This window comes from Leptospiraceae bacterium, assembly GCA_016708435.1.
GTDB lineage: Bacteria > Spirochaetota > Leptospiria > Leptospirales > Leptospiraceae > UBA2033.
Map to the genome: position 1 here is coordinate 403,701 of JADJFV010000034.1, position 57,671 is coordinate 461,371.

Annotated in this window: 45 protein-coding genes, 4 tRNA genes and 3 pseudogenes (2 of these 52 cut by a window edge); 22 read left to right on the forward strand and 30 right to left on the reverse strand. The window is 36.1% G+C overall.

Features of this window, described 5'->3' with window-relative positions; all coding sequences use genetic code 11:
* From IPH52_24635 to IPH52_24655, 5 genes are all read left to right on the forward strand, one after another.
* Positions 1-98: the 3' end of an N-acetyl-gamma-glutamyl-phosphate reductase gene (locus IPH52_24635; GenBank protein ID MBK7058180.1), read on the forward strand. 922 nt of this gene lie to the left of the window's left edge; 98 of the gene's 1,020 nt are visible here — the last part of the coding sequence; its start codon lies beyond the left edge, outside the window; it ends in the stop codon at positions 96-98.
* A gap of 83 nt (positions 99-181) precedes the next feature.
* Positions 182-254: transfer RNA gene (locus IPH52_24640), tRNA-Lys, on the forward strand.
* A gap of 15 nt (positions 255-269) precedes the next feature.
* Positions 270-341 (forward strand) — tRNA-Glu (locus IPH52_24645).
* A gap of 296 nt (positions 342-637) precedes the next feature.
* The gene (locus IPH52_24650) at positions 638-1,504 is read left to right on the forward strand and encodes an ankyrin repeat domain-containing protein (GenBank protein ID MBK7058181.1); all 867 of its coding nucleotides are present in this window, start codon (positions 638-640) and stop codon (positions 1,502-1,504) included.
* Between the two features lie 216 nt (positions 1,505-1,720).
* Entirely contained in the window at positions 1,721-2,422 is a 702-nt protein-coding gene (locus tag IPH52_24655) for a TetR family transcriptional regulator (GenBank protein ID MBK7058182.1), read from the forward strand.
* Here the strand turns inward: IPH52_24655 and IPH52_24660 are convergent.
* Complete coding sequence (locus tag IPH52_24660; protein ID MBK7058183.1) at positions 2,415-3,980, reverse strand: hypothetical protein; 1,566 nt, start codon at positions 3,978-3,980, stop codon at positions 2,415-2,417. The genes IPH52_24655 and IPH52_24660 overlap by 8 nt on opposite strands.
* A gap of 114 nt (positions 3,981-4,094) precedes the next feature.
* Between IPH52_24660 and hslV the strand changes: the two genes are divergently transcribed.
* From hslV to proB, 5 genes are read left to right on the forward strand one after another with little or no spacing between them, the layout of a single operon-like run.
* Positions 4,095-4,646 carry an ATP-dependent protease subunit HslV gene (gene hslV, locus IPH52_24665; GenBank protein ID MBK7058184.1) on the forward strand — a complete coding sequence of 184 codons (552 nt, stop codon included), beginning with the start codon at positions 4,095-4,097 and terminating at the stop codon, positions 4,644-4,646.
* Between the two features lie 5 nt (positions 4,647-4,651).
* Positions 4,652-6,070 carry an ATP-dependent protease ATPase subunit HslU gene (gene hslU / locus IPH52_24670; protein MBK7058185.1) on the forward strand — a complete coding sequence of 473 codons (1,419 nt, stop codon included), beginning with the start codon at positions 4,652-4,654 and terminating at the stop codon, positions 6,068-6,070.
* 1 nt (position 6,071) lies between these two features.
* Entirely contained in the window at positions 6,072-6,704 is a 633-nt protein-coding gene (locus tag IPH52_24675) for a hypothetical protein (protein ID MBK7058186.1), read from the forward strand.
* Between the two features lie 28 nt (positions 6,705-6,732).
* The gene (gene obgE / locus IPH52_24680; GenBank protein ID MBK7058187.1) at positions 6,733-7,764 is read left to right on the forward strand and encodes a GTPase ObgE; all 1,032 of its coding nucleotides are present in this window, start codon (positions 6,733-6,735) and stop codon (positions 7,762-7,764) included.
* Positions 7,765-7,770: 6 nt separating this feature from the next.
* Positions 7,771-8,604, forward strand: coding sequence for a glutamate 5-kinase (proB, locus tag IPH52_24685; GenBank protein MBK7058188.1), 834 nt, complete (start codon positions 7,771-7,773; stop codon positions 8,602-8,604).
* An 83-nt stretch (positions 8,605-8,687) separates the two neighbouring features.
* Here proB and IPH52_24690 read toward each other — a convergent pair whose 3' ends face one another.
* From IPH52_24690 to IPH52_24760, 15 genes and pseudogenes are all read right to left on the reverse strand, one after another.
* On the reverse strand, positions 8,688-9,551 hold the full coding sequence (locus IPH52_24690) for a PrsW family intramembrane metalloprotease (GenBank protein ID MBK7058189.1): 864 nt from the start codon (positions 9,549-9,551) through the stop codon (positions 8,688-8,690).
* 63 nt (positions 9,552-9,614) lie between these two features.
* Complete coding sequence (locus IPH52_24695) at positions 9,615-10,013, reverse strand: response regulator (protein MBK7058190.1); 399 nt, start codon at positions 10,011-10,013, stop codon at positions 9,615-9,617.
* Complete coding sequence (locus IPH52_24700) at positions 10,010-14,740, reverse strand: PAS domain S-box protein (protein ID MBK7058191.1); 4,731 nt, start codon at positions 14,738-14,740, stop codon at positions 10,010-10,012. Before IPH52_24700 ends, IPH52_24695 begins: the two co-directional genes overlap by 4 nt.
* 203 nt (positions 14,741-14,943) lie before the next feature.
* Positions 14,944-16,053, reverse strand: coding sequence for a D-alanine--D-alanine ligase (locus IPH52_24705; protein MBK7058192.1), 1,110 nt, complete (start codon positions 16,051-16,053; stop codon positions 14,944-14,946).
* On the reverse strand, positions 16,050-16,937 hold the full coding sequence (locus IPH52_24710; GenBank protein MBK7058193.1) for a protein-glutamate O-methyltransferase CheR: 888 nt from the start codon (positions 16,935-16,937) through the stop codon (positions 16,050-16,052). The genes IPH52_24705 and IPH52_24710 overlap by 4 nt, the downstream gene beginning before the upstream one ends.
* A 1-nt stretch (position 16,938) precedes the next feature.
* Positions 16,939-17,010, reverse strand: a tRNA-Arg gene (locus tag IPH52_24715).
* 58 nt (positions 17,011-17,068) lie between these two features.
* Entirely contained in the window at positions 17,069-18,460 is a 1,392-nt protein-coding gene (locus tag IPH52_24720; protein ID MBK7058194.1) for an MATE family efflux transporter, read from the reverse strand.
* A 25-nt stretch (positions 18,461-18,485) separates the two neighbouring features.
* The gene (metW, locus tag IPH52_24725; protein ID MBK7058195.1) at positions 18,486-19,091 is read right to left on the reverse strand and encodes a methionine biosynthesis protein MetW; all 606 of its coding nucleotides are present in this window, start codon (positions 19,089-19,091) and stop codon (positions 18,486-18,488) included.
* The gene (locus tag IPH52_24730; protein MBK7058196.1) at positions 19,081-20,202 is read right to left on the reverse strand and encodes a homoserine O-acetyltransferase; all 1,122 of its coding nucleotides are present in this window, start codon (positions 20,200-20,202) and stop codon (positions 19,081-19,083) included. Before IPH52_24730 ends, metW begins: the two co-directional genes overlap by 11 nt.
* A 3-nt stretch (positions 20,203-20,205) precedes the next feature.
* Positions 20,206-21,512 (reverse strand): annotated as a pseudogene (locus IPH52_24735) (O-acetylhomoserine aminocarboxypropyltransferase/cysteine synthase).
* Positions 21,513-22,031: 519 nt separating this feature from the next.
* Positions 22,032-23,147 carry a YeeE/YedE family protein gene (locus IPH52_24740; GenBank protein MBK7058197.1) on the reverse strand — a complete coding sequence of 372 codons (1,116 nt, stop codon included), beginning with the start codon at positions 23,145-23,147 and terminating at the stop codon, positions 22,032-22,034.
* A 9-nt stretch (positions 23,148-23,156) separates the two neighbouring features.
* A complete protein-coding gene (locus IPH52_24745; GenBank protein ID MBK7058198.1) occupies positions 23,157-23,675 on the reverse strand; it encodes a YeeE/YedE family protein in 519 nt (172 codons plus the stop codon).
* A 24-nt stretch (positions 23,676-23,699) separates the two neighbouring features.
* Positions 23,700-23,963 (reverse strand): cytochrome b/b6 domain-containing protein, encoded by a 264-nt coding sequence (locus tag IPH52_24750; protein MBK7058199.1) that lies wholly within the window; start codon positions 23,961-23,963, stop codon positions 23,700-23,702.
* Entirely contained in the window at positions 23,942-25,909 is a 1,968-nt protein-coding gene (locus IPH52_24755) for a cytochrome b/b6 domain-containing protein (protein ID MBK7058200.1), read from the reverse strand. The genes IPH52_24750 and IPH52_24755 overlap by 22 nt, the downstream gene beginning before the upstream one ends.
* Before the next feature lie 8 nt (positions 25,910-25,917).
* Complete coding sequence (locus tag IPH52_24760; protein ID MBK7058201.1) at positions 25,918-27,222, reverse strand: tetrathionate reductase family octaheme c-type cytochrome; 1,305 nt, start codon at positions 27,220-27,222, stop codon at positions 25,918-25,920.
* A gap of 438 nt (positions 27,223-27,660) precedes the next feature.
* Between IPH52_24760 and IPH52_24765 the strand changes: the two are divergent.
* The 3 genes and pseudogenes from IPH52_24765 (at position 27,661) to IPH52_24775 (ending at position 31,554) form a co-directional block, all read left to right on the forward strand.
* Positions 27,661-29,284, forward strand: a pseudogene (locus tag IPH52_24765) (FAD-binding oxidoreductase).
* Positions 29,271-29,930: a TetR/AcrR family transcriptional regulator gene (locus IPH52_24770; protein ID MBK7058202.1), complete on the forward strand. Its 660-nt coding sequence runs from the start codon at positions 29,271-29,273 to the stop codon at positions 29,928-29,930. The pseudogene IPH52_24765 and the gene IPH52_24770 overlap by 14 nt, the downstream one beginning before the upstream one ends.
* A pseudogene (locus IPH52_24775) lies at positions 29,927-31,554 on the forward strand (glycerol-3-phosphate dehydrogenase/oxidase). Before IPH52_24770 ends, IPH52_24775 begins: the two are co-directional and overlap by 4 nt.
* 58 nt (positions 31,555-31,612) lie before the next feature.
* Here IPH52_24775 and IPH52_24780 read toward each other — a convergent pair.
* Positions 31,613-32,737, reverse strand: a complete 1,125-nt coding sequence (locus tag IPH52_24780) for a cytochrome c554 and C-prime (protein ID MBK7058203.1) — start codon at positions 32,735-32,737, stop codon at positions 31,613-31,615.
* Between the two features lie 310 nt (positions 32,738-33,047).
* Here IPH52_24780 and IPH52_24785 point away from each other — a divergent pair, with 310 nt between their 5' ends.
* On the forward strand, positions 33,048-35,915 hold the full coding sequence (locus IPH52_24785) for a SpoIIE family protein phosphatase (protein MBK7058204.1): 2,868 nt from the start codon (positions 33,048-33,050) through the stop codon (positions 35,913-35,915).
* Positions 35,916-35,953: 38 nt separating this feature from the next.
* Positions 35,954-36,175 (forward strand): hypothetical protein, encoded by a 222-nt coding sequence (locus IPH52_24790; GenBank protein MBK7058205.1) that lies wholly within the window; start codon positions 35,954-35,956, stop codon positions 36,173-36,175.
* A 40-nt stretch (positions 36,176-36,215) separates the two neighbouring features.
* Here IPH52_24790 and IPH52_24795 read toward each other — a convergent pair whose 3' ends face one another.
* Positions 36,216-36,794 (reverse strand): hypothetical protein, encoded by a 579-nt coding sequence (locus IPH52_24795; protein ID MBK7058206.1) that lies wholly within the window; start codon positions 36,792-36,794, stop codon positions 36,216-36,218.
* 288 nt (positions 36,795-37,082) lie between these two features.
* Between IPH52_24795 and IPH52_24800 the strand changes: the two genes are divergently transcribed.
* A complete protein-coding gene (locus IPH52_24800; protein MBK7058207.1) occupies positions 37,083-38,207 on the forward strand; it encodes a hypothetical protein in 1,125 nt (374 codons plus the stop codon).
* An 89-nt stretch (positions 38,208-38,296) separates the two neighbouring features.
* Here the strand turns inward: IPH52_24800 and IPH52_24805 are convergent, their stop codons facing one another.
* On the reverse strand, positions 38,297-38,596 hold the full coding sequence (locus tag IPH52_24805) for a hypothetical protein (protein ID MBK7058208.1): 300 nt from the start codon (positions 38,594-38,596) through the stop codon (positions 38,297-38,299).
* A 42-nt stretch (positions 38,597-38,638) separates the two neighbouring features.
* On the opposite strand from IPH52_24805, the gene recN reads away from it, so the two are divergent.
* On the forward strand, positions 38,639-40,342 hold the full coding sequence (gene recN / locus IPH52_24810; GenBank protein ID MBK7058209.1) for a DNA repair protein RecN: 1,704 nt from the start codon (positions 38,639-38,641) through the stop codon (positions 40,340-40,342).
* On the opposite strand, the gene IPH52_24815 is transcribed toward recN, so the two are convergent.
* Complete coding sequence (locus tag IPH52_24815; GenBank protein MBK7058210.1) at positions 40,339-41,604, reverse strand: diaminopimelate decarboxylase; 1,266 nt, start codon at positions 41,602-41,604, stop codon at positions 40,339-40,341. The genes recN and IPH52_24815 overlap by 4 nt on opposite strands.
* 18 nt (positions 41,605-41,622) lie before the next feature.
* Positions 41,623-43,095, reverse strand: a complete 1,473-nt coding sequence (locus IPH52_24820; GenBank protein ID MBK7058211.1) for an aldehyde dehydrogenase family protein — start codon at positions 43,093-43,095, stop codon at positions 41,623-41,625.
* A 136-nt stretch (positions 43,096-43,231) separates the two neighbouring features.
* Between IPH52_24820 and IPH52_24825 the strand changes: the two genes are divergently transcribed.
* Together IPH52_24825 and IPH52_24830 are read left to right on the forward strand one after the other, a co-directional pair.
* A complete protein-coding gene (locus IPH52_24825; GenBank protein ID MBK7058212.1) occupies positions 43,232-43,831 on the forward strand; it encodes an LON peptidase substrate-binding domain-containing protein in 600 nt (199 codons plus the stop codon).
* Between the two features lie 392 nt (positions 43,832-44,223).
* Positions 44,224-44,442, forward strand: a complete 219-nt coding sequence (locus IPH52_24830) for a helix-turn-helix transcriptional regulator (GenBank protein MBK7058213.1) — start codon at positions 44,224-44,226, stop codon at positions 44,440-44,442.
* Between the two features lie 82 nt (positions 44,443-44,524).
* On the opposite strand, the gene IPH52_24835 is transcribed toward IPH52_24830, so the two are convergent.
* Positions 44,525-46,840 (reverse strand): PAS domain S-box protein, encoded by a 2,316-nt coding sequence (locus tag IPH52_24835; protein ID MBK7058214.1) that lies wholly within the window; start codon positions 46,838-46,840, stop codon positions 44,525-44,527.
* A 242-nt stretch (positions 46,841-47,082) separates the two neighbouring features.
* Between IPH52_24835 and IPH52_24840 the strand changes: the two genes are divergently transcribed.
* Positions 47,083-47,409, forward strand: a complete 327-nt coding sequence (locus IPH52_24840) for an STAS domain-containing protein (GenBank protein MBK7058215.1) — start codon at positions 47,083-47,085, stop codon at positions 47,407-47,409.
* A 51-nt stretch (positions 47,410-47,460) separates the two neighbouring features.
* On the opposite strand, the gene IPH52_24845 is transcribed toward IPH52_24840, so the two are convergent.
* Positions 47,461-47,542, reverse strand: a tRNA-Leu gene (locus IPH52_24845).
* 57 nt (positions 47,543-47,599) lie between these two features.
* Between IPH52_24845 and IPH52_24850 the strand changes: the two genes are divergently transcribed.
* A complete protein-coding gene (locus IPH52_24850; GenBank protein MBK7058216.1) occupies positions 47,600-49,690 on the forward strand; it encodes a response regulator in 2,091 nt (696 codons plus the stop codon).
* Here IPH52_24850 and IPH52_24855 read toward each other — a convergent pair.
* From IPH52_24855 to IPH52_24880, 6 genes are all read right to left on the reverse strand, one after another.
* The gene (locus IPH52_24855) at positions 49,658-50,035 is read right to left on the reverse strand and encodes a hypothetical protein (protein MBK7058217.1); all 378 of its coding nucleotides are present in this window, start codon (positions 50,033-50,035) and stop codon (positions 49,658-49,660) included. The two genes, IPH52_24850 and IPH52_24855, sit on opposite strands and share 33 nt — an antisense overlap.
* A gap of 4 nt (positions 50,036-50,039) precedes the next feature.
* Positions 50,040-50,717, reverse strand: a complete 678-nt coding sequence (locus IPH52_24860) for a hypothetical protein (protein ID MBK7058218.1) — start codon at positions 50,715-50,717, stop codon at positions 50,040-50,042.
* Complete coding sequence (locus IPH52_24865; GenBank protein ID MBK7058219.1) at positions 50,717-51,724, reverse strand: metallophosphoesterase; 1,008 nt, start codon at positions 51,722-51,724, stop codon at positions 50,717-50,719. Before IPH52_24865 ends, IPH52_24860 begins: the two co-directional genes overlap by 1 nt.
* Positions 51,725-52,498 (reverse strand): hypothetical protein, encoded by a 774-nt coding sequence (locus IPH52_24870; protein ID MBK7058220.1) that lies wholly within the window; start codon positions 52,496-52,498, stop codon positions 51,725-51,727.
* A 125-nt stretch (positions 52,499-52,623) separates the two neighbouring features.
* Positions 52,624-53,370, reverse strand: coding sequence for a hypothetical protein (locus tag IPH52_24875; GenBank protein ID MBK7058221.1), 747 nt, complete (start codon positions 53,368-53,370; stop codon positions 52,624-52,626).
* A gap of 141 nt (positions 53,371-53,511) precedes the next feature.
* The gene (locus IPH52_24880; GenBank protein MBK7058222.1) at positions 53,512-54,027 is read right to left on the reverse strand and encodes a TIGR02206 family membrane protein; all 516 of its coding nucleotides are present in this window, start codon (positions 54,025-54,027) and stop codon (positions 53,512-53,514) included.
* Positions 54,028-54,294: 267 nt separating this feature from the next.
* Between IPH52_24880 and IPH52_24885 the strand changes: the two genes are divergently transcribed.
* Positions 54,295-56,040, forward strand: coding sequence for an LptF/LptG family permease (locus tag IPH52_24885; GenBank protein MBK7058223.1), 1,746 nt, complete (start codon positions 54,295-54,297; stop codon positions 56,038-56,040).
* Positions 56,041-56,048: 8 nt separating this feature from the next.
* Here IPH52_24885 and IPH52_24890 read toward each other — a convergent pair whose 3' ends face one another.
* Positions 56,049-57,671: the final stretch of an AAA family ATPase gene (locus tag IPH52_24890; GenBank protein MBK7058224.1), read on the reverse strand. 1,707 nt of this gene lie beyond the right edge of the window; 1,623 of the gene's 3,330 nt are visible here — the last part of the coding sequence; its start codon lies off the right edge, out of view — the gene reads right to left on this strand; the stop codon is at positions 56,049-56,051.

Genomic DNA, 57,671 nt, shown 5'->3' on the forward strand with positions numbered 1-57,671 from the left:
TTGATAACTTAGTGAAAGGTGCTGCAGGGCAGGCTCTTCAAAACATGAACTTAATGTTAGGTCTAGATGAGCGTAAAGGTCTTTTGGCAAATGAATAAAAAAGTTATAAAAATTTGCTTTTTTTCTTTGAATTGTCTTTGACTTTTCTCTGCTATTGAAAAAACTGACATAAGCAACGGACGAGTCGTTAGCTCAGTCGGTAGAGCATTTCACTTTTAATGAAGGGGTCTCGGGTTCGAATCCCGAACGACTCAATTCGTTGCATTCTCGGTGCCATCGTCTAGTGGTTAGGACACCAGGTTTTCATCCTGGTAACCGGGGTTCAATTCCCCGTGGCACTAAAATTCCTACCTCCTTAACAAACTAGCATTATTGCTAATTTGCTAAAACAATCTCTCAGAAGTTCTGCCTTTAATATCCCGCAAAGCAAATAGTTTTGAGTCAAGGCTATCATAAAAGAATAAACCACAAAGACTATAAAGAAAGATCATTCACTTTGTGTGCTTTGCGAAAACCATTGTGTCCTTTGTGTTTTAAAAAATTACTCCTTTGATTATTTGAACGTGTTCAAATATTATGCTTGACTTTTATTTGCGTCTTATTTAATATGAACATGTTCAAATTAAAGGAGAACGCCATGAAAACAATTCAAGTATCCATTCTTTTAATGTTAATATCTTCCGGTTTGCTTTTTTCGCAAGAGATAGAAAACGCAGACTGTGAAATTCAAAATTTAAAATGCATCCAAACCAAAATTCAAAAAGGGGAATATCGTTACGAGGATTACAGTCGTAAGAGTTCCACTGGTAGGACAACTCTACATTATGCGGTAGAAGCCAAAAATTTCGACGTAGTCAAAATGATTGTGGCGAATAACGCAAGTTTAGTAGGGATAGCAGATGAATATGGAAACACAGCACTCCATCGCGCAGTAGCTCTTAACCAGAGACAAATGGTTGAATACTTACTCCAATCCAATTCTGATTTAGAAATAAATAAGGCTGATAGAAATGGAGAAACCATTTTAGATATTGCCAATGCAAGCGGATACACCGAATTAGCCGAATATCTTGTAGGCAAAGGTGCTCATATAGGTAATAGCAATAAATCTGCAAATGCAACACTATGGGTATATTCTGTGTATGTGCTAATCAGCATACTTGTAACAGTCTGGGTCGCGAGGACTCTTTCTAAAAACGGACGAATATTTTTAATCGATGCATTTCACTCAGATGAACTCGCAGACTCAGTGAATCACTTGCTTGTAGTTGGCTTCTATTTAATCAATCTAGGCTATATTACAATCGCTCTTAAGATTGGACTTAAACCTACAAATGCAGTGGAAGCATTGGAAATTCTAAGTTTCAAAATCGGGTTAGTAATATTACTTTTAGGTTTTATGCATTTCTTTAATTTGTATCTTTTTGGAAGACTCAGAAAGAGAACTCTACTTAAAAAAGAATTGGGTATCGATCAAAATGTAGCTGTAGTAAGACCAGTGTAGAAAAAAATGGGAATTATCGGTTTACCCCTGTCACCTCGAACAGCGTCCACCCGCGCTTGGTCGCGCTCAACGCCTTCGCACGTGAGAGGTCTATTTAGCATAATATGATTGTTATATTGCCCTATAGATTTCTCACTATTCATTCGCTAACGCTAGTTCCGTTAAGCGATGTTCGAAAAGACTGTTCAAACCTTTACCTTAATGACCGAGTTACTCATGATAAAGAAAAATAAATCTTCGATAGCAAACAGAAAAGAAACCGAAAAATCAAAGCGGACAAAAGAGCTTATTTACTCAACTGCCATTTCTTTATTTCAAAAAGAAAGCTATGAGAAAGCAACTATGCGACTCATAGCAAGTAAAGCTGGGGTTGCGCTTGGAGCTACTTATTATCATTTTAAAACCAAAGAAGACATTGTTATGTATTTCTATACAATCTCTCAAGACGATGCCAAAATTCAAAGTCTAGAGTTTTGTAGAACCACAGAAGATTTTAAATTGCGGTTAAAAAACATTATCTCCTATAAGCTTGATTATTTCTCAGAATATTATAATTTCATTTCTGTCCTAGCCAAACATGCGGCAGATCCAAATCATCCGCTTTCTCCTTTTAGCAAAGAAACAACGGAAGTAAGAGAAGAGGCAATTCAAATTATCCGCGATGCCCTGGAAACTTCCAATTTGAATTTAAAAAACGAAGTAGCACTGCATCTGCCTGAACTTTTGTGGCTATACCAACTAGGTATTATTTATTACTGGATATCAGACACTTCTAAGTCGCATAATAATACAGAAACTTTAATCAATGAAAGCCTAGATTTAGTTTTTAAACTTGTTAAAATGTCTAAGCTTCCTTTTTTTAAAACGATCTTAGGCTCAATATTTAAAATCATAAGATTGGTTAAAGCTCCTAATTAACAGTCAGCTTGTTAATCAAATCTTCCGTTTTACCTAAGAAGTCTACTAATTCATTAAGTTCATCTATTGACTCAGCCTGGGTATTAGCCTGCTCAGAAATTTTCATAATTGCACTTGTTGTTTCGTTCACTGCCATTTCTTGTTCGTTTGTCGCATTATGAATATTAGCCGCATTTCTATTTAATTCAGTTAGGGATTGAATCATACCTAGTTTGTTTCTTTCAAAATTTTTCATTGCTTCATTGCAAATCAAAACAAATTTTTCAATTTCGGAATAACTATTGAAGATTAAGTCAAATGCTTTCACTACATCTTCCACCGATTTACTACCAACCGTAACATCTTCTAATGATTTTTGCACATTTTCTGTAATTTCTTTCGTATGTAGCGTAGATTTCTGAGCGAGCTTTCCGACTTCTTCAGCCACTACAGAGAAGCCCTTTCCTGTTTCTCCAGCTCTTGCTGCTTCGATTGCTGCATTGAGTGCGAGTAGGTTTGTTTGATAGGCTATCTCACGCATAACGTTTACAACTTTTGAAATTCCAACTGAAGACTCGCGCATATTATTCATGGATAATCCTGTTTTACCGATGACAGTGCGTCCGTTTTTGATAATTGAATTTAATTTTTCATTTAGAGATCGCAATGATTGCAGTGCGCTCTTTAATTGTCCAAAGTATGTTTCGTTTTCATCGACTAGCTTGATTGTATTTTTGGATAGGCTATTTTGATCTTCTGTTGCCGCGCTAATATTTCTAGAAGCAGCCGAGATTTGTTCCATCGAAGAAGAAGTTTCTTCAGAGCTGGAAGCTTGCGTCATAATGGAAGTTTGAACATCGCCTATCGTATTTTTAACTTTCTCTTTCAATGCCCCTAGTTTGATCACGGAAGTTTTTAAATTTTCTACTATCTTGCTGTTTTTATCAAGAGACAACCTTAAAATTCCTTCCTTCTCATGCGCATTTAAAATTGCAGTCTTGCTCAAATCAGTTAATAAGTAACTTATGAAAATGGAAACCATTAGAAATAAATCAATATTAAAAGGATCGGGTAATGGATAATGGTTTAAATTAAAGCCACCTTCACGGGCTATAAATTGAACTCCTAAGTTTGCGGCGAGAATTTGTATAAAAACTTCCTGTAAAAAAACTAGACTTCCTGTGAATAAAGCAAATTTGCCGTTATAGCGCAGTGGTATCATTGCCACATAAAGATAACAGGCTGAAAAAAGGACTTTTTCCTTTAGAACATAGTCGCCACCATTTTCTAGAATTAAAGCTTGCATTGCTCGAATAGAAAAAATAATGAACACATCTAGGAATGAATTTATGTAGATGATCCGAATATCAAACTCATTCTTACTTATCTTGCTTCTAGAATAAAGTGTATATAACAGTATACTGATTGTTCCCAAGGTGTATGCTAGGGTTAATGTCGAGTTTGCTACACTAAGAGATGTGACAGTAGCTATTGCGTATAAAACAACAAGTCCTAATCGAATTCGATTCACGATAATTTCACCACGCACTATGGGTAAATCTGTAGACACTGAGTTCATAAAAACCTTCTTTATTCCTCTATCGGATAATTCCCAATAATTTTGAACTTAAACAGTTCTCTCTTATATTTGTAGATAAAAAAAGCCCTTTTGAAAACGTATCCTTAGAAAACTATGAAAAATTCCTTTTACCCTGAATTTCATTCTACAACGATTCTATGTGTTCGACGAGATGGCAAAGTTGCACTGGCTGGTGACGGACAGGTTTCAATGGGTCAAACCATTATGAAGCACACTGCAAAGAAAGTTCGGCGCATGTTCCATGACAGAATCATCACTGGATTTGCTGGCTCAGCGGCTGATGCTTTTACTCTATTCGAGTTATTTGAAAAAAAAGTAGTCGCTTACAATGGAAGTCTTTCTCGCAGCGTAGTGGAATTAGCCCGTGAATGGAGAACAGACCGAATGCTTCGAAAGCTAGAGGCACTTCTGATTGTTGCAGATAAAGACGAATCTTATTTAGTCTCAGGAACAGGAGATGTAATTTCGCCTGACGAAGACATACTTGCTATCGGCTCTGGCGGAAACTATGCATTTGCCGCAGCGACTGCGCTATATAAAAATACTACGATGAGTGCCAAAGACATTGTCCTTGAGTCTATGAAAATTACCGCAGGCATTTGCATTTATACAAATAATAATATTACTTTAGAAGAAATCATATGAGTGAAATGACAAAACCAGTTATAACTTATGAAGGCGAGACATTCGAAATGTCTCCCAGAGAAATTGTGCAAAGTTTAGATGAGCATATCATCGGACAAAAGAATGCAAAGAAAGCCGTTGCTATCGCGCTTCGTAATCGTATGAGAAGACGAAAGCTTGATACTTCGATGAGAGAAGAAATCTATCCCAAAAATATTATCATGATCGGACCTACTGGTGTGGGGAAAACAGAGATTGCCCGCAGACTTTCAAAGCTCTATGGCGCTCCTTTCATTAAAGTAGAAGCAACAAAATACACTGAGATTGGATACGTTGGGCGCGATGTGGAATCAATGGTTCGGGACCTTGCCAATATTTCACTTAACATGGTAAAGACTGAACTCAGAGGAAAGCTTGTAGATCATGCAAGAATGAATGCAGAAGAAGTCATACTCGATATATTGATTCCGGATAATGCCAAACAATCTTCTATGGGTTATATGTCAGAGGTTAATCCCGATGATCCGGGAGAGCAAGAAAGAAGAGAAAGGTATCTCGAAACAAGAGAGATGATGCGCAAAAAACTAAAGGCAGGCAAGTTAAACGAGCAAGAAATTGAACTCGACATTTCACAGAATCCTGCCGGTGGAATGCCTATGATGCAAGTTTTTGGAGCGGCTAATTTGGAAGAAATGGATAACCAGATCCAAAATCTGCTTGGAGATTTGGTTTCCAAAAAAAATAAAAAACGTAAAGTTCCCATTAAAGAAGCGATTGAAATTTTAGCAGACATTGAAGCAGATAAACTTTTAGACCAAGAGAAACTACAAAAAGAAGCTGCAAGACGAGTGGAGGAAATGGGCATTATCTTTATTGATGAGATCGATAAAATTGCAGGTAAGGAAAGTAGGGGCGGTGGAGCTGATGTTTCGCGCGAGGGTGTGCAAAGAGATTTACTTCCGATCGTTGAAGGGGCTACAGTCAACACTAAGATTGGACCGATCAAAACAGATCATATTCTATTTATCGCAGCAGGTGCTTTTCATATGTCAAAGCCCTCTGATTTAATTCCTGAATTGCAAGGAAGGTTTCCAATTCGAGTCGAATTAGATAAATTGTCTATGGATGATTTTGTAAAAATTTTAACTGCTCCGAAGTCTTCTCTTACTAAACAATACCAAGCGCTACTTTCTACGGAAGGAATTTCTCTTGAATTCAAAGAAGATGCAATCAAAGAGATTGCGCTTATTGCATTTGAAGTGAATGAAAAAAATGAAAACATCGGGGCTCGTAGACTCAATACAATTTTAGAGCGTCTCTTAGAAGATATTAGTTTTGAAGGTCCTGAACTTGTTGAAAAGAATCAAGTTATAGATGCCAATTTTGTTCGAAACAAATTAAACGAGATTGTGGAAAATCGAGATTTGTCGAAGTATATACTTTAATATGGCAAAAGGAATTTTTACTGATTTAACAGAGGACGAAGTCGCTTACCTTTATACACTTCTCAAGGAAGAAGTAACTAACTATGATTGTGGGTCTTTGTGTAAAGATGATAATGGTGGTGTTCCATTTTGTTGCGTGACTGAAAATGCAGTTCCGCTTCTTTATAAAAAAGAATTTGAACTTCTCAAGTCAAGATCCGATCTATGGAAAGTCTGGAATCCAACTGATCCGAAAGAAAGAAAACTTCTAGAAGAGCATGACGATGAAAACACAGTCTTTTGTAAATGCAAAGGTGTTCAGTTTTGTGAGCGGGAAAATCGTTCTGTAAGTTGTCGAACATTTCCATTAGAGCCTTACATCGACAAACGCGGAGTATTCGTAGGACTTGTCTTTATGAAAGAATTTTCGAATGGTTGTCCTTTGACAAAGCGAAGCAAAGACATTCGACAAGAATTTGTAGACAATCATTTTATATTTTGGGAGAAGCTAATGCTGCGTAGACCCATAGAATTTGAAACCTACACAAAATCTTCTCGGTCTTATAGAAACTCTCGAGCTAAAACAAAAAAAGACTTTCCAATTTTATTTCCGTCTCACTTAAAAGGAAAAGACTATCTTAAACAATATTTATAAGGCTAATCGATATTATTCGAAGTAAAATATGGCAAAATTCATAGACGAAGTAATCATACAATTAAAAGCAGGTGATGGTGGACCGGGTGCTATTTCTTTTCGGCACGAAAAATTTGCCGAATTTGGTGGACCTGATGGGGGTGATGGAGGAAAGGGTGGGGACTTATATCTAATATCTGACCTCGCTGTTCAAACATTAGACAAATACATTCCACTCAAAGTTTATAAATCAAATTCAGGTGTGCATGGAGGAGCTAGAAATTCTTCTGGAGCAAATGGAGAAGATATCTATCTAAAAGTTCCGGTCGGCACACAGGTGATTGATGAGGCTACTGATGAAGTCTTGCATGACTTCACGAAAGAAAATGTTTCCTACTGTGTTGTAAAAGGCGGACGAGGCGGGAAAGGAAATGCATTCTTTAAATCATCCACTCATCAAACGCCTAGGTTTGCTCAGCCCGGGGAAGAAGGGGAAATACGCAAAATCCGTCTTAGCCTCAAGCTTCTCGCAGATATAGGTATTGTTGGCTTGCCGAATGCTGGAAAATCAACCTTACTCAGCAAGATCACTCATGCTCATCCAAAAATTGCAGGCTATGCTTTTACTACTTTGATCCCTAACCTGGGAGTAGTGACTAGAGAAGACGAAAGACGTTATACCATAGCGGATATTCCTGGAATCATTGAAGGTGCAAGTAAAGGTCATGGACTAGGACTATCATTTTTAAAACACATTGAGCGGGTAAAGGGAATTATCTACATGTTCGATGGAGCGAGTGTAGACATTGAGGCAGAATATAAAATGCTCCAGAACGAACTTAAGAGCTATAATAAAGCTCTTATAAAAAAACCTTGCATCATTGTATTAAACAAGATTGATGTTTGGAGTGATGAAAAGTTTACAAAGGAATTAGTAAAACGCTATTCTAAATTAGGAGAAGTCATTCCTATTTCCGCACAGGAGGAAATAAATCTAGATAAATTATTAGATGTAATCGATAATTCTTTGATAAACAGATTAAATACAAAACCGAAAAAACCGAGGGTAAAAAAGAAATAAGCACCTATGAAGAGAAGTTTTCTTAATTCCTATATAAAAAATGCTAAGCGGATTGTGGTTAAAGTTGGATCGGCTCGTGTGTCTGGAGAAGAGAGAGCAATGAATGACTTTCTTTTTAGCCTTGCAGGAGATATTCGGCAATTGTTCGATGAAAAAAAAGAAGTCATCCTTGTTTCGAGTGGGGCAGTTGCGCAGGGTAAGAAGATAATGACAGACTATTCAGGGAGAACCTTTGATAAAAAGACTATCATAGAAAGACAGGCTCTTGCAGCAATTGGGCAAAGTCACCTTATGAGTCTATATGAAAGTTTTTTTTCAAGAGTCAATGTTCCGATTTCGCAAATTCTTTTTGGGATGCTTGATGTAAAAGAAAAAGTGGGAGCGGATAATTTGCGTAATACCTTTAATAAACTTTTAAGCTGGAAAATATTACCAATTGTAAACGAAAACGATTCGATTGCAACAGAAGAATTAAAATTAGGGGATAATGATATTTTGTCTGCTCTCGTAACACTTCTCATAGAAGCTGATTTACTGATTATTTTAACAGGGGTAAATGGATTTAATCGAGGAGGAAAAGATGTTTCCTTTTTGTCTGATGTAACTGAAAAAGACTTGTCTTTTGCTAAAGGTCCTGACGGTCCCGGAACCGGAGGAATGAACACTAAATTAAAAGCCGGTAAACTCTTATTAAGCGCTAATATTCCAACTGTAATTATAAATGGTCGAGAGAAACACTGCATTCTAGACTTGATTGAAAATAATAAATCAGGAACACTAATTGCTAATGAAAAAAAACCAACAAGGCTGAAGATTGAGGAAATACAGAAATTGTTCTAGCATTTATATCGTCATTCCCGAATTCTTTTGTCGAGAATCTCAAGTTTTACAGATCCCCGACTGAAAATTTCGGGGATGACAGATTAACTCATATCTGCATTACATTCAGGACATTTTTTTTCAGTAACGGGAACTTTTGCCAGGCAATCTTTGCAGATTTTATAAAATTCCTGCGTTAAATTCATTCCGCAGGCTTTGCATTTTTTTGAATCAATTGGGTTGATTGTTCCGCAATGGGAACAAGTTCCTGCCTTCAGAAACGGACTTTGTGTTGCTAAATAATCTAATTTTTTTTTGATAATTCCAACCATGAAATAGGAAAACGTAACACTGATTGCGAGTGGTAGAATACTATTAGAAATGTAAAATTGAAAAAAGTCGTATAACGCGTGTAAACCGGCAGCAAGTAAAACGGCGGGTCGCATCGCATCAATATAATTTCTTCCGTTTAAAAATTTTACTTCAGCAATTTTGTATCCCCAGATTGCAGCTAATCCTATATGAAGCGGCATCGCGGTAACAGAGCGTAGCAATAGATTTAAAAGTCCATTTTCTTGCGTGTATTGCAAATTTTCAAAAACAGAAAATCCAAGTCCAACAGCGGTTGCATAGATCACTGCGTCAATTGGCTCATCCAAATCTTTTAAATTTCGAATGAGTAAGACTGTTACAATGGCTTTCACAATTTCTTCATTGAAGCCAACGAAAGTTGAAATGATAAAACTATTTGCAAAACTCAATGCATCAGAACCAATTGGAATTCCAGAAATAGAGGAAAACGCACTGTTAATCGCACCGGCAACAAATGTGCTAATGAGTCCTCCAAAGAAAATCACTTTTAATACAACAAAAATTGGCTCCGGTTCAACTCTATCGTATTGGTATAAAAAGCGAAGCCAGATACCACCACTGACAAGAACCGAAAGAACTATAATAAGATAATCCATTTTGATTCACATTGAGTTATTTTTCAAAAATGTCAAGCTGCAAAATAATTAGAGTTATGATTCTTAAGAGAAATTTACTAATAATTCTTTGATAACTTTTCCAGATAAAGGCTTTGACACAAAGGCTTTTACAAGGGGACTATCAATCGATTTATTTTTATCAGTCAAGTCAATCGATGAGGAAATCATGTAGATAGTCATAAATTTAATTAGAATTTCATTGTGATCTTTTAATTCATCGAGAACATCCCATCCACTCATTTCTGGCATGTTGATATCTAAAAAGACTAGAGCAGGCATAGGGTCTGGAATAAAATATTTTCTTATGAAATCTATAGCAATATATGGGTCAGAGAAAGACTTCACTAGCGAATCTTTTGTATTGGCTCGGAAAATAGACTCATTGATAAAGTTATTAATTTCATCATCGTCTATTTGAATAATAATAGCTGGCTCAGTCATTTCCATTCTACGGGCAAATCGATAGTAAACGTTGTTCCACGCTGTAATTCACTTTCTACTTTTATTGTTCCACCTAAAAGTTCCACTTGCGTTTTGGTCATATAGAGTCCAACTCCCTTCCCTTCAATATCAAGATGGAATCTCTTATACAATCCAAAAATCTTATCCGCATATTTTTTTAAATCAATACCTCTTCCATTGTCTTTAAAAATTAATTGAAATCGATTCTCTAATTTCTTTGATGTAATAGATATAATAGGTGGGATGCCTGACCTTGCATACTGAATGCTATTTGTGATCATATTGACAAATATGCTATACATGTAACCTTTTAGCGTTAACACTTCATCAAGTTCAGAAAAATCTATTTCGATATTTGCTTTCGAATCTTGAATTAAATTTTCAATACTAGTAATTACTGAATCAACGAGGGAAGAGAATCTTACCATTTGCTTTTCTTCTCTAATCTGTTTTCTGATTTGAAGAATATCACTTAAATCAGTAATCACTGTATCTAAGTTTTGTGATGCTTTGTATAGATTGTTTACAATTAGTTTTGTCGTTTCATTTTCAATTTGTGTATCTTTAAGCAAATTGGAAAGACCGAGTATGTTTGCTAGAGGCGCTCTCAAATTATGCGATACGATGTAAGAAAATTGTTCAAGGTCTTTATTTCTCTGAGCAAGACTAGATAATAGCCGTTCCCGTTCGATTTCTCTTTGCTTTCTTTCTGTAATCTCGGAGCATACAGCCATAAACCCTTGGTCATTTCCAGAAGGGTCTTTGAGCGGAAAAATGGAAGTATCCAACCAAAATAATCTTCCTGATTTGGATTGATTTAAAATCTCGCCTCTCCAGATGTTTCCCTTCTTAACGCCAGCCCAGAGTGTTTCCAACAAATCTACTGAATTATAGTTAGGGTTGAGTAGATTATAATGATTATCCGCTATTTCTTCTTTAGAATATTCACTCATCTTAGTGAAATTATCATTGGCTTCGATTATAATTCCTTTCTGGTTAGTTAAAATGACAATATTACTAAAATATAGAGCGTTCTTTAATCTCTCTTGAATATTTATCATTTGGCTGCGCTCGGATAAATCTCTTACGATTGTGCAAATTCTATCTTGGCCATTTGCAAGTTTAAAAGTGCTTGAATAGATTTCCGTCGGAAAAATTTCACCATTTTTTCGAATAGATTTGAATTGTCCCTGAAAGCTTCCTTTCTTGCTTATAATATCTAGGCTTACATCCATTTCTTCTTCATCGTCTAATGCAAATAAGCCTCTCAATGAAATGCTTTGTAATTCAGTTTCTGTGTATCCGAAGATATCTGTTGCAGCAAAATTAGTTTTTAATATCTCGCCACTTGGGTAAGTTATAATAATTGCATCTTTAATATTCTCGTATACTGATCTAAATAAGTCTTCGCTTTCTTTTAATTTAAGTCCTGATTCTTTTATGGAAGTTATATTTTGAAAAGTTCCAAATAGTTTTATTACTTTATCGTATACAGAAATAGGCTTACACGTTGCGCGAATCCAAAGAGACTTATCAGTATTTACCTTCGATAATAATTCTAAATCAAATGCTTCTCCCATATTGAGTGTCTTTGCCATAGAATTTTGAAATATAACCTTTGCTTCATCCGCAAAAAGTTTACTCATACTTTCTAAAGAAAGGCGAAAGGTGTTGTCTAATCCAAAGACTTTAAAAGTTTCCTCAGTCCAAGAAAGCTCTTTTGTAATGGCATCAAATTGCCATCCACCAACACTAGCTGATTCCTGCGTTTCCTCTAAAAGATTTTTGTATTTTTTATTCTCAGTAATATCTCTAACAGATGTGATTTTATAGCGTGTTCCATCTGTTTGGATTAATAAAGATGCTGACGCAAAAATATCAATAAGTGAGCCATCTTTTCTTTGCACCGTCCATTCAGTGGCTAACTCTTCGTTACCCTCAATAAATCTATCATGATGCTCTTTAAGTTCTTGTTTATAGTCAGCCGGAACGACTTTTGTGAAATGAAATCCAATCAATTCGTCCCTGGTATATCCATATAAGTCGCAATAGCCTTGATTTACATTTACGAAATGACCATCCTTATCCGTTATAGAAATTCCAATCGAATTTGTTTCGAACACTGAGGCTAACAGGCGCTCTGATGTATTTAATTCGCTTTGTAAATTTCTAAGGTTTGTAATATCCAAGAAGGAAACAGAAACATTCTCAATAGAATTTCCCTCTATAATTGCTGGTGTCAGGTTATAAATATAGCTAGAGACTGATTGATTAGCCATAAGAATTTTTTGTTCACCAGTTCTAGGATTTCCACGCAAAGCCTCTGAAAAGCTTTCTCTAAAACTTTCCAAGTTCTCGGTTGAAATATAATCTAATATTGAATCTCCAGAGCGCAAAGATTTTCCGAAAAGCTGCTTAGAAGTTTCGTTTGCTTTTTCATTATAAGTGATCACTCGATAAGTTTTATCAACTAGGAAAAAAGATTGTAATGTGTTATCAAGAAGAGCCTTTTCATTTGCCTTTGCATTGATTAAAAGTCTATCTTTCTCTTCTAATTCTTCATTGACTGCCTTTAGCTCAGAATACGCAATTTGAATTTCCTCATTCGTCGATTGCAATTCTTCATTAGAAGTTTCTAATTCTTCATTTGATGATTGCAATTCCTCGTTTGTAGATTGCATTTCCTCATTTAAAGATTGCAACTCTTCGTTGGAAGTTTCTAATTCTTCAATGTAAGTCTGCAAATGCTCTTTAGTGGCTTGTAATTCGTGTTCTAATTCGGTTATACGGGGATTTTCGTCCCGAATTGTTTCTGAAAGGGAAACAATTGGAGCAAAATCTTCCGGGTCTTGCTTTTCAAAGATAACTAAGAATAAATCCCTTGTGCTTTCCGAAAATAAAAGAGGTTTAATTTTAATTCTTACATAGTGTTGCGTTCCGTAAAAGGTAAATTTTAAAATTCCACTTCGCTGTTGGATTCTGTCTTTAATCGCTTTGGTTAAAATCGACCGAAGCTCAATTAGTAAATCTTTATGAACCAACTTGAAAATGTTTGCATTCATGGCTCCTTCCGAGAGCCCAATGTAAAGACCTGCATCGCCTGAAATTTCTTGTATATCAAGAGTATCATTGACCAGAAGATAGGGATATTCAAATGTATTGAAAATCGTTTCTTTTATGATTTCGGGTAACGTTTGCTCCATTTTCGGTTTCGGAGTAGCAGGATTCGAAAATATTTTAGTGGAGGGTCTATAGGTAGAAAATTGGACGGAGTGTAATTTGCCGCCACGCTTTCGATGAAAAATTTTCGATTTTCCATCTTCAGTTGTAAATAAATCAGTGAATTGTCCCACTGTTTCTGACTTACCCAGAAATAAATAGCCATTAGGCTTAAGTGCATAGTGGAAAAGTGGTATTATCTGCTTTTGTAAGTGGGAACCAAAATATATCAGTAAGTTTCGACAACAAATTAAATCCAGTTTGAGAAACGGTGGATTACTAGTAAGGTCATGCTTCGAAAATAATACTAGCGATCTGACTGATTTTGAAAGCTCAAACTGATTTCCTTTCTTTGAAAAGAATTGATTGACTAAATCTTGAGGCATATCCTTAAGAGACTCCGCCGAATAAATTCCTTTGCGGGCAATCGAAATTGCCTTCTCATCTATGTCCGTTGCAAAAATTTGCACATTATAATTTGCAATTTTTTCCTTTAAGTTTTTACATAACAAAATTGCGAGAGAATAGGCTTCTTCACCAGTTGCACATCCAGGTGCCCAAATACGAATTGGTTCGCCTTCTGGTTTAGAATTTAAAATTTTTAGAATTACTTTTTCGAATTCAACAAAGGCTAGTGTATCACGAAAGAAACATGTAACCCCTATTAAGATCATATTGAATAATGAGTCTAATTCCTGCGGATTACGCTCAACATATTCCAAGTATTCTTCAATTGAATTAATTTTTAAAGACGATAATCTCTTCTGTAATCGACGTCCTATGGTTGCTGGCTTATAATTAGAAAAGTCGGTTCCCGTTCTTCGTGAAAGAAGCTTGAATATTGATTCCAGACTGTCTGCATCGTTCTCGATTGGACCTAGTTGAAGGTTACGCGGATAAGATTCGTTTTCTGCAATTTCAAATAACTCTTCTCCAATTTTATCCGGAGCTAAGACCATATCAACAAGTCCGGTTTCTATAGAAGCTAGCGGCATACCATTGTATTTCGCTGTTTGAGGCTCTTGAACAATCACCAAGCCTCCTGTCGATTTAATATGCCTTACTCCAACAGCTCCATCACTACCTGTGCCGGAGAGGATAATACCAATTACATTTTCTTTAAAATCTTCCGCTAGGGACTGAAATAAAACGTCTACAGATGGTTTTGGTCCGATTCCGCCTTTGGGTTTTTGGAGCCAGAGCTTTCCACCACTCACGCTGATCTCATTGTCCGGTGGAGTTATATAGACGTTATTTGGTTCTATTGTATCACCGTTTCTAGCTTCGCTAACTAATAATTTAGTTTCACGACTTAAGAGCTGGACTAGCATACTTTTATGTGTCGGACTTAAGTGCTGGGCAACAATGAATGCAACATTGCGAAGGCTATGCGGGAGATGAGATAGTAAGTCCTGTAATGCTTCCAGTCCACCCGCTGAAGATCCTATGCCGGCAATATAAAATATATTCTTAGATTTATCTGTCATTTTACATTTGATAAAAAATATTTCTGAGTAGGTTATTTTTAAAAAACTCTTATTTTCTATTGTAAGATTGTATTAAAAGAAACGGTAGATTTTGAAAAGTAAAATTCGAGTTCAAAAAAATTAATTTTTTAATAAAGCAAAAACAATCTAATAACTGGCGGAAATGATTAGTGTGCCTAGTCAAAATTAACCGATATTAAACACTATTCAATAGTTTTGTGTTCTGGTTGAGAATGCCTTTCGAGCGCATTTTCAATTAACCAATCAAATACATCATCCATCGGATAACCTGCATAAGCCGCTTGCTGTGGAATCAAACTTGTTTCAGTCATACCCGGCAAAGTATTTGTTTCCAAAACATAGGAATGCACATCTTGAATAATGAAATCAGTGCGCGAATAACCCTTGCATCCTAGGATCTTATGAGCAAGTAAGGCAGACTCTTGGATATTAGATGTTAGTTCATTCGAAATCCGTGCGGGAGTAATTTCATGCGATTTGCCTACAGAATATTTTGCCTCATAGTCAAAAAAATCATTCGATGGGACTATCTCCGTAGGGTGCAAAGAGACGGCTTCAAAAGAATGCCCCGATTTTTTTTCTATAACTCCGCAGGAGACTTCAACTCCTGAAATATTTTCTTGAATAAGGACAGATTCTTCCTGATAAAATAATTCTTTAAGCTTACTTGCTACTTCTAATATATTATTTGCTTTACCTACACCGACACTTGAACCACCCATAGTAGGCTTAATGAAAACCGGAAAATTCAATCGGAAATTTTTAAGAAATCCTTCTCCAGAAAGATAAAAATCTTTTCGCATAACGTTTATAAAATTTGCTACTTTAAGTCCTGCCGAAAGAAAAAGATAATTTGCTCTTTCCTTGTCCATTGCTAGTGCAGAGGCTAATACGCCGGAGCCGGTATATGCAATTGAGTTCATTTGTAAGAAAGCCTGTAAAACACCATTTTCCCCTTCACCACCATGTAGACCAATGAATACAAGATCACATTCAAGATTGGATAGAGAAATTCCACTTGCGCTTAATATCTCATTTTGATTCATAAATTGTTTTTTAAATTCTTCGCTTACTTCTTCGTGAGGAAAATTTTTTATAATAGTTTTTATGTCTGGAAGAATTGCGTTACGGCTATTTGGAATTATCCAATTCCCCTTTTTGTCAATAAGAACAGGAGTTACCTCATATTTTTCTCTATCTAAAGTTGCATAGATGAAGCTTGAACTCTTAAGGGAAATTTCATGCTCGGTAGATTTTCCACCGATAAGAAGCGCTACTTTAATCATAATTATTTTCCTGCGATAGATTTTTTTTGATAGATAGTGTGTCCTAAGAATTTAAAATTCTCTGAGATTCCAAACATAGTTTCGGAGTGACCAATGATTAGAATTCCATCATCCACTAGAATTCGTTCCATATGACTAAAAATTCTTTGTTGAGTAGGTTTATCAAAGTAGATAATAACATTTCTGCAGAAGATAATATCAATTTTCTCCTGAATAGGGTAAGGCTCTTCCAACAAATTAATTTTTTTAAAAATTAAAAGATCTTTTAGGACAGGTTTTGCAGTGAATTCTTTTTCTCGTTCAGTCTGCTTAGAAGTAAAGTATTTAATTTTGTATTCTTGCTTTACCGGTGTCATTCTTTCTTCTCGATATGTTCCTCTTTGCGCAGTCTCAAGAACGTTAGTGTCTATATCTGATGCATATATCTTGATATCCCAACCAGGCTTACCAATAAAGTATTCGCACACTGTCATTGCTAAGGTGTAAGGTTCTTCGCCAGTAGAAGACGCGGATGACCAGATACGAATTTTTTTTCTGCCAGTCAGCTTTGCTTTTTCTTCTAATTGAGGGAATGCCGTTGTCTTTAAGTATTCAAAGTGATGGTTCTCACGAAAGAAATCGGTTTTATTTGTAGTGATTCGATTTATAATTTCAGGAATCTCTGTATTTAAAAAAATTTTGTCATTTCTAAGTTTTGTTACGTATTCAGCAAAAGTAGAAATTTGATTCTGTCTGAGGCGAATATTAAGCCTCGATTGTAACATGATTTTTTTATGAGGTGCAAGAGAAATCCCTGTTTTTTCGTATATAATGTCTTTTAGAAAATTAAACTCTCGGTCTTCGATATTGATGATGGAACTAAAAAAGTCAGTCACATTGAGCCTCTTCATCTGCCCTGGGAGGGAATCGAACCCCCACTCACAGTTCCGAAGACTGTTGTTCTATCCGTTGAACTACCGGGGCAGTGAAATTTCAGTGAAATTGAAACTAGGATTTAAGGCAACAAATTAATGTTCAAATATCAAACCTTTACTTTTTTCCAACTACCTTTCGTAAAAAGCCAAAGAGTAAAGATTCCCACTGAAGTTTCAGAAATAAAGACTCCCCAAAATACGCCAGTGTGCTGAAAAGAATTGATGACTGCCAAATAATATGAAAGAGGAATTTGAATGCACCAGAAAAAAAATACATTGATTAGAGTAGGTGTTCTTGTATCTCCAGCACCATTAAACGCTTGGACAGATACCATCCACCATCCATAGATTAAATACGAATAAGATAGAATTTGTAGCCATTCAGAGCCTATTGCAATGACTCGCAAGTCATCTGTAAAGATTTTCATAAGGGATTGATTGAATACGAAGTAGGCTATGGAGACAAGCATTAAAAATCCCATATTATAAAACCCAATTTTCCAGACTGTTGATTCTGCCCGTTCTGGATTTCCTGCTCCTAGGTTTTGTCCAACAAGAGTAGCGGCTGCGTTTGATAAGCCCCAAGCGGGCATGAGGGTAAACATCATTATCCGCAAGGCTATCGTTGCTCCGGCTACTGCCTCACTGCTGATATTTGAAAGTATTCGCATCAGAAATATCCAGGATGTCATACCAACAAGCATTTGTCCAATTCCACCTAGCGAAGTTTGTATTAATTGCGTTACTATCGATGTATTCCAAGATAGTTCTGACAGTTTTACCTTTATATGTCTTCCTGCATTAAATAGTGTCCACAATTGAATAAGAACACCAATTCCTCTACCGATATTGGTAGCAATAGCTGCTCCTTCAATTCCTAAAGAAGGCATAGGTCCCAACCCAAAGATTAATATTGGGTCTAATCCTATGTTAACCGCATTTGCAACAAAAAGTACGCGCATTGCAATTGCCGCATCACCAGCTCCTCTAAATATTGCATTTATTACAAAGAGTAGAACAATGATTCCATTTCCACCAAGCATCCATTGCGTATAACGGTAACCATGTTCGATACTCCAAGGATCGGCACCCATTAGTCTGAGTAAGTCTTTGGAGAAAAAAATTCCGGTTATGGAAAATGGAATGGAAACTAGAATTGCTAAAAAAATTGATTGAATTGCAGATTTGCTTGCTTCTTCAGAATTTTTCTCACCAATTCTACGTGCAATAATTGCGGTTACGGCAGTAGCAAGACCCATTGCCATGGAGTAAAGTAAAAATAAAAATGTCTCACTGATTCCGACTGTGGCAATAGCGGATGCTCCTAATTTGCCTACAAAATAAATATCTGCTACAGCAAACGTTGATTCCATAACTAGTTCTAAAATCATCGGAACGGCTAAAAGAAAAATAGCACGCTTCATGTCGATAGTTGTATAGTCCGCTTCTGTTCCGCGGATAGCGTCTTTTAAATCCTGCCACACGGATCTTTTTATCATAGTATTTTTTTTCCTTAATTGGCTATTATTCACTAAGCACAAAAAGTGCTAACTTTGCAAATAAATTTGGTTTAGTTTCAATTCGGTTTTTGTCACTGAAAAAAGCATGGTCTTCAATTTTAAATTTTTGAACGGCGCAAAATTCTTCAAAGTCAGTGATTGATAAAAAATGTAAATTAGGAGTGTTATACCAACGATAGGGTAGATTGTCGGATACTGGTGTTATGCCTTTAAATAAAATTTGAAGTCTATTTTTCCAATGTGCAAAGTTCGGAAATACAACGATTACTTTTTTCCCAATTCTAAGTGAATCTTTAATGATATTACCTGGATTATGCGTTTCTTGAATTGTTTGATTTAGTATCACATAGTCAAAACTTTTTTTGATATGATGCTTTAATCCTTCATCTAAATCACCGTGGTGTACAATGACTCCACGCTCAATGCATTTGTAAATACAGTCTTCATTTTTTTCAATGCCTTGACCGCGAACTCCTTTTTTTTTCAGTAAATAAAGAAGATCGCCATCGCCACACCCAAGGTCTAACACGCGGAAGCCGGTAGGAATTAAATCCAGTATGTATTGAAAGTCAGGTCGTAAAATAGGTATAGTCATAGAATTAGATTTCATAGAAGATTGAAAAATTTTGAGCAAACTCTAAAAAATGATGAATGAGATGATGTTGTTCTGGATTTGGAACTAAAAAGGAATCATGTCCTTTGGAAAAATTTACTTCACAATAAGTCACTGAAATTGCATTTACTTCCAGAGATTTAACAATTTCTCGACTTTGGTAAGGAGGGTATAACCAATCGGAGCTAAAAGCAATGATTAAAAAATTTGCCTTTGCTCGCGACAAATTAAGAGTTAACTCTTCTCCGCGTCCAAGACTAAAATGATCGAGTGCCTTCGTAACATAGATATAAGAATTTGCATCGAACCGATCTACAAATGTCTCCCCTTGGTAAATTAAATAACTTCCGACTGCGAAATCTGTGTTCTTTATATTTCCGCGCGGCGGTTTGCGACCAAATTTCTCACGCATTAAATCATCTGAAAGGTAAGTAACATGACCAACCATTCGAGCAAGTGCCAATCCTTTTTTGGGCGGATTATCACCGTATTCCCCATCATTCCAATTTGGATCGGATAGAATTGCTTGCCTTCCCACTTCGTTAAATGCAATTTGTTGAGCGCTATGCTCAGAGGTAGAGGCTAGAATGATACAATTTTTTACAACATCGGGATAACTAACACTCCACTGCAATGCCTGCATTCCGCCCATTGAACCACCAGCTACGCAGAATAATTCGCTAATTCCAAAAGAATTTAATAGTAGTCTCTGTGCATTGACCATATCCAAAATGGATACAAAAGGGAACGTTGAACCATAAGGCTTGTTAGTTTTGGGGTTAATGCTCGTTGGACCAGAGCTTCCATTGCAGCCCCCAATGACGTTAGTGGAAATAACAAAGTATTTATTAGTGTCAAACGCTTTGCCGGGACCAATGTATTCATCCCACCATCCTGTTTTTTCCGTGCCTTCATGAAATCCAGCAGCGTGAGCATTGCCTGAAAGTGCATGGCAAACTAAAATAGCATTTGTTCTACTTGGGTTCAGAATTCCGTAAGTTTCGTAAGCAATCTCAAGAGGGCTAATGATGGCTCCATTCTCTAGAGTCAAATCAGGCAACTTTGCAATTTCTGTGCGAACAATTCCAACGGAATTCTTGTTAAACATAGATTACACTTTTTTTAAAGCTTCTTCTAAGTCGACGATTAAATCATCAATATGCTCTAGACCAACAGAGAGTCGGATAAAATCAGGAGTAACCCCCGCTGACTTTTGTTCTTCCTCTGTTAATTGTTGGTGTGTTGTTGATGCAGGGTGAATCGCAAGTGATTTTGCATCTCCTACGTTTGCAAGAAGAGAAAAAATTTCTAAACTGTCTATAAATTTCTTTGCTTCTGTAACACCACCTTTAACACCGAATCCAATGATTGCACCGAAAAGATTTTTCTTGTGATATTTTTTTGCTAGAGAATAATTTTTATCAGATGAGAGTCCTGGATAATTTACCCAACTAACTTTTGGATGTTTGCTTAAAAATTCTGCTACTTTTAATGCGTTAGACGAATGACGCTCCATGCGAATTGGTAAAGTTTCCACACCCTGTAAAATTTGCCAAGCATTGAAAGGAGAAATCGCAGGACCTAAATCTCGGAGACCTTGCACACGTGCTTTGATGATGTAAGCAATATTAGCCCCACCAAATGGTTCAAATTTTCCAAATACATCCCAATATTTTAATCCGTGATAACTTGGATCTGGCTCTGTAAAGTTTTTAAATTTTCCATTTCCATAATTAAATTTTCCTGCATCAATAATGATACCGCCGAGAGAAGTTCCATGTCCGCCCAGAAATTTTGTAAGGGAATGAACAACAATATCTGCACCATGCTCTATTGGATTTACCAAATAAGGAGAAGGGAGTGTGTTATCTACTATAAACGGAACTCCGTTATCATGAGCAATTTTCGCAATTGCTTCTAAGTCGAGAGTATCGAGTTTCGGATTACCAAGAGTTTCCGCATACACAGCGCGAGTTTTATCGTTGAAATATTTTTTAAAATTATTTGGATCCGATGGATCTGCAAAATGAACCTTGATTCCCATTTTCGGAAAAGTGTAATGGAGTAGGTTGTATGTTCCACCGTATAGCGAAGAAGAAGCAATGATTTCTTGTCCTGCTTCGACAATATTTAATAAGGCAAGCGTCTCTGCTGATTGACCGGAAGCTGTGGCTAATGCCGCTATGCCGCCTTCGAGTTCCGCAACTCTTTTTTCGAGAACATCAGTCGTTGGTTCATTAGACGAGTGTAAATATTTCCAAATTCTTGGAGTCCGAAAAGTCGAGCCGCATGATCTGTATCATTGAATACGTAAGAAGTAGTCTGGTAGATCGGAACTGCTCTTGAGGTAGTTGCCGGATCTCCCTTGGTATAACCTGCGTGTAGCGCGATTGTTTCGGGTTTGAATTGTCTTGCCATAAAAAAACTCCTATTTTTAAAACATAGTTTAGTGAAATTAAATACAATAAAACGAACCCTTTTATTTTCGTCAAATAAATATTCTAATAAGTTGGAATCAAGCGTCGTTATATTGGAATTAATAAAGAATTCCACCGATAAGAGAGCAATTAATTCCTGGTAAATTCGAAAATTAGTATTGTTAAAAATCCTCTAGTTGACAGCATTGGGCTTGCTTCCAATGTCATTAGGATAAGAAAGAGAGAAGAAAGATTAACCACGAAGGGCGCGAAGAAAAGAAAAGTTTTAAGAAACTCCTTCGTGGTAAAAAAATTCTTAACTTAATGGTATTGAGATTGCTCCGGTAGGGTTTCATGAATAACAAAAGTAAACAACCATTACCCGCAACCACCCATTGCTGCTTTTTTCTTTTGTAGCTTAACTTTTTTTATGAACTCAATTTGATGAGAATTATTCCGTGAGATATTTCTGGTATCGAAGAATTAAATTCTAAGCCAACTGTCTTAAAAAATTCATAGTCTAATGACTCTTCTTCCCCTTCAGGCTTTTTTTCATAGCTATATCTTCTGGCAAAGGAAAATATTTTAGCCATTCATTTACTCCGCCTTCTAGAATATAAATGTTTAGCACTCCTTGCGCCTTCAGTAATTTCCAAGCTAAAGTAGAATCCTTTTCTTTATTAGATAAAACAACAATGACAGTATTTGAACCAATCTTGCTTAACTCGTCTGCAAATTTGGGCGATCTGACTGTTTGAAAATCTACTCTATCAGCATCTCTTAAATGAAATAAATTATAGTCACTTTCATTTCGAACATCCAGGACCTTTAGATACAATTGACGGTCATGCATTAATTCTCTTAACTCACCCGGATGAATGTATACCTCTCTTTTAAGTAAAAAGGGTTCATTTTTTGCAGAAACATATTGCCACTTCTTATCAGCGTCCGGTTGTCCAAGAAATGCAACTGCTAATGCAAAGAATAGCAAAATAGAGGCTGCGATCATATTCTTAGAATTCGTTGGAATTAGATTAATTTCTTTCCATGGAATATTTTGTCCAAAAACTTTTTCACCTATTTCAGCCCAGTAAAAAGCGATGATTGCCACAAGGATGACGGCTACTACCGTTACTCCAATACTAGTTCCAAAAAGATCGGATAATAGATAACGTTCTTTTACTCCAGACTCCCAAAATTCTTCAAAAAATCCAACGGTCTCTCCAAAAAATCCTACTCCGATTAGAACTCCAATTAGAAATAGTAGTCCATCTAATTTCAGTGTAGAAGTTGCGACAAGGGAAGTGCCCGGACAAAATCCACCGATTATAAAACCTACACCCATGATTAGCCCACCGATAATTCCCGGCATAAGATAAGTTGGATTTACCCATATTCCTTTAAAATCAATCAGTCCAAGCGAAGAACTCAAGAATATTAATACTAACGCAACAATGATTGCGGTAAACATTACCTTTAAAACTCTCATCTCTTTGAAATAGAACTGGGCAGCTAGTTTTCGAGAATCTCCAAAACCGGACATTTCTAAAACACCGCCAAATCCGATACCAATCAAGAAAAAAACAAAATATCCCCAATACTTTCCGAATAATGAAATAATATCAAATGGTCCCATAGTTTTCTCCTAATTCCAAACCTTTCTTACAAAATAGGCAATCGCATATCCACCAGCAAAGACCGCCAGCATAAATGCCCAACTTCCAACAGAAAGCACAGCACCACCACTCAATGCTTGCCCTGAAGTACAACCTCTAGCCATTCTTGCCCCATAACCCATAATGATTCCGCCAATAACTGCTAAAACCAATCTTTTCTGATTGGAGATTTGAGGACCTTTACGAATTTCCAATTTCACTCTTTTAAAAAAAAGACCTGATATTAGACCACCAACAAAAGTTCCGAATAACATAAATAGTCCACTATGATCTAATGGATTCAAATTCCCACCGCCCATATGAGCAAGGTAGGCAACTCTATCAACATGGTTACTTGCAAATACATCTAATATTGCTACTTGAATGCGATTGATTGCGCCTGACGCACCCAATCCATTTCCAGTTATATAATAAGCCAAAAAAAGTACAATACCAAGGAGTGTTCCGCCAAGGTAAGGGTTAATATAATTTTCTTCTCTTTGTTCCATAGTTTTCTCCAAGATTAACTTTTATTAGACTCCATTTTTTTTTACATCTTCATAGCCAATTACCATTGCCTTGATATTCGATGTCCATGTATGACCCGTTGTAGTAAGGTAAACATGCATACATAAAAAAGATAAGAACATCCAAGATCCTAATGTATGAATGGGGGCTAATACAGAAAGTCCACCGAGGAAATTTAGAATTCCAGGAAGTCTTTCTTCGCCCCAAATCAAAAGTCCAGTTATTACCTGAATGGGTAATAGTAAATTTAAAATTGCAAGATAGGTGATCTGTTGAAGTGGGTTGAGTTTTCTTTCTTTCGTTTTTCAAGCGGGTGGGATGCACCATTAAATATTCCATGCGTATAATATCGAATTTGCGCAATGCTATCATTCCAAAAACTTTTATAGGGCGGAAAATACTGTTTAATCTCAGAACTGGCAACATGATAGAAAAAGGATAGAAATGCATTTACAATTAAAATAAAAGCCAGGATATTATGAGCATAGACTGCAACAGTTAAACTTAAAAAAGGAATTGAATCTGGAAAGTGAATTTCAATTCCTGTGATAAGTAAAAAAATAATTCCAAGGGCAGATGTCCAATGCCAGAGTCTTTCATAAAATGAATACATATATACTTGTTTCATTTCTTCATGAGTAGATACTATTTCCCTTGCTTTTAAAATTCTATATCCGCTGTGCAAGATAATTCCCAAGACTGTAAGTCCGAATAGAAATAGACCTAAATAATCTATCCATTTTTGTTTTACGTATCCAAAAACATAGAATCCAGCATTCTCAATTTTAGCTTCTGCAAAAAATCTATCTTTATCTTGCTTAATGAAAAGAATATTTTCTGCCAATTTAGAATCCTCTGCTATTTTTGGGAGATTCCTACCTGGGAGATAGTCTCCAATAAATATATCTGTGGATAATTTAGATTCGCTGCTATGACAACTAGAACAGTCTTTGGTTACAGAGTCACCACGCAATATTCCATGCACTACAGGGAATACTCCAATTTCACCTCTAATTTCCAATTCATCGTTTAATAATGACTGCAATTGATTTTTGATATATTCATATTTTTCCTGCTTATCTAAAACCCATTCAACGCCTTCTATATTTCCATTTTTATTTTGGTCGAATAAATCTTTTAGCTTTGTATTCTCTGTTTGATTTTTAGAATTCAAGATAGTTTTCAAAGAATCTATAGATATTTTCTGATTTGATTTTTTAGAAACCCAATTCCATTCAGTTACAAAATTGTAGGGTTTAAGTTTTTCATTTTGAGGTAGTAAAAATGGGGAATACCCTTTGATGTATTCTACATTGATAGATTTTTGAGGATAACCATCGATATTTCTAAATTTATAAATTGGACTAGCAAGCTCTGTAAGGACTGTATTATCAATTTCTAATAAAGCCGGTCCTTTGATTAAGGGAACATGACAACTCTGACAGGCAACGCGTTCCATGTGTTTTTTCTTATATGGAATCATATCATGTATCAACAATGGATTATGACAGTTAGAGCATTCCGAGGTGGTAAGATTATGATCTGGTCGAGTCAGAAAAGAAGCCAGACTCGTAGTTCTTGGATCTTGAATTAAATGTTTTAATTCATTGTCTTTCTTAGGTATCATTTTTTTGGGATTGTTTGAAGCAAAATGACAATCAACACAGTGAACTCTTCTGTCTGCATGAATATCCCACGCATAATCAGTAGTATCCTTATTTTCCAAATTCAAAAAAGAAGATTGTATTTTTTGATGAGAAATGATTTCTCCGGTTCGTTTGGTTTGTTCATATTTTCCGGGTGTAAAGAAATCTGTTGGAAACGCAAGTGGCTTATCTCCTTGGTGAATAAGTCCATGACAGGAATTGCAATTCTCATTTTCTGGACTGCGAATAGTAAGATATTCTCTCATTAATTCACCAGATGAATTGATTTGACTCGGTTTCCAATCTATCTTTCCATTTTCAAAGTGGCATTGAATACAATCTACTTGAATCGTTTTATTTACATGGTGACTGTTTTTAGATATGTATTCTGTGTCATGACATTTGCTACAAGTTTGATCTGTAGAAATTTGACCATTGGATGATCTTACATTTATTCCATTTTTATCTAACAAAGGAATAAGAGGATGAAGTTTACTTGACTGAGCTTCTTTTTCAAATGGGAAGAACATTGCAGAAAAGACTACCAAAATTGCCATATAACGGTTCATAATTTCTCCTACTTTCCTTTTACATTGGATAGATCACGTCCACCAATGATGGCAGGATCATTATCATATCCAAGTGATTTCCAATCCATTCTCGAAGAGTTTCCATGACAATCATTGCAACTCAAACTATCTTTTGCTGAGCTTACCATATGAGAGAGTGGCCAAAACATTTGAGTGTCGGTAAATCCATATTCACCGCTGTATTCACTTTTATTCTCCTTGGCTCCTAGTCGAATCGCTTTATCCCAATTAAACTCTTTCCAATAGCCTCCTTCTCCTGATGTTACAACGGGTAAAAGAATATTTAGTTTTTTATCATAGGGTTGTGTTGCTTTGTGAATTTTAAATGGCCAGATTTTTGCATTTTTATCATTCTTATTTCCTTGCGGATAATTGATATTATTCAGTTTGCCGGGTTCAATTTTATCACCTTGCAGATATCTATCTACCTTTAAATTAAACCAATAGTATTCTGGTTTAAGATTCATAGCATAAGTAAATTCACCTTTGATTTTTAAATATTCATGGATGCTTTCTTTTCTATTGGAATCTCCTGCCTTTGACCAATCCCATGTCATTTTCGTTGGAGTTCGTTTTGCATAATTTGGGATATGACAGGTTTGGCAGGCGATTGATTTTGTATGAGCATTGATTCTTTCATTTTTGTGAACATTCTCTTCATGACAGTTACTACAATCAACTTGGTTTTTCTCTTCAATGGATACAGAAAATGCTGTGCCTGGAACTAGATGATCTTTTGTTTTATGGCAATCAATACATAGCATTTTGTGTTTTCCCATGTGGACATCGACTTTTTCCACTGCATTTATGAGACTATCGTCTAGATCTCCGTGCTTAACTGCCATTCCACCACCACCAGAAAAATGACACATTCCACAATTATCCCTTTTAGGATATCCTACACCTCTTGCCACAGCCAATAAATTCACATCTTTACTGGGCATACCCGCTAAGTCCTTAGTATATGTACCAGTCCAATCGTGACAAATAAGACAATCTACATTTTCCGATTTCTTAAAATCAAAGGTCTGATCTTCCCAGCCATATCCTGCATGGCATTTAGTACAGGATGGCCAGTTTCCGGTAACATTGATACAAAAGTTATTGATGAGATTTTTCTTACCAATTGTAAGAATACTTTCTTCTTTTCTTGAACTCTTATTTGACCTGAGCCATGTCCAATGCGAGGTTTTCATTACATTTTCAGCAGATTTTGGATGGCAATTGATACATGCTTTGGTTACTTCTTGTGGTGAGGAAAAGCCCGATCTTGCATTTTCTTCAAAATACATGGAATGACTAAAGTGAATTCTTGTTGGTTTTTCAAAATTGCTGATGGGCTTATGCTTGCTTACCCCCCCAGGCCAAAAAAGAATAAAAGAAGCTGTGAAAATTATTATTGTTAAGATAAAACCTAAAAACCAGTTTTTATTTTTCAATCGCATATGATCTACCTAACTTTTAGAAGCTATTTTAAATAAAGTAAATATTTTTTGATAGATTCTTTATTTAATTTAATCCAAGATAATTACTCATACAATACCCTGTATAGTATATATCTAATTAAAAACATTCATAGAAAAGCAAGTCATTAAAAAAGGAAGTTCACGCAAAGCCGCGGAGACGCAAAGAGAAGAGGGCAATTTACCCGTGTCCGATCGTGGTAATTTTTTTAGTTTACAAAATAGACAATGGTTCATATAATGACGATAGTTCAAAAAGAGGGTGATATGTCAAACAGCACTTACAGGCAGATTTATAAATGGGGAGATCCTAAAAAAGAGGAGAAATTAAACCACCATGCAGCGGAATTTCTCGAAAAATCCTTTGGAATCAAAGAAAGTCCAAAACCGCATTTGCCAGGGGACATGGATATTTCTCTCGAAAGAAAGAAAACTCTTCCAGCTAAGATTACAAACAAACTGAAAGCAATTGTGGGAGAGAATAATTTCTTCGACTCTGATTTCGAAAGAGCGCGTCATAGCATTGGAAGATTCTATATGGAAATTCTCCAGGCTAGAATGGGCAATGTAGAAAATCCTCCTGATGCAGTCGTATCTCCGAGAACGCAGGAAGAAGTTTTGCAAATAGTTAAACTTTGCAATGAGTGGAAAATTCCAATTATCCCCTTTGCTGGTAATTCTTCCGTAACAAAAGCATTGCAAGCTCCTAAGGGTGGAGTCTCCCTTGATTTAAAAAATCTAAATAAAATTATTGAGCTAAATGAGACTAACACAACCGTAACCGCTGAGGCTGGAGTGTTTGGACCGGTATTAGAAAAATTTCTAAACGAGAAAGGATATACATGCGGCCACTTCCCTCAATCTTTTGAATTTTCTACTGTGGGTGGCTGGGTTGCTGCTAAAGGAGCAGGGCAGGCTTCCACTGGATATGGAAAAATGGAAGATATCGCTCTTGCGGTTACTGTTGTTACCCCCGAAGGAATTATAGAAACAAAACCTTATCCTGCTGCTTCTATCGGTCCTGATATTTTCAAATTCTTCTTAGGCTCAGAGGGGATACTCGGTGTAATCACAAAAGTTACTTTAAAAGTTAGAAAGTATAAAGCGGAAGATTCCTCCATGACTTCTTTTATCTTTCCTGACTTTGAATCTGGCTGTAAAGCAATGCGCGAAATTATGCAGGGTGGTTTTGGAAAGCCTCATTTCTTCCGACTCCAAGATCCAGAAGAGCCTGATATCTCTTTTAGAATGTCTGGCAAAGAAGGAAGTATTTCTGATAAGTTTTTAAAGTTAATTCGCTATTATCCGATGAAGCGTTGCTTGATGTATGTAATTATTGACGGAGATCCCGACTACACGAAATTTCTTTTGAAGAAAGTGAGAAAAGTAGCCAAACAAAATAAAGCATTCGAAACCGGAAAATCCGTTTGTGAATAAATGGTTGGAGCAAAGATATTCGAGTGCCTATCTACGGGACTCTTTAATGGACCAAGGCGTTATGATTGATACCCTCGAAACTGCGGTTACTTGGGATAATCTCCTCGGACTTTGGAAAGCGGCTCGTGATTATGTAAAACAAAAACAAAACACACTTTCCCTTGTGCATATTTCTCATGCTTATGAAAATGGAGCCAATCTCTATTTTATATTTATGTGCCCAATGGATACAAAAGATGAAGTAGGCGAATTTAACAAATTTCATAAAGGGCTAATAGATGTTATCCATAAAAACAATGGCTCTCTATCGCACCATCATGGCATAGGTCGATTAACCTCTCATTTGATGAAAGAAGAAGTCGGTGAACTCGGATTAAAGACATTGCAAGCATTAAAAGATTCACTTGACCCAAAAGGAATTATGAATCCGGGAGGCACACTTGGTCTCAAATGAAATCAAATCAAAAGTGCAATCTCGTAAAGAAAGAGAATTTATTAAGCGGGGAGAAGAGATTTTAGAAACAGCCAAATCCCTTTTTAAAAAACAAAATCCAGCTCTAGTCAGTATGGATATGATTGCAAATGAAGTAGGAATTGGTAGAGGAACACTCTATTTGCATTACAAGGGCAAAGATGAACTCATGATGCGAATTGTATTAAATCGTCATATCGAATTGTTAAGTGAATTGGACAATATTGATTTAAAACTTTCAGCAGAGGATCTGGCACGAAAAACAGTAAGAGTCTACTTAGAGCATAATATCAATTCGCCACAAGATTATCTCATGCAAAAAAAATGTGAAGAGAATATTATAAAAGAAAATGTAGGCGAAGAAATTTTAAAGGAAGTAGAAGAGGAAAGACTAAAGCGAATGGCTATTATGGAAAAAATCTTTCTTAGACTAAAAGAAGAAGGAAAGATTCGAGATATCCCGCCTTATCTGCTAGCAGGTGCGACATGGGGCATGTTAAAAGGGGCACTAGACGTAATTGTAAGTGGTTACTTCAGACAAGAAATTGCAGATGAAGAAATGTTTTTTGCACTCGTCGAAAATCTTTTATTTTACGGACTTTTCAAATCAGAGGAGAAATTAAAATGAAATCAAACCGAATTCCAATCAAAGATTTAAAGGAAAAAGAATTAGATGTATTAATCATTGGTGGTGGAATCACAGGGGCTTGTATTCTCTGGGATGCAACTCTTAGAGGGATGAAATGTCTCTTAGTGGATAAGAATGATTATGCGTCTGGAACAAGTCAGGCAACTTCAAAATTAATTCATGGGGGACTTCGGTATTTAAAGAATTTTGAAATTGGTCTTGTTCGGGAATCTTTAAGAGAAAGAAGAAATTTAGCTCGCATATCTCCTCATGCACTTTATACAATGGGCTTTCAAATTCCAGTTTACAATGCTAAAGATACAGTGATGACTAAACTCGGAATGGTTCTTTATAACCAGTTATCCTATGATCGAAATAAAATGATTCACCTGGATAATTTAATACCCGAATATCGCTTTCACAATCGAGAAGAAACTATCCACGAGATTCCAGAAATTCCTAGAGAGCGGCTAAAAGGCTCTTACCTCTACTATGATTATGCAAATCTAAATCCAGAGCGTTATACGACAGAGTTTATATTCTCAGCTCGTAATCATGGGGCAGTTTGTAGAAATTATACTGAAGTCTTAAATATTGAGAAAACTTCGAAAGGAACTTATTTGTTAAACTAAAAGATAGTTTATCCGGAGAAATTGCAATAGTAGAAACAAAAGCTCTTGTGAATTCAGCAGGACCCTGGGCAGATAAGATTGAATCGATGGCTTATAGCGGAATGGAAACCAAGCTTGTTAGATCTAAGGGGATACATATTATTACCCGTAAGATTTGTAAAGATACTACAGTGGTATTAAAAAAGAAAAATGGAACTCATTTATTTATTATTCCGTGGAGAAATAAAACTATAATTGGAACAACTGATACGGTTTATACTGATTCGCCGGATGCATTGAAAATTACCAAACAGGACATTGAAGATCTTTTAGAAGAAGTAAATTTCGCTTACGGTTCGATTCAACTAAAAATAGAGGATGTAGATTTTTATTATGGAGGGCTTCGTCCACTCGTAGAGCAAGAGGGTAAGTCAACTTACAATGCTTCTCGCAAATTAGAAATCATGGATCATAAAGACGAAGGATTTCCTGGCTTCTACTCCGCACTTGGCGGCAAGTACACTACTAGCCGCTTACTGGCTGAAAAGTTAGTGGATAAAATTGCAGAGTTTTTACCATCCAATTTTTCAGAGTGTAAAACTGAGATTACACCTATACTTGGCGGACATTTTACTGATTTTAAATCTTTGGAAAACGAATTGCAAAAAGAATTTCCCAAAGAGTCCGGTGAAAAAATTGAAACACTTGTGCATCGTTATGGAAGTGAAGCAAGAACTATTCTAAAAGAATTTCCAAATGAAAAGGAGGTATTTGTTTTGCAAAATGGGGAACATATTTATGCAGAAGAAATGGCACATATCGCAAACAAAGAAGATATAATATACGCAAGTGATTTTTATTTTAGAAGATCAGGAGTTGGAGTTCCAGGTAAGCCAGATCCAGTGAATAACGAGAAAATCCTCTCCAAACTCGGGCAATATTTAAGTTGGGACAACAATCGATTAGCCGAAGAAAGGAAAAGCATAGAGAGTAGGTATAAGATTTACTTTTAAAGATTACCACCGATGAACACCGAAAACACCGATAAAGAATACGATAGTTCTGGCGTTTTCACAACTTGCTATTCGTGTTCATCTTTGGTAAATTATTAATTTTCTCTCGCTTAAATACAAGCTTACTCGTATTATCCTCTACAGTTGAGAAAAGATTATTTGATTCATTGACATAGTTCATAGAAAGTTCATAAGAGTCTATTCGAGACAAATCAGTCTGTGGAAGAGGAATATTTTTAACATAATAGGCATCTTCTTTTGATACAGGCGGAGTAATGATATTACGCTCTAGTAATTTTTTAGCAGAATGAGTTTGGCTATTTCGATTTGATTCAATTTCAGTGTATACGTAACGAAGATTGATTTTTTTTATTTCCACTCCTTTCTTATCTAAGAGACGAATGACTAGAGTGCGAAATAAATCGCCGGTGGGGAAGGCATGACCTAAACGTTTTGCGGTTACGATTAATTTTGCGTCGGCATCAGAAACTTTTTCTAGACTAAGAGAGAAAGTTTTTGTCAGATAATCACGATTATGCCCTCCTGGAAAATTATGAGTCTTGTAGTTTAGTTTTTTTTCCATATGGCAATCCTGACAGGTTTCCTTTCCATAGAAATAGCTCATTTGCCATTCACTAAACGTATTCTGCATAGGCTGATTTGAAAAATTAAAGTCATTGTGTGGAACGTTTCCTGTCCCAACCGGAAAGTTAAATTGGTGACAGTTCTCGCAAAATTCTGAGCGGCGCATCTCTTTTACTTCGATATATTCATGCTCCTTTGGTTTTGCGGGAATACGCGCTGTTAAAATTTTATCTCCTCGCTTGTGGCAGACAATACAAGAAACGCCTTCCTCTACAAAGAGTCGATCCTGTATTTTTTCAGGATCTCCATCTGCTTTCATAATGGGGGCATGACAATTAACGCACCAAATAAGCGGTTCTCTCTCGTGACTTTCCTTGTATAAATTATTAGTGAATGCAACGCGATGTCTAGTATTACTCCACTCCTCATAGATTCCTTCGTGACATGCTCCGCAATCCTTAGAGCTTTCTTGGTTGCCTGTGAGTTTAATCGGGGTTAGCCCTTTCGAAAAGCCATGTTGATTTTTCTGTGAGCAGGATTGTAGAAAATAGAATGCGAGTAGAATTAATAAAATACTTTTATTTTTTTTTTGGTTCATAGCTTGTCTCTTACGGCATATCCCTGTTAAACCTAAGTTTATTTTATCTTTACTCAGTTTCCTTTAGCCGAACCAAAAAGCAAACCTTAAAAGAAATTCTTTTTACAATAAATTTTAACACGGCAAATAGTATTTAGCTTTACAGAATAAAAAATATACTGAGACTTGCTTCTTGCTATATACTGATTCTATTTAACCGTTGCGCAAGATTTTACGGAAAAGTGAATCAGAATAGACCATTTCGCCATATTTGCAATAGTAAGACGCAATGCTTTTTGAGAAATGGTATAAGCTAACGGGGAGGTTGGTTTTGGATCTTATACAAAATTTTTATTTAAACTATTATACTATTGGAGTGTTGACTGGTCTTTTCATGACAGCACTCATCGCAGTCTTCTTAACATTATTGCCTTCCAAATCAACTCCCACAAAATATTTAATTATCATTTATTTCACCGGAGCAATGCTGACTTTGGGATACACATTAGTCCAGGGATTGTATTTCCCATCTAAGTGGATTCGAGTCTACTTGTTAATAGCTATTACCCTCAATCATTTATTTACAATTCAATTATTTTTTCATTTTCCTTCGAACACTCATCCCCGACTTGCTAAATCATTTTTGTATGTGCAGAGTTTTATCTTTTTAATACTAGATATTTTCCTCATTGTTAAATCAATAGGAGTTGGTGTTGTTTATGATTTCGCGGGACATTATTTTGAAATAGATTCGCCTTTCGCTCTTAAAATATATGGTCTGGTAGTATTATTGAATATTTTTTTAATCACAGGTGTTGGTATTTGGAAAACTTTTATTACACCCAAAAAAGAAAGACTCGCTTTAATCTTTATAAACATTGGAATTTTTTGCACTCTCTTTATTCCAGGTCTTGTGAACGTGTTAAATAAAACAGGATTGGTATCGAGGACTGTTTATATTAGTCTCTTCTGTCTATTTACGATAATTGGTCTATTCATGGTAATTGTATCCTATATTAATAATACCAGTGACAAAACTACTTTTATGTTTAAGATTGTAGGGGTAAGCTTTGTTAGCTTCGTGTTTGTTTATAATGTATTCAGTTTCATAGGCATGAGTGAAATGGAGAATACTTACGATTTGCTGCATCGTGGACAGTCTGTGTTTGCTATGGAAGCAAATCATAAACCTGAAGATTTGAAATATATAATTGAATACGATCCTGAAAAAGACACCTTTCAATTCACGCACAATGTGGATAATGTAGAATTACCCAAGGAATTCAAATATGAATTAATCAATTCCTATATTTATAATTCCTTTTCAAAAACGAAAGATGCTTCTTTGATGGAATTGAGACAGATTTTACAAAATCTTCATATTCAGGATAGCGAATATGCTTCTGGTTACTCGTTGTTAATTCAATCGTATTTAGAAAAATTCGAACCGACCACAGGAGTCTCTTCTGCCAATGTTCCTGAATTAATTCAATCAAAGGATCGATTCTTATTTTATCGATACAATAAAATTCAGCAAATGTCAGAGGATAATTTTAAGAAAAGCCTGCAAGAATTTCTAATTAAAGAAAAAGAAGAATTTCTTCCCTTCAAAGAAGCGATACAAAAACACATAGATACCTCAAGCAAAGATGGACACGAACTCAAAGCAGAGATTTTAAACTTTGTAATTCCAATGCAAGACGTATCCGTTAGACGCTATCGTAAAAGCTTGGATCAAAAAAGTCATTTCGTAATTTTTCATTATATCGATACTGAAAAGAATAAAATATATGAACTTGGCTACTCTTATACTGACTACCGAAAGTTTATTCATGCCATTGGTCTAAAGCTCGTTTATATTTTATTCTTCGCACTCATTCTAGTCGTCATTGGAACTCCAATCTTTTTATCAGGAACCTTAATCAATCCACTGAATGCGCTTCTTGAAGGACTTGGCAAAGTAAAAAAAGGAAATTTAGATATTACCATTCCTATAAAGGTGCAAGATGAAATTGGATTTCTTTCCAATTCTTTTAATAGCATGGTTAAATCCATCAAAGATTCAAAGGATAAATTGGAAGATTACGCAGAGCATTTGGAAGAAAAAGTTGAAGCTAGAACGAAAGAATTGCAAGTAACTTTAAACCAAGTAGAGAAATTGAAAACGCAACAAGATGGAGATTACTTCTTAACAACATTGCTTCTTCGCCCGCTTGGGGTTAATAAGGTATTAGGCTCTAAAATTAAAGTAGATTTCTTCGTGAAGCAAAAAAAAGAATTCAAATTCAAATCAGTTTCTCATGACATAGGGGGGGATATATGCATTACCCACCAGATTAAACTAAAAGGGAGAGATTATATTACTTTCTTAAATGCAGATGCTATGGGAAAATCTATGCAAGGAGCAGGCGGAGTATTGGTATTAGGCGCAGTGTTTCAATCTATTATTCAGCGAACAGTTTCTTATTCCGCGCATTCCGAGGTGCCGCCTGAGTTCTGGATTAAATCTGCCTTTAAAGAAATGCATAAAATATTCGAAAGCTTTGACGGATCTATGCTTATTTCTCTTGTGTTCGGTCTTGTTGACGAAAGATCGGGGCTTGTGTATTTCATGAACGCCGAACATCCATGGGTTATTTTATATCGTGACGGTGTAGCTGATTTTATTGAGCATGATATGAAATTTCGTAAACTCGGAACCAGTGGGCTCGAAAACGAACTCTTTATTTCTACGTTTCAAATGATGCCTGGAGATTTTTTAATAATTGGCTCTGATGGGAAAGACGATCTCATTCTTTCAAAGGATGAAAAGAGGGATACTCGCATTATCAATGAAGATGAAGGTCTTTTCTTAAAGCGAGTGGAAGAAGCAAAGGGAGATTTGAATACTATCTTTACACTAATTACTGATAAGTTCGAACTCATGGATGATTTTTCTCTATTATCTATTAGCTATCCGAACGATAGCGTAGAAATGAGCGAAGAAGAAACGGAAAAAGTAGAAGCTACTCTTCGTTTGGCGCGATCCCTAGTTGGAAAACATAACTTTAAAGACGCAATTCAACTGCTAAAAGAAGCATACGAAGAAAATAAAAATCGAACGGAAGTCGCTCAATACTTGATCAAAGCTTATATGAAAGGTCGTGCATATAAAGAGGCTTCTAATATCTGCAAAGAATTCTTAGAAAAAATGAATTAGACTCCAACTTATTATTCAAAGCATCTTTCTGTCTAAAAATGAATCATGAATTTAAAGAAGCAATTGAATTGGCGGAGAGAATTAAATTGCGTGAACCATTTAACGTTCGAAATCTAACTCACCTAGCGGATATGTATGCGTATACAAAAAACTATAAGCGCTCGGAAAAATTAGTTCAGAAAATCCTACACATTGAGCCAGAAAATAAAGGTGCACTTAAAATATTGGAAAGACTTGAAAAAGAAAATCTGAAGATATAAATTCCCTCTGAGTCTCCGTGACTCGGTGGCAATCTTATAATTAAGGCTTACCAGGATTATCCTTTAACATTTTCTGTCTGTCTTTCTTGATTTTTTCCATCTCGGTGCGGATATTCGGACTTTTGCGCGAGATGTAAAGTAAGATGAAGTTAAAAGAAGTCATGCTCCCGTCTTTGTAAGAGCAAAAGTCTTCTAGTGGCATTTCACGTCCATTGGGGTTATACTCATTAGCCTCTGTCTCGACTGTGCCACCGGATTCTTTGCAAACGAGTAGGGCGATTTGATAAGGCGAATCTCCGTCACTAAAAAATCCTTTCTCTCGAATCATTGCGACGAGTTGTCCGCTATTTACATATTCGTATGGTTTCCAGGCACTGCACTCTCTTCCTTTTCTTGCTTTTCCTGATTTAAAAACACAGTGAGAGCTGATCATAATTCCACTTTGTGGAAACCGAGTGAACGGATGGCGCGGAAGTCTATCATCTGGAAATTTATAAGTCACATATTGTGGCTTTTCGTAAAACTCGCTTTCCCATGCACTCACCCCAACATTCACCATGAAAATTAAGAATAAATACAGGCAGTTTCGTAATATTTTTCGCAATAATAAAACATTCATACATTTACCATCGAGTCAAACAAGCTGAAACATAAAGGTTAAATTGGCGAGGGAATTGGGAAAATTAGTAACTATTGAGTGTGGTTTGCCACAGAGTCACCGAGACACAGAGGGTTTTGAAATTTTGCATACACACGCTAATTTGGTTTTCGATAAAGAATTCTTTTAGACAGGATTAACAAGATTTACAGGATGAATAATCCCGAAAATCAATTTAGCTTGTGTATATTAACTAAAATTAATCTGATTATTTATTGACTTACTTGGGTAGTTTTTCATTTTAAATGAATGAACAATCTACGGCTAAGCATTAAATCTAATTATCCTTCCTCTTTTAAAAAATTCTATTCCCTAAAAGTAATTTTTATTCTGTTGATTCTTTGCATATCATGCGAAAAGAGCAAACCGGATAATACGAGTAACCTGCTCGGACTTGTAGCGATTGTGAATTCTACTAAAGTGCAATCTTATGTTGTGACGACTTTTGCTGGGTCTGGAGAGAGTGGGTCAGTTGATGGAACAGGGATAGCGGCTACTTTTAATTATCCTGCCGGAATAGCATTAGATAGTAATGGCAATCTTTACTTAGCTGATACTTATTATAATCATAAGATTCGCAAGATTACCTTTGATGGAATCGTGACAACGCTTGCAGGCTCCGGTTCAAAGGGCTCAATTGATGGGGCAGGTAACACTGCTAGTTTTAATTCGCCCGGAGGCGTTGTTGTTGATAAAAGCGGAAATGTATATGTAGCCGATACATTTAATAGTAAAATTAGAAAGATCACATTCGAGGGAGTTGTATCTACTTTCGCGGGCTCAGGAGTTGAAGGATTTGCAGACGGAGCAGGCGGTGTAGCCATTTTTTTTCGTCCTTTAGGCGTAATCGTGGATGACAGCGGAGCAGTTTATGTGGCAGATACTTATAATAACAAAATTCGTAAGATAGAAGTGTCAGGAGTTGTGACTACATTAGCAGGTTCAGGAGCTAGTGGTGCTACTGATGGAACCGGGATAGCGGCTACTTTGAATAGTCCGCAATGTATTGCTATGGATTCCAATGGAATCATTTATGTGGGCGACTATGGAAATCACAAAGTCCGCAAAATCAATTCTAATGGAGTCGTAACGACTTTTGCAGGTAGTGCGGATAACTATTTATACCCGCTTGGGATTGCGATAGATTCTAGTGGAAGCATTTATCTAGCAGAATTCCCAACTCTTGTTATTCGTAAAATTTCATCAGCTGGTGTTATTAGCATGATTGCCGGTTCTGGTTCCAAAGGCTGTGTCGATGGGATTGGAACGACAGCTAGCTTTTCTCGTCCGACGGGCATTGCTGTCGATAATAAAGGAACTATCTATATTGGTGATGGTGGTTGTAATAAAATCCGCAAGATTACTTTGCAGTGAATTTATTAACTATCCTGATTTTCTATATACCTACTTTTTTATTGAATACAACGAAATACTAAGAGCCCTTATAGTAAGGACTTGATTAATCAAGTCCCTACTATAAGGGCTTTCCCTTTAAAACTAAACATACTTCCTCGAATACCTATATACATTCCTTTTTGCATTTGAGATTCCAGACAAAAAATTTCGGGGATTACGAATAATTTACTTATTTCTTGTTTACCTTTTTCCGTATAGTATATTATACTACATGTATGTTGGTGTAGACCTGCAAAGCAGGAAAAAGACTTTGAGCCCTGCACCATAGGGATTGTGTAAAAGTAAGAAACTGGTAGCATAGAATTCAGAGAACTCATTCTCTCTGTGATTCCTTGTTTCGGTGGCAAATCTTTTCAATCTCTATGTCAGGGCAACCTTAAGGAGACATTATGTTAAAGCTTATCAAAATCAAAGATTTCGCGCTGATCGAGTCACTCGAGATCGAACTCGAATCGGGAATGGCTTCCATCACAGGTGAGACCGGTGTTGGAAAGTCCCTCATACTAGATGCCATCTCAAGCCTAATGGGTAGCAAGTGTAATACAATGAATATCCGCTCTGGCTCGAAGAAATACCAACTAGAAGCCATCTTCGATATTTCTAAGAATCCCAAAGCGAGCGATTGGCTTAACGAAAAAGGAATTGAGTCCGATGGAAATGAAGTCTACCTCAAAAAAGAACTTTTCACAGACGGAAAATCTCGTATCCAAATTGGAGCCTCGCTTGCACCTGCACAATTTTTACGCGAGTTTGGAGTTTTACTCGCAGAAGTCCATCGCCAAAATGACCAATTATTTTTACTAGAAAAATCTATGCAAATGGAATACCTTGACACATACTCAGGATTAACCTCTCTTAAAAAAGAAGTCTCGGAGCGTTTTAAAACATACCAGACTTTAAAAAATCGCATTTCTGAAATTGATAAATCCAGTGAAGAGAAAAACCGTCGCGTTGATCTTTTGAAATATCAAATCCTAGAAATCAAAGCTGCCAGACTCGAAGAGAATGAAGAAGACGAACTTTTAAAAGACGAGCATTTACTCATTCACGGAGAAAAGGCAATGGAAAATTACAATCTAGTTGCCGAGCTACTCAGCGAAGGAGAGGATAATATCCTGAAATCGTTCTCACGCATTTTAATTTCTGCTGATAAAATTGAAAGTTTCAATAAAGACTTTGCTATTAGCCGCAGCGAACTCTATGAAATCTACGATAGACTAAAAGACATTTCACACACTGTCATTGATGAGAAAGATGAAATCTTTTTTTCTAGCGATAGGCTCAGCGTAGTTCAAAAGCGTCTCGATGAAATAAATAAACTTAAACGAAAATATGGAAAAGATATTTCCGAAATTATGAAATTTCTACAGAAGGCAGAATTAGAATTAGAGACATTAGAAATTAGCTCGGAGGAAGTTCAGTCTTTGCAGGGTGAATTAAATTCTGTTCGGGACAATTTAACTTCTCTTGCAGTTAAATTGTCTCATCTGAGAAGAGAGTCGATTTTGAAATTAGAATCCGATCTCCAAAAAGAATTTCAACTTTTGGGAATGAAGGATGCGAAGCTACAGATTGTTATGCGCTGGGAACAAGCGATTGATGGAGAGATTACAGAGTCAGGTCGCAAATACATGATCGGAGAAAATGGACTCGATCAAATTGATTTTTACTTTTCGGCCAATCAAGGCGAGAAGCCAAGACCACTTCGTAAAATAATTTCTGGTGGAGAAATGTCTCGCGTCATGCTTGCTCTAAAAGCAATTCTTGGAAATTCTGCTGAGTCTAGACTTTTAGTATTCGATGAAATTGATGCGGGGATTGGAGGAGAAGTTGCCTACCGTGTAGCGGATAAACTCAAATCCATCTCTACAAAAAACCAAGTCTTACTTATCACACACTTACAACAAATTGCCGCTGCAAGTGATTGTCATATCAAAGTAGAGAAGGAAATTGCAAATGGTAGAACGTTTACAACGGCTCGAAAAATTTCCAAATCAGAAAGAGCAAACGAACTCGCCAAGATGATTGCAGGCGAGCATATAACAAAAGGTGCGCTTGATCATGCGAAAGAGCTTTTAAAGAAAGCGGTTTAAACTTCTACTTGAATCTCATTTTGCATAATCTGTGTTAGCTCCTGGCGTTTGCGGATTAACACAGATTTGCCGTTTGTTTGAATTAACACTTCTGCAGTTTCTGGATAAGAATTGTAATTCTTAGTAGACATTCCAGCGCAATAGGCACCGGTTCCTTCCATTACGATAAAGTCGCCGATATTTGCTTCGTGCATTGTGCGATTTTCCGGTGCACCGCCTTCTTTTTGTGTAAAAATATCACCACTCTCACAGCAATGACCGACAACTACATAATCTTTTACTGAGGTAGGAGTATCACCATTAGCCGTAACAGTTATAAGTGGATGACGGGAACCGTAGAGAGAAGGGCGGGTGTTTGAATCCATGCCTGTATCTAGTTTTATAAATTCAAATCCTTTCGAGCCTGTGTTTACTTTATCCACAACTCGACTGATGATAGAGCCACAGAGTGCCATCATATGGGTTCCAGGTTCGATTTCTAATTTTAGTTTGCGTCCGTGTTTTTTGTAAAACTCGATAAATAATTCTTTTACTGGCTGCCCGATTTTTTGCAGGTCAGTAGTTTTTTCATCGAGCATTCTTCCTACTTTAAATCCACCGCCGAGATTAACAGTCATACACTCCGGAAACATTTCTGCATACTCTAGTGTATAATGTGACACTGCTCTCCAAACTTCTGGGTCACTTCCTGAACCAATATGTGTATGAACCTTTGTAATTTTTAAATTGTATTTCTCACGGATTTTTTTTACTTCCTCCATGTATTCAAACCAAATTCCGAAAGAAGAAGTTGCTCCGCCTACATCGGTTTTTTGAGTCGAGCCACTTCCAAGTCCAGGATTGATTCGAATTGAAACCTCTTTGCCTGCGAATAACTTACCGTAAGCCTCAAGTTGATGCAAGGAACAGGCATTGTAAAAAATTCCCTTTTCCACAACTGCTTTTAGATTTGGGGATAGTTCTTGGGAGGTAAGCATAATTTCTTCTGGTTTAAATCCAATCGCGAGTGCTCTCTCTACTTCATAGATAGAGCTTGCATCAATATGAATTCCTTTTCTTCTCATGATCTTAAGAATTGTTGCGTTAGGATTTGCTTTCATCGCATAACGCGCAGTTAACCCATATTCATTTGGAAACGCGAGAGCTATATCGCAACGCTTTTCAATTTCAGCTTGTGAATATACAAAGACTGGACTTCCAAATTCATTTGCAATGTGTCTTACTGCTTCGGGTGTTAAAAATTTCAGTTGTTCTAATTCCATATTTGCTAGCCTTGCTTTTTATAAATAATTTGTCATGAAATCCACAAATGACTTCGTTGTTTTTGTATAAGGTGGAAAAAGCATTTTTAACAAAGTAAGTTTTGAAACTTTTAAAACTGCTCTTTCATGAGAAAATGTTTTGAATCCAAAATGACCGTGGTAATTTCCAATTCCACTATGATTGACTCCACCGAACGGCAACTCAGGATTACCCAGATGAGCAATCACTCCATTAATTACAACTCCACCGGAGGATGTATTCTTTAGAATTTTATCAATGGCTTTGCTATCTTCGCTGAATATGTAAAGAGATAAAGGCTTGTTTTTACTCTGAACAATTGCAATTGCTTCCTCTAAAGTTTTAAAAGATAGGACAGGAAGAATTGGTCCGAAAATTTCTTCTTGCATAACTGAAGAATCAAGTGTCACATTGGAAAGAATGGTTGGTGATATATAACGTTCTTCTGCTTTGCAGTCTCCGCCTAATTCCAATTTGGCGCCTTGCTTGATACTAGAATTGATAGTTTCTTTAAGTCGTTCAAAGTTTGAATCATTTACTATCCGGCAAAAATCGGGGCTCTTATGCCAATCTTCTGCTGTTTGCCCATAGAATTTTTTTATCTGCTCTTTTGCGGAATCTATGAACTTAGCATACTTTGATTCGTGAACTAGAACGTAGTCAACGCCAACGCAGGTTTGTCCTCCATTTAGAACTTTCCCCCAAACTACTTTCCCAACTGAATCATCCAAATCAGCAGACTCGTCAATGATTACTGGTGATTTGCCGCCAAGCTCCAAAGTGACTGAAGTAAGATTCTTCGCTGCCAATTCCATAATCATGGTACCTACAGAAGTGCTTCCTGTAAAGAAAATGTGATCGTATGGTTTTTCTAAAAGGGCAGATGCGGTCTCTCTATCTGCACTCGCGACATAGACTTCATTCTCATCAAAGATTTCATTTAATATTTTCTTTGTAACTGCTGCGGTATGCTTCGTGTTATTCGACGGTTTTATCATTATGCAATTCCCGGCAGCAATTGCCGCAACAAGTGGACTTCCAATTAAGTTGAACGGATAATTCCACGGACCAATAATGAGAACAATTCCTTTCGGCTCATAGATAATTTGGCTTGAACTAGGAAATAAAGAAAGAGGAGTTCCTACTTTCAAAGGTCTCATCCAGGACTTTAGATGAGCAATCGCATCTTTAATTTCAGAAATCACGGGCATGATTTCTGTTAAATCAACTTCCTGTGGACTTTTTCGAAAGTCTTTATATAATGCATCTCTCAATTCTTGCGCATACTTCTCAACTTGAGACTTGAATTTCTTTAGCTTCTCAATCCTCTGATTTGCATTTGTGTTAGCTATATTCCAGCGATTTTCTCTTTGTAATCCGAAAACGCGATTAACTTCTTTCTTGTATAAACTTTCTGCTTCTTTCTTTGGCGCAATTACTGTTTCTTTTTTTTTAGAGACTCTTTTTACCATTTCATTCCCTCTTTTTCAACGCGTATTTCTAAAATTCAATTTCTTATCCTATTGTAAATACAAATTTCCCATAATTAATTGATGGTTCCTTTGATTTTTCTTTTCCTTGCTTTGGCATTAGAATTGACAGTATTGCATGCCTTTGTTTAATTTTGAAATTGTGCGAGCAACGATTGCCATTTTCCCACTTCCAAATATAATTTTGTTTCCCGGTGCTTTTTTACCTCTCCACATTTTTGAATCAAGATACCGGCTAATGCTTGATTACTGCATCGAATCGGATTATGAAATGGCAATAACATCCTTGAAAGCAAATTCTCGCATCGAAAATACTTTTGGTTGGGGAAAAATCGTTCGTCATGAACCTTTAGCAGATGGTCGTGCGAACATCTTACTTGAAGGTATGGGAATCGCAACTCTTTTGAATTTTAAATCTATCGAACCTTTCATTATAGCAGAAGTTGAAAAAGTTGAAAATGACTATTCTCATATTCAAACAGAAGAATTCAAAGAACTTACGAACGAACTCATTCAGCTAACTAAAGATTACCTTCGAAAACTCAATGTTGAAGACGCATATATAAATGAAATCGATCGATTATCGACTCATCCTTTTCCCGTTGAATTTATTACATCGGTTTTGAATTGTGATTTCAAGAAGAAGCAGGATATTTTAACAACGGATAATCCCTATCAGAAAGCAATTAAACTATTGAGAATTCTGCGTGATATTTGAGTCTTTTATTTTTTCTCCAAGATTAAGAGCGGCAAACTAGAGTTAGTCTATGATAGTTAGGTCTACCTTGGCTGGTTTAGCCGGTATTTATTTGCAAAACGGCGCCGGGGTCCCCCCCGGGGGGGGGGGGGGGGGGGCGGGAGGGGGGGGGGGGGCTTAGCTTCAATTAAAATTTTCTGCTTCGCTACTAGAAAATAATCATTTACAATTAGAATATTTCTATTTTCAAAAAAAAATTCTTTAGAGATTACTAACGTTTAGCCGACAGAGAAAAGCTTAGTTATCAAAATCATTTATACAAATCTCTCAAAAATAAATTACACTTTAAAAAAAAACGCATCACCACTATATTTTGTGTGGATTTTTTAAAAAAAGTATATTACGATTCCTACGTGGACTTTGAAACATTTAGAAACAAATTAGGTAAGAAAATAAAGAAAGAGAGAGTCGCCAGAGGGTTGACTCAGGAAGATATGGATGACGGTGACGATGGGGTTCCTCATCGGACTATGCAGAATATCGAAACCGGTAGATCTAATCCAAATCTAAGAACATTATTTCGACTGTCAAAGAGAATGGATATATCTGTCAGTGATTTAATGGATGTATGAATAAGGCTTAGTCTTTCTCCCTTTCTGTTCTGATATCAAGAGCAGAAAGGGATATATTGAATATACTGAAAAGATTAAGATATTATTTCGCAAGGGGTAAGGTAAAGCTAAAAGTGCTTCCTTTGCCAAGTTCACTCTTTACGTGAATTTTGCCATGCTGTTTTTCGATGAATTCCTTGCATAGTATTAGTCCGAGTCCAGTGCCCTTTTCATTATCAGTTCCCATTTTCGTAAACTTGGAGTCAATTCTGAAAAGCTTATCAAGATTATCAGCTTTAATTCCTGTTCCTGTGTCAGAAATAGATATTTCAAGAAAATCATCCAATCGAGTTGCGGATAATTTTATTCTCCCATTAAAATAACTAAATTTGATAGCATTGCCAATTAAATTTCGAAGAATCGTGCTAAAAAGCGATTGATCAGCAAACACATGTATTCCGTCTTCCAAATCTTTTTCTATTACTATTTGTTTCTTGAATGCGCTCCCAATTAAGACCTGAAGAGTCGAATCTACGATGTCATTCACTGAGATGCTTTGCGGTCTGTAACTAATTTCCCCAGTTTGAGCCTTAGCCCATTGCATTAAGTTTTCTAAAAGAGAATAGGCTGATTTGGAAGAAGCATTGATTAACCTAGCAAAATTAGCGATTTCTTCTATCCGATGGTTTTCATCTTCGAGTATTTTGGATTCCATCATTTCTGAAAGGCCGATTATCCCTGCAAACGGATTACGAAGATCATGCGCTATGATGTTGAAAAATTTATCCTTAGTTGCATTAAGAGACTTTAGTGATTCTGTATATTCAATTAATCTTGCATAATTTTTTTTTGCTTCGGAAATATCTGAAACAATTGCGATATGATATTTGCTTTCATTACCGTCCAACTCAAGTGGAACATAGATTAAATTGACCCATATAATACTTCCATCTTTTCTAATGTATCGATTCTCCATTGTGACTAATTGCGTTTTGCCGTCGATTAGAAGGTGAAGTTTATCTAGGTTTTCAAATAAATCATCGGGATGGGTTATATCCAGAAAGCTAAGCGATCGGATTTCATCCATAGACAAGTTCAGTATTTCGCAATATTTCGGGTTAATCTGTATAAACCTACCAGAACTAGATTCAAGTAAAGCAATGCCTACCGGAACTCTTTCAAAAATCGTACTAAATTTAATCTCACTGTACCTAGATTCATTCTCTATCTTTTTTCTTTTCGTAATTTCTTCTGCCTTAAAGATAACGCCGATTACTTCGCCTAAATTGTTTTTAATTGGAGCATATTGTAGTTTGAACCAGTGTATATCTTTATCTACATAAAAACTTTGTTCAAAAAAGCATTGTTGTCCACTAAACGCCAAATTATAATTATCCTCGAATATTTTAAAATCTTTCTCCGATAATAAATCTAAAATTGAAATTCCAATACCAATTTTGAAATTGAATATTAACTTAGCCTGTTCATACGCCAATTGATTAAAAAATTGAATTTTTCGTTCTTTGTCAATGAATAGAATTGCTTCATCGCTATTATCAAGAACAGCGCGCATGTTCGCTTCTGATATAATTAGCGTTTGCTCCATTTTCTTTCTGTCAGTGATATCTCTTACGATTGCTTGAATGCGACCGTCTTCTAAAATTTTTCCATTTATCTCTGTGAAAATAGTAGTTCCATCTTTTCGAAGGAGGCGTCTTTCCGACAATACGGGATTGCCTTTTAATACTTCCGCGTAACGCAACGGGTTTTCTTGTAAATCTTCAGGCAAAATTAAATCCTGAACATGTTTCTCTAATAATTCTTCTCGAGAATAGCCTAACATTTGACAGGCTTTTGCATTTACTTCGACATATTTCTGATTAGCATTCGCAATGAAAATTCCATCAACTGCTTGTTCCATTAAGGTTCTATACTTCGATTCTTTTATCTTCAATTCCGTCTCAGTATTTCTTTGCTCAGTTATATCTATAAAACTAATTGCAATTTCTTTAAGATTTCCTTCTGAATCAAAAGACGGAGAGCCATTTACCTGTAACCAAACTGTGTCATTGGTAGTCGGACGAGATACTCCAATAATTTGATTGTAGATAGGCTTAAGAGTATTCTTGATTCGGTGAACGGGATACATTTCAAGCGGACAAATTCTATTATCCTCTAAAATAAAATGCCATGCAGGGTCAATACTTAGTTTGCCGCGCATTTGTTCATCTGCAAGTCCGAGCAATTCAGCAGCTCTCATATTATTCATGAGTATAGAAGTATCAGGAGCATGTATTACAACTCCAGCGTGTAGATTTTCGAGTAAACCGCGATAGCGCTGCTCACTTTCACGGAGAGCTTTCTTTAGTTTTGCTTCATTTACAACAGTGTGATCGGAAAATTTACTATGATCTGTCAAAGTTTAACCTCCTTGAAGAATTCTCATGAGATTTATATTATTTTATGACCATTTTTAGTGTTCCTTTTTTTTTATAGCAAGAGCATTTTATGGGTTTACAAGATGATATTTATCCTCTTTTTACACAAGGAGAGCTTATTTGCATTTAATTATTGCTCAGATAAAAAATGTCTTTACAAATTCAGAATTTACTATATAAGGTCAACTTCTTGCTGAGCATTCATAGATATTTTGGAGGAATCATGGAACTGAAATTTAGAGAAAAAGGTAAACACAAGATTGTTCGACTAATTGGGAGCATGGACATTTATACAGCATCAAAGGTAAAAAAGGAAATCACACAAATCATTGATGATGAAGAATGCGAGTCCGTTGTGTTTGACATGTCAGAAGTTCATCATATGGACTCATCTGGAATCGCTTTATTAGCGAACATTCAAAAGAAAATGAAGTCGAGTGGGAATAAATTTGGGCTTTTATCACCAACTAATGATATTATGGGTGTATTGAAGCTTTCTTCCTTGGATACATTTTTTACAATTCATAAAACTGACAATGATATAAAATAGACTGTAATTATTTGGGAATTAAAAGAAATTTTAGTTTAGTTGGGAAGTTTTTGCGAGTGAAGGGACTTGAACCCCCACACCTTTCGGCACCAGAACCTAAATCTGGCGTGTCTGCCAATTTCACCACACTCGCATGAATACTATAATTTAGCGTTTGACTTTTATGTCAAATGGTAAATAGCTTATTAGAATGAATACTATGCAAAATAAGGCAAAAGCTGATACTAGAGTATTCATTGTAGAGGATGACCCAACGATTCATATGCATCTTGAGTTCATGCTCAAGAATAAAGGTTACCTAGTAGTTGGGGCTGCGGCTAATAGCGTTGATGCAATAGAGTCTATTGGAATCACCAAGCCAGACTTAATTTTGATGGATGTTTCCATTGAAGGGGAACGAGATGGTATTGATACCGCGCTCATTATCAAAGAGCAATTCAATATCCCTGTAGTATTCATCACTTCTTTCTTTGATGAAGCAACGATCGCACGCGCCAAAATTGCTACTCCCTTTGGCTATTTAATAAAACCTGTAGCACCTAAAGACCTTTATGTAGCAATAGACATATCTCTCTACAATCACTCAGTCGAAACGCAAATAAAAGAAAATGAACAGTGGTTTTATACGAGTCTTAGTTCAATTAGCGATGGAATCATTACGATCGATAAAAACGAGAATGTAAAATTTATTAATGAAGCTGCCGAAAAACTTTTAGGTCTTACTCGTTCCGTTGTGGGAGAATCACTCAAAAATATTTACAATCCTGAGCATGCAATTTCCGAAATGCTGGAAACTACAGATGATAACGCCTTTGTAACGCATGTAAGAGATAATGTATATTTACCTCAAGCTGACGGATCTAGAATATTCTTAGAGGAAAACATACGACCGATTCTAAATACTAAAACGGCTGAATCCCTCGGAAAAATTATCGTATTCAAAGATATTACAAAGCGTCTCTTTCTGGAGCGGAAAATCGCCATTCGCCTCCGTTATGAAATAGGCGTGAGCAATTTTTCCAAAGTTCTATTATCTCCATTTACAAGCATTGAAAATCTGAGTAATGCTTTCAGAGAGTTACTTTTATCTCTAAGCATGACTAGAGTCAGTTACGCTAGCATTTCCCAAATTGGACATGAGATATTTTATTCAATTATTGAAGAAGTAGGGGCGAATGACTCTATTCCTCTATCCCTGAGTTATTCAGAAGGCTTTATTGAATATTTAAATGACTCTTTTTTACAATTGCGGAATAATACTTTACTCTTTGGAAATTTGCTGCAAATACCAAATAAATTACAACCTACAGCAACACTTCGTGGTATTAAATCCTACATTATCATCCCGATATTCTATCAGCATTCACTCGATGGATATGTCTTTATGGAAGACACAAATCAACTAAGAGAGTGGCCTGAAGAAGATCTACAGATTTTTCGAATCATCGGGGATCTATTGTCAACATTCATAGAAAGAACTAGAAATGAAAATTTGATTAAAAATCACAGAGACTATTTAGAAAAATTAGTCGAAGAAAAAACGAGTGAATTGCGCGGTGCAGTTCAGCTAGCGCAAGCGGCTAACAAAGCTAAGAGTGAATTTCTTGCCAGTATGAGTCATGAGCTAAGAACACCTCTCAATTCAATCATCGGTTTTTCGAAATTAATCAAACTTCCAGAGACGATGAATAAAGAACAGGAATTTATTCAATATATTAACAAAGCTGGAAATCATCTGTTGAGATTAGTGAACGATATATTGGATATTTCTAAAATGGAAGCAGGAAAAATTACAATTGTGAAATCAAATTTCCAAGTCTTTGAATCTCTTCAAAACTCTATTCTAATTATGATGCCCCAGGTAGCAAAAAAAAATATTAAGATTATCGAACCAGAAATGGTAGACATTGTTTTTAACGGAGACGAAAAAAGAATTCGTCAGGTTTTTATAAACTGTCTTTCCAATGCAATTAAGTTTACTGGCGAGCAGGGGATAATTGAAATTACCCTACGAAAGATAAATGACTTTATCGAAGTATCGTTCAAAGATAATGGAGTTGGAATTAGTCTAGAACATCAAAAGTTTATTTTTGATAAATTCTATCAAGTCGGTCAAGTTATGTATTCAGAAAACGAAGGTACAGGGCTGGGATTATCTATTTCTAAACATATTATCGAAGCACACGGAGGAGTAATTCTCTTAGAAAGTGAACCTGGAAAAGGCTCAACGTTTACTATCCGTTTGCCTCTACAAGTCCAAGGTGTCCGAAATGTTGTGTGATTCATTTTCGTTCTCCGAAGTCACTTGCCCTAGATAGCAAAATTTGCAACCGTAAATATGAACAGGTCTACGTCCATTCGAACCAAAGGAATCTTCCATATAGGCATATAAGAATTCAGTCTTCTTAAGTCCGGTTCCACAAACAGGACAAATTCTAGGACGTTGCACATTCTTGTCCCAATTTTTCCCATATACCTTTCTGGGGTCGGCACCTTGAAATTGCTCTTCTTTTTTTTCACGCTCTAATTTTTCTTTATCAATTCTTTTGTCTTCAGAAGAATAAAAGAACATGAGGACAATACCGATTAGTATCAAGGTAAATAAAATAGAAAAAAAACTTAGCATGTTTTTAAAAACTCAAATACGAATTGATTTTATTTGCCATTGTCTCGGGAACTTTGAAGCCACCGTCTTGCACACGCTCTATGTATTTCTTAAAAGAATACGAGTGTTGCGAAGAATGAATGAGTCCAAGAAAACAATCTGCTAAAGAGCTTTCAATCACATCGCATAACTCCACATCTTCGTCGAGCCTAAGTTCGTATTGGTGCAGCAACTTGCGATTAATCCCTCTACAAATCGATCTGTAGAAACCAAACTTAGTGAGTGCCAGTGAATTAAAATTTCTAATTTTTAAATCATAGTCAAGCTGTGCTAAGTTAATACAATCTACCACTTGCACGGGGTATGACTTATTAGAATATTCATATACAAGAGTATTGATTAAAAGATTTTTGTATAAATTCAAACGAGTGCAGTTTTCGTGATCGCAATCTCCAATTCTTCCTGGATCACAGTTTAAATACATTACGACATCAGTATCGGAATGCTCGGTTGCCTGACCAAAATTAACAGAGCCCATTAAATCAAAGGCTATACTGTCTCCTGACGATTCAATGAGAGTAACAAATCTCTTAAAGTCGTTAATTCTATTTCTAGAAACAATAGTCTCGTGACCGCGGAAAAATTTTTTTAGCCCGTTGAATTCTTTTATAATCGGATGATTTTGAAATCGTCTAATGCCCATTATCTTCTCACAAACTCTTCTTCTGTAACAGGTGAATTTTCCATTGTATAGTCTACTTTTAAAATCTTATTGGTCGTATCAACTTGCATCAAATGCTTTTTTTCTCCATCGACTAATCGATATAATCCGACAGAGCTAACTAATTTATTTTCAAAGGTTATTTCCGCAAAAAATCCGCCTGGCTGAAATCCATATACTGAATCCACTGCTCCGAAATTCGAAGGATTTAAAAAAACAGTCTTTCCTTTTTTCAAAATTCCTTGGTCTTCATGCACATGACCTGAGAGAACTAGGCTTGGTTTTTTTTCTGCATCGTCTAAATATCTTCTAATTCCCTGTGAACCAATATTACCAAATCCAGGTATCTTATCAAAAAAACCATAGGCTGGATCATGTATCAAAGCAACATCAGGCAATTCTTCTTTGAAAAAATCTTCTGGTTCACTGTAAGATTGTCCGTGCTTATTGTATTCATGAAATTTTACCGCTAACTTCTGAGGAATCCCTGAAGTGGAAATCGGGGCGCCACCATATCCTGCAAATTTTAATCCACCAAATTCCATCGACTTTCTGTGAATATCTAATTCATAAAGAGCAGTGTATTGCAAATCGATATCGTAATTTCCAGGAAGCAAAATACAAGGCGAACCAGCGTAAGCCTTAATCAATCGATCAATGAGTTGGTATTTTTCTTTCATCGTCTTGGCAGCTTTATTAAACAACTCTCTATAGCGGATTGAGGATTGCTGGACGTCATCAGAATACTTACTAGAAAAGCGGATAACACGCGTTGCATAGTCGTAAGGAGTAATATCATCCCCTGTATTCTTTGCTAGGATTTCTAATTCTTCCTGATAAGTGCAAAACTCAATAATCCTATCATCACTAAAGAATGCTTTGTATATTATATCCCCTGACAGCAAATAGAGATTAGGCGAAGTTTGCTGAAAGACATCTTTCATTCCTTTTAAGCCATCGTGAATATCCGTTAGATAAATTATTTTCATCTAAATTCCATACCCATTTACAAAAGAATCTGAATCTAAGCGAATCGGTTCGACAACAACAATGTCTGTCCCAAACATATCCATTAAAGATTTTACTAATATACTTGACCTAACTAAAAAGAGGATTTTATGATTATGCGCTGATAGTTTCTTAATTTCAATATTATGAGCCGTATTGATTTTATTCAGGAAATAATCGAGATTAACCCTTATCTCATTGTTTAAGCGGGTGAGACTTAGAAAATTAGGAAAAAGTTCTGCAATCGTTTGAATTATATATCTCTTATGAAAAATATCAAAGGTTGAAATAAAACGAACTAGATCAAACTTGCGAGGTCTGCTATCCCATATTTTAAAATCAGAAATTCGAAAACGAACATTGTTGTGTCGAACCCAAACAGGAGTTAGCTCCACTTTGTAATTTACACTCTCCACGCGAAAAAATTTTGCAAGAGGATAATCTTTAGTAATAAAATTTCCTTCTAGATAAACCTTTCCCTTATTTGAGTCAATGGTAAATGTATCGAGGGTGTCTGTTTCTTCTACTACTTCTAAATACAAAAGCTCATTGATATAGCGCAAATTCAGACTTACCCGATAGTCTTCTTTGATTTCTTCGGCGGCACTGAGAAGCATATCAATTGATTTCTCTGGTTGAAACAAATCCCAAATGGGCGTAGTCATAATTTGCTCAGTAGTCTTCAGAACTTGTCCTAATTTTCTACCAGCCTTTCGAACCAAAAAATCAATCATAGATATTTTCACTGTTTCCATTTTTCAACATGAAATCAATCGTTAATTTCAAATAAATTGCAAAAAGGATTCGTTTTTCCATTCATATCCCTTGGTATTTTTGACTCATAAATGTAAGTTTTCCAATGAATGATTTCACTTCTTCTTTATTCTTTCGATAGAACGGATTTCTCCGTCTTTGATATAATATCTTTAGCAAAGCGTTCACTGAACCCCGATAGAAAACCAATAATAGCAAATATGTATTTATCATTTCCGCCATTCATGTTCAAAGGAATAAACCCGGACATGACGAGTGCAGAAATAAAAAGGGAAAAGATAACACCGATTATCGGCTTAAAAAAACCAGTTAGGAATAAAACACGGTGATCATTTACATCGTAAAATTTAGTTTCTGCATTGGTAAGTCTTGTTGCCATACTGAGAACGCTTCCCCATCCAGCACTTAACACAGTGATTAAAATTAGTGGAAATTGCAAGTTGAGGCTAATCATCATTTCATTCAACAATTTATAACCGAGGAAAACCGCGATATGCCCAAGAATCGTTGTAACAAATATTCCAAATAATACAATGGAAAGCGGAGAATTAAGAGTAAACAGGGATCTCCATAAAAAATTACCTACTTTAATATTGACTGAAAGACGATCTTCTAAATCCTCAATTAACAATTCGGCCAATTCCAAATTTGGCTTTGATTTAGTCATAGCTACAAATGCCATTTCTGCTTTTTGTAAAAGTAGAAAATTATTCGATTTTTCAATATCTGAAAGCAAATGAATGAGCCGTGCTAAATTCTTTTCCAAGGAAGGTTCAATTTCTTTTTCTATGCGTTTCAAAATTAGATTACTCAATCGAGTTAATTTTTCAGTATGCGCTTTTTCTATATTCATAATGCCTTCCTTTGTTTTATGAATCCTTATTTATAAATAAAAAATGACAAGCAATAAATTGGAGAAGAAAAAGGAATTTGCCACAGAGTCACTGAGGTATAGAGAGAAGCTGCTGAATATAGTGAGTTTATCATTAACCGCTCAGTTTCTTTTTATACCAAAGGGCAAATACAGTAGAATAGAAATCACTAAGGTAATTCCTTCCATCGAAATTAGATACCAGGGATAATGACCAAGATGATTAAAAAATGTGTTGTTATAGGTGGGCTTTGAGATAAACATATAGTTTGCGTTTACAAGTGAGTTAACTCCAAAGACGAAAGCCCCAAAGACGTTGAGAAATATCAGCAGTTTCCACAAGGAGACTAGCTTCGGTTTATATCCCTGTATCCAAACCATATAAGCACTTGCTAATATAATAACGGCGTGAGAGATAAAGAAATGATAAAACCGAAAATGCGGAAATCCAAGCCAGAGCTCAGGTGATACAATCGCAACTATCGCACCACCGATCCCAATAAAATAAACTACTTCAAAAATTTGATAACTCCGCAGGATACGCATGATTATACTCATAAATATGGAAACATCACAGAGTTGTAGGGGAAGTCCAAATTCAATTTTCCAACTCTTCGTTGTAATATACAGTATTGCAATAAAACTTCACCCGCTAAAAGAACAAACGCAATCAAATATCGAAAAAGCTTTTCTGCTTTTGGACTTCCGTGTATTTGTTTTCTAAAAAAAAGACTGATATAACAGCGATGAATGTGAGGATAATAGCTATCATATGAGAAATAGAAAACATCTCAAAGCGCGGCTCCATTGTATAGAAGTTGAAGAGGTTCATCTATTAATCGAAGGTAACTTTATTCATAAAAATCTCTTGTAAGTAAACTGTAAATAGGAAATTCTGCAAATAGAATGTCTACTGATACTACAAATTCGCCCGATCTACGAACAGTCCGTCTTAATTCGGCGGCTGATATTCCAAAGGATTTTAAAGTTCATACGGATATCAATCGATGGAATCCTCTTAAGAGAATTCCCATTTTGAATTGGTATATTATGGCGGAAATCATTGGTCCATTTCTCGTGGCACTCGCTTTTTTTACAGTCATCTATATGAGTATGGCTCTCCAAAAAATGGTTGGACTTTTTGTGGGGAAGGGTGTGGATTTTTTCCGGCTACTGGATTATTTCGGTTATCTGCTAGGAAATACTTTGCCCTCGACAATTCCTATGGCTTGTCTCATGAGTGGGATCATGGCGGCAGGAAGACTTTCAGGAGATTCCGAAATTACAGCGATGCGGTCAGCCGGTGTTAGCTTCACGAGAATATATGCGAATTTCCTAATATTCGGATTTATGTCTGCACTCTTTGTTGGATATTTGAATTTCTATCTTGCTCCGGAGAATACTCGCAAGATGAATGAATTCAATAATTGGATAGCGGCTTACAACCCAATGCTTGCTGTAACTCCTGGACAATTCAGTGGAGATCAAACCCAGGAACTATTTCAAAAAAAAGGACGGACTCTTTATACAGAAGGACTCAATCGCGAAACCGGTGAACTCTCCGGAATCCAGATTCGTGAATGGGAAATTTACATGGAGGGGAATGAGTTTATTCAACACAATAATATTACAATCCCGATGGGAGGTTCGCGGGTAACACAGATTATCTCCGCTAAGACTGGAAATATTATTGAAAAGAAAAATTCAAAAGGAGAATATGAAAAATCCGTCCGACTCAAAGATGGATTCGTCTTAGAATGGAATGAAAAGAAAGATGGATTTGTAGTAACTGATTTCATGGGTGGAGAAATGGATTATAACATTCCAACCGAGAAAGAAAAAACTGTGATAGGATTTAATATCAAACCAGAAACTTTCTCTTTTCCGCTACTTATAAAAATTAGAAACAGCATCCAATCAGAAGGCTTAGAAGAAATTCCTGGACTTGAAATTTTAAAAGAGATGAATATTTCTATTAAAGGCGTTGATGGTTTAAACCAACTTGTTGAAAAAATGAAGATGGAAATTATTTTGGATTCACAAAAGGGAACAGTCTCTTCCTCCGAGATGAGTAATCGTTATGCGGTATTTACACAGCTACAAGGATTATTAAAAGACACCAAGAAAACACTGATTGCATTTAATATCGAAATTCATCGTCGACTTGCCATGCCCGTATCCTGTCAGATTTTTTTCTTTCTTTCCTTTCCACTCGGGCTTGTTGTAAAACGCTCCGGCAAAGGAATGAGTTTTACTTTGGCTATCGTATTTTTATTTATCTACAATGCTTTTTTTATTCTGGGGAGTGGAATCTCTTACAAATCAAATGTGCCCGATTGGATAGGACCCTGGAGCGCCAACATCGTAATAGCCTGCATCAGCGTCTACATCATGGCATCGCGAACAGACATTAGCTTTAGAGATAGTTTTATTGGAAAACTCTTTTTCTGGATAGGGAAGCGTCTTAGTCCTACGGTAGAAAAACTAAATGCAAAACTTTCTCCCATTTGGATTTGGGTTAAAACAAAATTATCCCCTATCACAAAACCAATTGGCAGATTCTTTGGTTTATTTTTCTCTAAATCAAAAATTCCATTCGTATTTTTGTTCCAATCTCTCTTGAAGTTAAAAAATCGCTTTAAAAGGAATTAGGTAACGGGTTATTTTTCTTTTTTCTTTCTCAGTGTTTCCATTGTGATTGGGTATACGCGGGAGTCTTTTCCTTCCTGGTTATTCGCAACTAGGTGAATCGAAGAGATATAAGGCTCTACAATGCTGATTTTATCTAACGGTGTAACAACGAGTAACTGCAAACCGAGCTGTTTAAATAAGTCCATGGCGAATCTGGAATTCTGATTGTCTAGATTATTAAACATCTCATCAATCACCACTAAACGGAAAGATTTCTTTTCTCTAATTCCAAATTGATAAGATATTGCAGAGGCTAATATAGTATAGGCGAGTTTTACAGTTTGACCACCGGATTTACCTGCACTGGAATCATAGACTTCTTTTTGCTTTCTGTCTTCGCGGGTAAGTTCGATTGCACGGAAGTCAAGCCAATTGCGAACATCAGTGACAAGCTTAACCCATCTGTCAGTATTTTCGGAACTTCTATTTTTAAGTTTATCGAGTAAATCTCTTATCTTTAGAAATTTTACCTCGTTTTCTTCTGGACGCTCTAAGTCAGGGATACACTCTGTTAGCTCACGCTTGAAATCAGAGATTTCCACATTCACAGTAGGTTGACAATCCAATTGAATAAATGTATAACCTGCAATATAATCAATTGTTTCTAATGCTTCGTTTAATTCATCGATCTTTAAAAGGATTTCTTTTTCCTGGTCGTTTAAATCTTCTCTAAATTCAGCAATTTGGTGTGCTACTTTTTCATCCATCATTCGTCTGAATTTTTCTTGGTATTCGGGAAGTTTATCATTTTGAATTTTAGTTAGTTCTCTTCTGAAATCAGGAATAGATTCTATTTCTGCGGTTAACTCAGTAGTTTCCGTTTCAAAGTTTTTGATATAGGCTTCCATCTTTCGAACGATTGTAGTTAGAAATTTTTGCTTTGCTTCTTCTTTGTCTTCTTTTTGTTTCTCAAAGAAAGTATGCAGTTCATTTTGTTTGTTCTTAATGTTTGCGAGGCTAAGTTTATTTGTCCCCGTGATACGTTTTTCAATTTCTGGTTTGTATTTGGCATACTCATCGTCTTTAATCAGCGCAAGCACACTCTCACATTCTTTGATCTCAGTCTCATATTCTTGAATGTCGCGTTCCAGGTTATGGCGTTTCTTATCAAATTCAGTTCTATCTCGCTCTAGTTTTTGAATTTCTTGTTTAATGCTATCTAGTTTTTCTTGAATTTTTTTAAGACTATTCGTTGATACTTCTAGTTCTTTTCTGTGAGATTCTGTTTCTTTAATTACCTTTTCGATTGGATCCGTATCTATTTCTGAATAATTTTCGAAGCGCAAAATCTCTCTTAGCTCGATGTCATTTTTCTGAATTGTTCTTTTTTCTTTATCGAGGGCATCCATTTTAGAGTAGGCATCTTCGTATTTTTTTTCGAAGTTTTTTAATTCTTCTTCAAGTGCCTTCACTTTATCTGTATTAGACCATCCTAATATATACTTGGACTTGTCCTGAATAGAATTCCTATCGTCTTTCTCATGCCTTGTGCGGGAATGCTTGATTAGCCCCTCGCGGGTGACGGCTCTATCTTCTTTTTGAAAATCTTTTAAGGAGTCTGCACAGATATAATTAAAATCATTTAAAATTCT

Bases quoted from the DNA above. Each gene is read 5' to 3' on its own strand.
- IPH52_24650 (MBK7058181.1), top strand. From the start codon at position 638: ATGAAAACAATTCAAGTATCCATTCTTTTAATGTTAATATCTTCCGGT.
- IPH52_24655 (MBK7058182.1), top strand. From the start codon at position 1,721: ATGATAAAGAAAAATAAATCTTCGATAGCAAACAGAAAAGAAACCGAA.
- IPH52_24660 (MBK7058183.1), bottom strand. From the start codon at position 3,980: ATGAACTCAGTGTCTACAGATTTACCCATAGTGCGTGGTGAAATTATC.
- hslV (MBK7058184.1), top strand. From the start codon at position 4,095: ATGAAAAATTCCTTTTACCCTGAATTTCATTCTACAACGATTCTATGT.
- hslU (MBK7058185.1), top strand. From the start codon at position 4,652: ATGACAAAACCAGTTATAACTTATGAAGGCGAGACATTCGAAATGTCT.
- IPH52_24675 (MBK7058186.1), top strand. From the start codon at position 6,072: ATGGCAAAAGGAATTTTTACTGATTTAACAGAGGACGAAGTCGCTTAC.
- obgE (MBK7058187.1), top strand. From the start codon at position 6,733: ATGGCAAAATTCATAGACGAAGTAATCATACAATTAAAAGCAGGTGAT.
- proB (MBK7058188.1), top strand. From the start codon at position 7,771: ATGAAGAGAAGTTTTCTTAATTCCTATATAAAAAATGCTAAGCGGATT.
- IPH52_24690 (MBK7058189.1), bottom strand. From the start codon at position 9,551: ATGGATTATCTTATTATAGTTCTTTCGGTTCTTGTCAGTGGTGGTATC.
- IPH52_24695 (MBK7058190.1), bottom strand. From the start codon at position 10,013: ATGACTGAGCCAGCTATTATTATTCAAATAGACGATGATGAAATTAAT.
- IPH52_24700 (MBK7058191.1), bottom strand. From the start codon at position 14,740: ATGACAGATAAATCTAAGAATATATTTTATATTGCCGGCATAGGATCT.
- IPH52_24710 (MBK7058193.1), bottom strand. From the start codon at position 16,937: ATGAAGAGGCTCAATGTGACTGACTTTTTTAGTTCCATCATCAATATC.
- IPH52_24720 (MBK7058194.1), bottom strand. From the start codon at position 18,460: ATGATAAAAAGATCCGTGTGGCAGGATTTAAAAGACGCTATCCGCGGA.
- metW (MBK7058195.1), bottom strand. From the start codon at position 19,091: ATGAAATCTAATTCTATGACTATACCTATTTTACGACCTGACTTTCAA.
- IPH52_24730 (MBK7058196.1), bottom strand. From the start codon at position 20,202: ATGTTTAACAAGAATTCCGTTGGAATTGTTCGCACAGAAATTGCAAAG.
- IPH52_24740 (MBK7058197.1), bottom strand. From the start codon at position 23,147: ATGGGACCATTTGATATTATTTCATTATTCGGAAAGTATTGGGGATAT.
- IPH52_24745 (MBK7058198.1), bottom strand. From the start codon at position 23,675: ATGGAACAAAGAGAAGAAAATTATATTAACCCTTACCTTGGCGGAACA.
- IPH52_24755 (MBK7058200.1), bottom strand. From the start codon at position 25,909: ATGAACCGTTATATGGCAATTTTGGTAGTCTTTTCTGCAATGTTCTTC.
- IPH52_24760 (MBK7058201.1), bottom strand. From the start codon at position 27,222: ATGTATTTTGAAGAAAATGCAAGATCGGGCTTTTCCTCACCACAAGAA.
- IPH52_24780 (MBK7058203.1), bottom strand. From the start codon at position 32,737: ATGAACCAAAAAAAAAATAAAAGTATTTTATTAATTCTACTCGCATTC.
- IPH52_24790 (MBK7058205.1), top strand. From the start codon at position 35,954: ATGAATCATGAATTTAAAGAAGCAATTGAATTGGCGGAGAGAATTAAA.
- IPH52_24795 (MBK7058206.1), bottom strand. From the start codon at position 36,794: ATGAATGTTTTATTATTGCGAAAAATATTACGAAACTGCCTGTATTTA.
- IPH52_24800 (MBK7058207.1), top strand. From the start codon at position 37,083: ATGAACAATCTACGGCTAAGCATTAAATCTAATTATCCTTCCTCTTTT.
- recN (MBK7058209.1), top strand. From the start codon at position 38,639: ATGTTAAAGCTTATCAAAATCAAAGATTTCGCGCTGATCGAGTCACTC.
- IPH52_24815 (MBK7058210.1), bottom strand. From the start codon at position 41,604: ATGGAATTAGAACAACTGAAATTTTTAACACCCGAAGCAGTAAGACAC.
- IPH52_24820 (MBK7058211.1), bottom strand. From the start codon at position 43,095: ATGGTAAAAAGAGTCTCTAAAAAAAAAGAAACAGTAATTGCGCCAAAG.
- IPH52_24825 (MBK7058212.1), top strand. From the start codon at position 43,232: ATGCCTTTGTTTAATTTTGAAATTGTGCGAGCAACGATTGCCATTTTC.
- IPH52_24840 (MBK7058215.1), top strand. From the start codon at position 47,083: ATGGAACTGAAATTTAGAGAAAAAGGTAAACACAAGATTGTTCGACTA.
- IPH52_24850 (MBK7058216.1), top strand. From the start codon at position 47,600: ATGAATACTATGCAAAATAAGGCAAAAGCTGATACTAGAGTATTCATT.
- IPH52_24855 (MBK7058217.1), bottom strand. From the start codon at position 50,035: ATGCTAAGTTTTTTTTCTATTTTATTTACCTTGATACTAATCGGTATT.
- IPH52_24860 (MBK7058218.1), bottom strand. From the start codon at position 50,717: ATGGGCATTAGACGATTTCAAAATCATCCGATTATAAAAGAATTCAAC.
- IPH52_24865 (MBK7058219.1), bottom strand. From the start codon at position 51,724: ATGAAAATAATTTATCTAACGGATATTCACGATGGCTTAAAAGGAATG.
- IPH52_24870 (MBK7058220.1), bottom strand. From the start codon at position 52,498: ATGGAAACAGTGAAAATATCTATGATTGATTTTTTGGTTCGAAAGGCT.
- IPH52_24875 (MBK7058221.1), bottom strand. From the start codon at position 53,370: ATGAATATAGAAAAAGCGCATACTGAAAAATTAACTCGATTGAGTAAT.
- IPH52_24885 (MBK7058223.1), top strand. From the start codon at position 54,295: ATGTCTACTGATACTACAAATTCGCCCGATCTACGAACAGTCCGTCTT.